The sequence below is a fragment of the Pedobacter sp. KBW06 genome (genome assembly GCF_003852525.1).
GTDB lineage: Bacteria > Bacteroidota > Bacteroidia > Sphingobacteriales > Sphingobacteriaceae > Pedobacter.
Genome location: NZ_QAJL01000002.1, coordinates 747,643 through 805,313 on the forward strand (window position 1 = coordinate 747,643; position 57,671 = coordinate 805,313).

General features: G+C 42.4%; 54 protein-coding genes (2 of these 54 only partly in view). 19 read left to right on the forward strand and 35 right to left on the reverse strand.

The window, feature by feature from the left end; translation table 11 throughout:
* From ileS to DBR43_RS13300, 5 genes are all read left to right on the forward strand, one after another.
* On the forward strand, positions 1–598 hold the 3' portion of the coding sequence (gene ileS / locus DBR43_RS13280) for an isoleucine--tRNA ligase (protein WP_124581543.1). Its footprint begins 2,798 nt before the window's first position; 598 of the gene's 3,396 nt are visible here — the last part of the coding sequence; its start codon lies off the left edge, out of view; its stop codon occupies positions 596–598.
* 5 nt (positions 599–603) lie between these two features.
* Positions 604–987 carry a TraR/DksA family transcriptional regulator gene (locus tag DBR43_RS13285; RefSeq protein WP_074612970.1) on the forward strand — a complete coding sequence of 128 codons (384 nt, stop codon included), beginning with the start codon at positions 604–606 and terminating at the stop codon, positions 985–987.
* On the forward strand, positions 987–1,589 hold the full coding sequence (locus DBR43_RS13290) for a lipoprotein signal peptidase (RefSeq protein WP_124581545.1): 603 nt from the start codon (positions 987–989) through the stop codon (positions 1,587–1,589). Before DBR43_RS13285 ends, DBR43_RS13290 begins: the two co-directional genes overlap by 1 nt.
* 206 nt (positions 1,590–1,795) lie before the next feature.
* The gene (locus DBR43_RS13295) at positions 1,796–2,500 is read left to right on the forward strand and encodes an SIMPL domain-containing protein (protein WP_124581547.1); all 705 of its coding nucleotides are present in this window, start codon (positions 1,796–1,798) and stop codon (positions 2,498–2,500) included.
* 199 nt (positions 2,501–2,699) lie between these two features.
* Positions 2,700–3,014, forward strand: coding sequence for a hypothetical protein (locus DBR43_RS13300; protein WP_074612973.1), 315 nt, complete (start codon positions 2,700–2,702; stop codon positions 3,012–3,014).
* Positions 3,015–3,093: 79 nt separating this feature from the next.
* Here the strand turns inward: DBR43_RS13300 and serS are convergent, their stop codons facing one another.
* Positions 3,094–4,365 (reverse strand): serine--tRNA ligase, encoded by a 1,272-nt coding sequence (serS, locus tag DBR43_RS13305; protein ID WP_124581549.1) that lies wholly within the window; start codon positions 4,363–4,365, stop codon positions 3,094–3,096.
* Between the two features lie 80 nt (positions 4,366–4,445).
* Between serS and rsmI the strand changes: the two genes are divergently transcribed.
* The 5 genes from rsmI (at position 4,446) to DBR43_RS13330 (ending at position 8,794) form a co-directional block, all read left to right on the forward strand.
* Positions 4,446–5,153, forward strand: a complete 708-nt coding sequence (gene rsmI / locus DBR43_RS13310) for a 16S rRNA (cytidine(1402)-2'-O)-methyltransferase (RefSeq protein WP_199757041.1) — start codon at positions 4,446–4,448, stop codon at positions 5,151–5,153.
* Between the two features lie 37 nt (positions 5,154–5,190).
* On the forward strand, positions 5,191–5,841 hold the full coding sequence (locus DBR43_RS13315) for a PH domain-containing protein (RefSeq protein WP_124581553.1): 651 nt from the start codon (positions 5,191–5,193) through the stop codon (positions 5,839–5,841).
* A 28-nt stretch (positions 5,842–5,869) separates the two neighbouring features.
* Positions 5,870–7,492 carry an apolipoprotein N-acyltransferase gene (gene lnt, locus DBR43_RS13320; RefSeq protein WP_124581556.1) on the forward strand — a complete coding sequence of 541 codons (1,623 nt, stop codon included), beginning with the start codon at positions 5,870–5,872 and terminating at the stop codon, positions 7,490–7,492.
* 33 nt (positions 7,493–7,525) lie between these two features.
* Positions 7,526–8,338 carry a helix-turn-helix domain-containing protein gene (locus DBR43_RS13325; RefSeq protein ID WP_124581558.1) on the forward strand — a complete coding sequence of 271 codons (813 nt, stop codon included), beginning with the start codon at positions 7,526–7,528 and terminating at the stop codon, positions 8,336–8,338.
* A 75-nt stretch (positions 8,339–8,413) separates the two neighbouring features.
* Positions 8,414–8,794, forward strand: a complete 381-nt coding sequence (locus DBR43_RS13330) for a VOC family protein (protein ID WP_124581560.1) — start codon at positions 8,414–8,416, stop codon at positions 8,792–8,794.
* Here DBR43_RS13330 and DBR43_RS13335 read toward each other — a convergent pair.
* Together DBR43_RS13335 and DBR43_RS13340 are read right to left on the reverse strand one after the other, a co-directional pair.
* Positions 8,791–10,431, reverse strand: a complete 1,641-nt coding sequence (locus tag DBR43_RS13335; protein ID WP_124581562.1) for an NAD+ synthase — start codon at positions 10,429–10,431, stop codon at positions 8,791–8,793. The genes DBR43_RS13330 and DBR43_RS13335 overlap by 4 nt on opposite strands.
* A gap of 19 nt (positions 10,432–10,450) precedes the next feature.
* Positions 10,451–11,116 carry a porin family protein gene (locus tag DBR43_RS13340; RefSeq protein ID WP_124581564.1) on the reverse strand — a complete coding sequence of 222 codons (666 nt, stop codon included), beginning with the start codon at positions 11,114–11,116 and terminating at the stop codon, positions 10,451–10,453.
* Positions 11,117–11,290: 174 nt separating this feature from the next.
* Between DBR43_RS13340 and gldB the strand changes: the two genes are divergently transcribed.
* Both gldB and DBR43_RS13350 read left to right on the forward strand, forming a co-directional pair.
* Entirely contained in the window at positions 11,291–12,289 is a 999-nt protein-coding gene (gene gldB / locus DBR43_RS13345) for a gliding motility lipoprotein GldB (RefSeq protein ID WP_233602966.1), read from the forward strand.
* A gap of 17 nt (positions 12,290–12,306) precedes the next feature.
* On the forward strand, positions 12,307–13,098 hold the full coding sequence (locus DBR43_RS13350; RefSeq protein ID WP_124581568.1) for a patatin-like phospholipase family protein: 792 nt from the start codon (positions 12,307–12,309) through the stop codon (positions 13,096–13,098).
* Here the strand turns inward: DBR43_RS13350 and DBR43_RS13355 are convergent.
* The 7 genes from DBR43_RS13355 to DBR43_RS13385 all read right to left on the reverse strand — a co-directional run bounded on the left by DBR43_RS13355 (position 13,088) and on the right by DBR43_RS13385 (position 20,079).
* A complete protein-coding gene (locus DBR43_RS13355) occupies positions 13,088–13,804 on the reverse strand; it encodes a 2-phosphosulfolactate phosphatase (RefSeq protein ID WP_124581570.1) in 717 nt (238 codons plus the stop codon). The genes DBR43_RS13350 and DBR43_RS13355 overlap by 11 nt on opposite strands.
* A gap of 34 nt (positions 13,805–13,838) precedes the next feature.
* Positions 13,839–14,918 carry a glycine cleavage system aminomethyltransferase GcvT gene (gene gcvT, locus DBR43_RS13360; RefSeq protein ID WP_124581572.1) on the reverse strand — a complete coding sequence of 360 codons (1,080 nt, stop codon included), beginning with the start codon at positions 14,916–14,918 and terminating at the stop codon, positions 13,839–13,841.
* A 122-nt stretch (positions 14,919–15,040) separates the two neighbouring features.
* Positions 15,041–16,243 (reverse strand): glycosyltransferase, encoded by a 1,203-nt coding sequence (locus tag DBR43_RS13365; protein ID WP_124581574.1) that lies wholly within the window; start codon positions 16,241–16,243, stop codon positions 15,041–15,043.
* A gap of 18 nt (positions 16,244–16,261) precedes the next feature.
* On the reverse strand, positions 16,262–16,873 hold the full coding sequence (locus tag DBR43_RS13370) for a ribonuclease HII (protein ID WP_124581576.1): 612 nt from the start codon (positions 16,871–16,873) through the stop codon (positions 16,262–16,264).
* A 23-nt stretch (positions 16,874–16,896) separates the two neighbouring features.
* A complete protein-coding gene (locus DBR43_RS13375) occupies positions 16,897–17,988 on the reverse strand; it encodes an ABC transporter permease (RefSeq protein WP_124581578.1) in 1,092 nt (363 codons plus the stop codon).
* The gene (locus DBR43_RS13380; RefSeq protein ID WP_124581580.1) at positions 17,988–19,124 is read right to left on the reverse strand and encodes a glycosyltransferase family 2 protein; all 1,137 of its coding nucleotides are present in this window, start codon (positions 19,122–19,124) and stop codon (positions 17,988–17,990) included. The genes DBR43_RS13375 and DBR43_RS13380 overlap by 1 nt, the downstream gene beginning before the upstream one ends.
* Positions 19,102–20,079 (reverse strand): hypothetical protein, encoded by a 978-nt coding sequence (locus tag DBR43_RS13385; protein WP_199757042.1) that lies wholly within the window; start codon positions 20,077–20,079, stop codon positions 19,102–19,104. Before DBR43_RS13385 ends, DBR43_RS13380 begins: the two co-directional genes overlap by 23 nt.
* Before the next feature lie 43 nt (positions 20,080–20,122).
* On the opposite strand from DBR43_RS13385, the gene ruvC reads away from it, so the two are divergent.
* Positions 20,123–20,686 carry a crossover junction endodeoxyribonuclease RuvC gene (gene ruvC, locus DBR43_RS13390; RefSeq protein ID WP_073232117.1) on the forward strand — a complete coding sequence of 188 codons (564 nt, stop codon included), beginning with the start codon at positions 20,123–20,125 and terminating at the stop codon, positions 20,684–20,686.
* 54 nt (positions 20,687–20,740) lie between these two features.
* Here the strand turns inward: ruvC and DBR43_RS13395 are convergent, their stop codons facing one another.
* Both DBR43_RS13395 and DBR43_RS13400 read right to left on the reverse strand, forming a co-directional pair.
* Positions 20,741–21,595: a DUF4349 domain-containing protein gene (locus DBR43_RS13395; RefSeq protein WP_124581584.1), complete on the reverse strand. Its 855-nt coding sequence runs from the start codon at positions 21,593–21,595 to the stop codon at positions 20,741–20,743.
* Between the two features lie 145 nt (positions 21,596–21,740).
* Complete coding sequence (locus tag DBR43_RS13400; RefSeq protein ID WP_124581586.1) at positions 21,741–21,956, reverse strand: hypothetical protein; 216 nt, start codon at positions 21,954–21,956, stop codon at positions 21,741–21,743.
* A 133-nt stretch (positions 21,957–22,089) separates the two neighbouring features.
* On the opposite strand from DBR43_RS13400, the gene DBR43_RS13405 reads away from it, so the two are divergent.
* On the forward strand, positions 22,090–23,727 hold the full coding sequence (locus DBR43_RS13405; RefSeq protein ID WP_124581588.1) for a DUF4139 domain-containing protein: 1,638 nt from the start codon (positions 22,090–22,092) through the stop codon (positions 23,725–23,727).
* A 53-nt stretch (positions 23,728–23,780) separates the two neighbouring features.
* Here DBR43_RS13405 and atpG read toward each other — a convergent pair whose 3' ends face one another.
* The 8 genes from atpG to DBR43_RS13445 form a co-directional block, all read right to left on the reverse strand.
* Positions 23,781–24,665, reverse strand: coding sequence for an ATP synthase F1 subunit gamma (gene atpG, locus DBR43_RS13410; protein WP_124581590.1), 885 nt, complete (start codon positions 24,663–24,665; stop codon positions 23,781–23,783).
* Positions 24,666–24,692: 27 nt separating this feature from the next.
* Positions 24,693–26,267: a F0F1 ATP synthase subunit alpha gene (gene atpA, locus DBR43_RS13415; protein ID WP_073232111.1), complete on the reverse strand. Its 1,575-nt coding sequence runs from the start codon at positions 26,265–26,267 to the stop codon at positions 24,693–24,695.
* Positions 26,268–26,328: 61 nt separating this feature from the next.
* The gene (gene atpH, locus DBR43_RS13420) at positions 26,329–26,877 is read right to left on the reverse strand and encodes an ATP synthase F1 subunit delta (RefSeq protein WP_124581592.1); all 549 of its coding nucleotides are present in this window, start codon (positions 26,875–26,877) and stop codon (positions 26,329–26,331) included.
* A 31-nt stretch (positions 26,878–26,908) separates the two neighbouring features.
* A complete protein-coding gene (locus DBR43_RS13425) occupies positions 26,909–27,403 on the reverse strand; it encodes a F0F1 ATP synthase subunit B (RefSeq protein WP_124581594.1) in 495 nt (164 codons plus the stop codon).
* A 76-nt stretch (positions 27,404–27,479) separates the two neighbouring features.
* The gene (gene atpE, locus DBR43_RS13430) at positions 27,480–27,689 is read right to left on the reverse strand and encodes an ATP synthase F0 subunit C (protein WP_062551197.1); all 210 of its coding nucleotides are present in this window, start codon (positions 27,687–27,689) and stop codon (positions 27,480–27,482) included.
* Positions 27,690–27,730: 41 nt separating this feature from the next.
* On the reverse strand, positions 27,731–28,861 hold the full coding sequence (gene atpB, locus DBR43_RS13435) for a F0F1 ATP synthase subunit A (RefSeq protein ID WP_124581596.1): 1,131 nt from the start codon (positions 28,859–28,861) through the stop codon (positions 27,731–27,733).
* Between the two features lie 14 nt (positions 28,862–28,875).
* Complete coding sequence (locus DBR43_RS13440; protein WP_124581598.1) at positions 28,876–29,265, reverse strand: hypothetical protein; 390 nt, start codon at positions 29,263–29,265, stop codon at positions 28,876–28,878.
* A gap of 47 nt (positions 29,266–29,312) precedes the next feature.
* Positions 29,313–29,534 (reverse strand): AtpZ/AtpI family protein, encoded by a 222-nt coding sequence (locus DBR43_RS13445; RefSeq protein WP_124581600.1) that lies wholly within the window; start codon positions 29,532–29,534, stop codon positions 29,313–29,315.
* A gap of 111 nt (positions 29,535–29,645) precedes the next feature.
* Between DBR43_RS13445 and DBR43_RS13450 the strand changes: the two genes are divergently transcribed.
* Genes DBR43_RS13450 through uvrC form a run of 3 tightly spaced genes read left to right on the forward strand, consistent with a single transcriptional unit; the run spans position 29,646 to position 36,505 of the window.
* Entirely contained in the window at positions 29,646–32,456 is a 2,811-nt protein-coding gene (locus DBR43_RS13450) for a tetratricopeptide repeat protein (RefSeq protein WP_124581602.1), read from the forward strand.
* Between the two features lie 2 nt (positions 32,457–32,458).
* The gene (locus DBR43_RS13455; RefSeq protein WP_124581604.1) at positions 32,459–34,681 is read left to right on the forward strand and encodes a transglycosylase domain-containing protein; all 2,223 of its coding nucleotides are present in this window, start codon (positions 32,459–32,461) and stop codon (positions 34,679–34,681) included.
* An 18-nt stretch (positions 34,682–34,699) separates the two neighbouring features.
* Complete coding sequence (gene uvrC / locus DBR43_RS13460) at positions 34,700–36,505, forward strand: excinuclease ABC subunit UvrC (protein WP_124581606.1); 1,806 nt, start codon at positions 34,700–34,702, stop codon at positions 36,503–36,505.
* 54 nt (positions 36,506–36,559) lie between these two features.
* On the opposite strand, the gene gldN is transcribed toward uvrC, so the two are convergent.
* The 15 genes from gldN to DBR43_RS13535 all read right to left on the reverse strand — a co-directional run bounded on the left by gldN (position 36,560) and on the right by DBR43_RS13535 (position 56,670).
* Positions 36,560–37,438 carry a gliding motility protein GldN gene (gldN, locus tag DBR43_RS13465; protein WP_124581608.1) on the reverse strand — a complete coding sequence of 293 codons (879 nt, stop codon included), beginning with the start codon at positions 37,436–37,438 and terminating at the stop codon, positions 36,560–36,562.
* A gap of 8 nt (positions 37,439–37,446) precedes the next feature.
* Positions 37,447–38,985, reverse strand: coding sequence for a gliding motility protein GldM (gene gldM, locus DBR43_RS13470; protein WP_124581610.1), 1,539 nt, complete (start codon positions 38,983–38,985; stop codon positions 37,447–37,449).
* A gap of 43 nt (positions 38,986–39,028) precedes the next feature.
* A complete protein-coding gene (gldL, locus tag DBR43_RS13475) occupies positions 39,029–39,844 on the reverse strand; it encodes a gliding motility protein GldL (RefSeq protein WP_124581612.1) in 816 nt (271 codons plus the stop codon).
* A 36-nt stretch (positions 39,845–39,880) separates the two neighbouring features.
* Positions 39,881–41,236, reverse strand: a complete 1,356-nt coding sequence (locus DBR43_RS13480; RefSeq protein WP_124582088.1) for an SUMF1/EgtB/PvdO family nonheme iron enzyme — start codon at positions 41,234–41,236, stop codon at positions 39,881–39,883.
* 225 nt (positions 41,237–41,461) lie between these two features.
* Positions 41,462–42,232 carry a uroporphyrinogen-III synthase gene (locus tag DBR43_RS13485; protein ID WP_124581614.1) on the reverse strand — a complete coding sequence of 257 codons (771 nt, stop codon included), beginning with the start codon at positions 42,230–42,232 and terminating at the stop codon, positions 41,462–41,464.
* Between the two features lie 17 nt (positions 42,233–42,249).
* Positions 42,250–43,233, reverse strand: coding sequence for a DUF4271 domain-containing protein (locus DBR43_RS13490; protein WP_124581616.1), 984 nt, complete (start codon positions 43,231–43,233; stop codon positions 42,250–42,252).
* 298 nt (positions 43,234–43,531) lie between these two features.
* Entirely contained in the window at positions 43,532–44,674 is a 1,143-nt protein-coding gene (locus tag DBR43_RS13495) for a thioredoxin family protein (RefSeq protein WP_124581618.1), read from the reverse strand.
* Positions 44,675–44,848: 174 nt separating this feature from the next.
* Complete coding sequence (locus DBR43_RS13500; RefSeq protein WP_124581620.1) at positions 44,849–46,069, reverse strand: retropepsin-like aspartic protease; 1,221 nt, start codon at positions 46,067–46,069, stop codon at positions 44,849–44,851.
* 97 nt (positions 46,070–46,166) lie between these two features.
* A complete protein-coding gene (locus DBR43_RS13505) occupies positions 46,167–47,549 on the reverse strand; it encodes a TlpA family protein disulfide reductase (RefSeq protein ID WP_124581623.1) in 1,383 nt (460 codons plus the stop codon).
* Positions 47,550–47,598: 49 nt separating this feature from the next.
* Positions 47,599–49,128: a PKD-like family lipoprotein gene (locus DBR43_RS13510; RefSeq protein ID WP_124581625.1), complete on the reverse strand. Its 1,530-nt coding sequence runs from the start codon at positions 49,126–49,128 to the stop codon at positions 47,599–47,601.
* 28 nt (positions 49,129–49,156) lie between these two features.
* Positions 49,157–49,930: a DUF4843 domain-containing protein gene (locus DBR43_RS13515; protein WP_158622493.1), complete on the reverse strand. Its 774-nt coding sequence runs from the start codon at positions 49,928–49,930 to the stop codon at positions 49,157–49,159.
* A gap of 16 nt (positions 49,931–49,946) precedes the next feature.
* Positions 49,947–51,368, reverse strand: a complete 1,422-nt coding sequence (locus DBR43_RS13520) for a RagB/SusD family nutrient uptake outer membrane protein (RefSeq protein WP_158622494.1) — start codon at positions 51,366–51,368, stop codon at positions 49,947–49,949.
* A gap of 8 nt (positions 51,369–51,376) precedes the next feature.
* Positions 51,377–54,724: a SusC/RagA family TonB-linked outer membrane protein gene (locus DBR43_RS13525; protein ID WP_124581630.1), complete on the reverse strand. Its 3,348-nt coding sequence runs from the start codon at positions 54,722–54,724 to the stop codon at positions 51,377–51,379.
* Positions 54,725–54,883: 159 nt separating this feature from the next.
* Positions 54,884–56,014, reverse strand: a complete 1,131-nt coding sequence (locus tag DBR43_RS13530) for a FecR family protein (RefSeq protein ID WP_124581632.1) — start codon at positions 56,012–56,014, stop codon at positions 54,884–54,886.
* 89 nt (positions 56,015–56,103) lie between these two features.
* A complete protein-coding gene (locus DBR43_RS13535) occupies positions 56,104–56,670 on the reverse strand; it encodes an RNA polymerase sigma factor (RefSeq protein WP_124581634.1) in 567 nt (188 codons plus the stop codon).
* A gap of 327 nt (positions 56,671–56,997) precedes the next feature.
* On the opposite strand from DBR43_RS13535, the gene DBR43_RS13540 reads away from it, so the two are divergent.
* A complete protein-coding gene (locus DBR43_RS13540) occupies positions 56,998–57,621 on the forward strand; it encodes a class I SAM-dependent methyltransferase (protein WP_124581636.1) in 624 nt (207 codons plus the stop codon).
* 20 nt (positions 57,622–57,641) lie between these two features.
* Positions 57,642–57,671, forward strand: partial view of a radical SAM family heme chaperone HemW gene (gene hemW, locus DBR43_RS13545; protein ID WP_124581638.1) — the beginning only. 1,113 nt of this gene lie beyond the right edge of the window; 30 of the gene's 1,143 nt are visible here — the first part of the coding sequence; the start codon lies at positions 57,642–57,644; the stop codon falls past the right edge of the window.

The window sequence follows — 57,671 nt, forward strand, 5'->3', positions numbered from 1 at the left end:
GGTAGAACTGGTAAAAGAGCTGATTCTTTCGGAAACGAATATCAAGGACATCGAGTACATCACTGATGCTGCGGGATTCATTAAGAAAAAGATCAAACCAAACTTTAAGGCTTTAGGCCCGAAAGTAGGTAAGGATATGAAATTGGTAGCCGAGGTGATCAACAACCTGAGCCAGGAAGAACTGGCGGGATTTGAAGCTGCAGGAGCATACCAGATTCCCGGAACGGCATACGTTGTTGAGCTGGCTGATGTGGAGATCATTGCGGAAGACATTCCGGGATGGCAGGTCACCAATTTAGGGAACCTGACTGTAGCACTGGATGTTACGATTACAGATGAACTGAAACAGGAAGGTTTATCGCGTGAGCTGATCAATAGGATCCAAAATCTGAGAAAGGAATTGAATTTTGAGGTTACCGATAGGATTACCGTCTCTTTACAAAACGATAATTTGATCGCAAATGCGGTAGCACAAAATAAAACATACATTTGTTCGGAAATCTTAGCGGATAAAATTAATTTAATAGATAATTTAGAGAATGGAAACAAAATCGTAATCGACGATGTTGAACTACATATTTCGATAGCAAAACAATAATTATTATGGAAAAAGCTGCAAAAACAAGGTATTCTGATAGTGAACTTCAAGAGTTTAAAGAATTAATTCAGGAAAAATTACGTATGGCCAGAGAAGAATTTCTTTCTCTCACCAGCTCATTAAGTAGCCCCAACTCTAACGGAACTGAAGATACCTCAGGAACATATAAGACTTTGGAAGATGGTTCTGCTACTTTAGAAAAAGAACAATTGAACCAACTGGCTGCCCGTCAGAAAAAGTTCATTGAGAATCTGGAAGCTGCGTTGGTACGTATCGAAAATAAAACTTACGGTATTTGCCGTGAAACAGGTAAACTGATCCAAAAAGAACGTCTTCGTGCAGTTCCGCATGCAACGTTAAGTATGGAGGCTAAAATGAAGCAAAGCTAATGAAGGGATATACAAAACCTTTACTGATTATCTTTTTTGTTTTACTTGCAGACCAGGTATTAAAAACCTGGATTAAAACCAATATGTTCCTTGGTCAGGAGTTTAAGATCATAGGCGATTGGTTTATTATTCACTTCACGGAAAACAATGGAATGGCTTTCGGCCTTGAGTTTGGCGGGGAGTTCGGTAAACTGTCTCTTTCTTTATTCAGAATAGCGGCAGTAGCAGGAATTGGATATGCATTACATTATCTGATTCAGAGAAAATACCACAGGGGGTTGATCCTGAATGTGGCATTGATCTTTTCCGGTGCAGTGGGCAATATCATTGACTCTGTCCTTTATGGAAAGATCTACGGATACGAGAGCTGGTTTCATGGGCGGGTAGTAGACATGTTTTATTTTCCGATCCTGCAGGGTAATTTCCCGGCATGGGTACCCATTTGGGGAGGCGAAGATTTTATCTTCTTCAGACCTGTTTTTAACATCGCTGATGCAGCGATCTCTGTCGGGGTGGTCATCATCCTGATCTACCAGAAAACTTACTTTAAGGAAGAGGTAAAAGAAGAGATCGGTCCAAATAACGAGATCGTCGAAGACTAAAGATCACTGAAAAAAATAACAGTCCGTAAAGCCTTTGCTTTGCGGACTTTTTTATTTACAGTCAAAATTCCATAAATATTTTTCGCAAAAAATCACCCTAATAATGAAGCAGTTAAGAAATAATCTGTAAATTATTAATGCCGTAATATGGAATTGATCTGATATTTACATCTTGTTATCAAATACACAAAAGAAAAATCAACATTATGAAAAAGTTATTTGCCCTTGCCTTTGTTGCCTTATTTAGTTTAAGTGCCATGGCCCAACAAGTAGATCTGAGAAAAAAGATAAGTGTTAGCGGATCTGCAGAAACTGAAGTTACTCCGGATATCATTTATATCAGCATCTCTTTAAAAGAATATTTAAAAGACAACAACAGCAAGAAAAAAGTAGAGATCACTACCCTGGAAACTCAGCTGTTTAAAGCGGTTCAGGATGCAGGTATTGCAAAAGAAAACTTAACGATCAACAATTTGTCAGGTTACAGCGTTGCAGAGAAAAAGAAAAACCCAGACTTCTTGGTGAGCAAACAATACCGCTTAAAAGTAACTGACCTGAACAAATGGAATGAGCTGATCGGTTCAGTAGATCCTAAAGGTATAGCATATACCAATATCGATAGCTATGACTATTCTAAGATCGAAGCCTTAAAAAAAGAGCTTAAAATCAAAGCACTTCAGGCAGCGAAAGCGAAAGCAGCTTATTTAGTGGAAGCCCTGGGTAATCAATTGGGAAGCATCATCGACATTCAGGAATTGAACAACGAATCTTACCCTCAGCCAATGTACCGTGCAAACGTAATGATGATGAAAGCAGAAAGTGCAGATGCCATGGGTGGAGCAGCTCCGGAGATTGATTTCAAGAAAATCAAATTGAATTACACCATGAATACTGTATTTGAGATCAAGTAATACTGGCTGTAAGAGTAGACAGTTTAAAGGTTGAACAGCCCTTAAAAGCGAATCAACAGCAAATATATATTCTTGAGCTATACTGCTTAAACATAGCGAAAAAGCGATTATTTCCGCTTTAAGATTGCCTGGAAAAAACCTACCAATAATTTTTGGTAGGTTTTTTGTTATTTATCAGGAAATCACAAAACCTAATCACATGAAAAAATTCATTTACTCACTGGCCTTAATTTTTATGTTGGGCGTTAGCGCGAACACCGTTCTTGCTGCAGACAAATCTGAAAAGAATAAAACAGAGATGACTGTTGAACAACAGGCGCAATTAAAAAGAATCACAGAACGGGTAGAGGAAATCAGGTCGATGGATAAATCAGATTTATCCAGAGCAGAGAAAAAAGAACTTCGTAAAGAACTTAGAGAGTTAAAAAAACAATCTAAAGCATTAGGAGGAGGAGTTTATCTTTCTGTTGGAGCCATCATCATCATCATCCTATTGCTGATCTTAATCTTATAATATTCTCATCTACCGATGAATAAAAAAACCTTCCCCGTAATGGAGAAGGTTTTTTTATGGATGAATATCTGTTAAGACCTTAGTCTATATATTCAAATCCGGTATATTTTACCAGTACTTCCGGAATTTTAATTCCTTTATCGGTCTGGTTATTTTCCAGGATAGAAGCCACAATACGTGGTAAAGCCAAAGCACTTCCGTTCAAGGTATGTGCCAGCTGCGTTTTTCCGGTTGCCCCTTTGAACCTTAATTTCAAACGGTTGCTCTGGTAAGTCTCGAAGTTGGAAACTGAAGACACCTCTAACCAGCGTTGCTGTGCAGCACTCCATACTTCCATATCGTAAGTTTTAGCGGCAACAAATCCCATATCACCACCACATAGGTTCAAGACTCTGTAATGAAGGCCAAGGTCCCTTAATAAGGATTGCACATAGCTGCTCATTTGCTCCAGTACCTCGTAAGATGTTTCCGGATGAACTACCTGTACCAATTCCACCTTATCAAACTGGTGTAAGCGGTTCAAGCCCCGTACATGCGCACCATAAGAACCTGCCTCGCGACGGAAACATGGTGTATATGCCGTATTCTTTACCGGAAGTTCTTCTTCTTTCAGGATCACATCGCGGTATAAGTTCGTTACCGGAACTTCGGCTGTAGGGATCAGGTAAAGGTTATCTACACCTGCATGGTACATCTGACCTTCTTTATCCGGTAACTGACCGGTTCCAAATCCTGAAGCTTCATTTACCAGCAAAGGAACCTGCATTTCTTTGTATCCTGCATCTACTGCACGGTCCAGGAAGAAATTGATCAATGCCCTTTGTAAACGTGCACCTTTTCCTTTGTAAACAGGAAAACCTGCGCCGGCAATTTTTGTACCCAGTTCAAAATCTATGATGTCATACTTAGCAGTCAATTCCCAGTGCGGCAGGGCATTTTCGCCTAATACTGCAGGCTCACCATCTACCAATACCACTTCGTTTTCTTCTGGCGTAGCGCCGGTAGGTACGGATTCATGAGGCAGGTTAGGCAATTGCACAATCAGGCTGTGTAATTTAGCTTCCGCTTCAGTCAGTACATCAGAAAGGTTTTTGATCTGCTCTTTGTTTGCTGTAGTTTCCGATTTCAATACATCCGCTTCCTCTTTTTTACCATTACGCATCAGCTCACCAATTTGTTTAGCACTGGAATTTGCGATAGCGGAAAGGGAGTCCAAGGAGGTTTGAGCTTGTCTACGCTCTTCATCAATTTTAATAATTTCATCCACCAATTCAGGCTGTTTGAAATTACGGACAGACAGTCGTTCTAAAACTTTCTCTCTATTTTCGCGGATATAGTTAACTTGCAACATTATTTTATTTTTTAAACAAAGATAATAACTTAACTCGTCATTGCGAGCCCCTTTGGCATCGCATCGCGAAAAAAATAACTATGGAAGGCAAACTATTTCTTGTTCCCACGCCAATAGGCAACCTTGAGGATATGACCTTCAGGGCGATAAGAATCTTAAAAGAGGCCGATGTGATTCTGGCTGAAGATACCCGTACCAGTGCCCCGATGCTGAAACATTTCGGCATTGATAAAAAGGCCTATTCACATCACCAGCACAATGAGCATCAGGCAACTTCAGAAATCATTAAGTTTCTGAAAGAAGGAAAAAATGTAGCCCTGATCTCCGATGCAGGCACTCCCGCCATTTCTGATCCTGGATTTTTCCTCGTGAGGGAAGCGATCAAACAGGACCTGGCTGTAGAATGTTTACCGGGGGCAACCGCTTTTGTTCCCGCACTGGTGAACTCCGGACTTCCATCGGATTCCTTTATATTTGAAGGCTTTCTGCCCGTAAAAAAAGGCAGACAAACACGTTTCAAAAAACTGGCAGAGGAAGACCGTACCATCATCTTGTATGAAAGTCCGCACCGCTTATTGAAAACCCTGGAAGAGTTTGCGGAATATTGCGGAGAAGACCGCCAGGCTTCCGTGAGCAGGGAGCTGACAAAAATGTATGAAGAAACAGTGAGGGGAACATTGATGGAGATCAAAACACATTTTGAAAATAACATCTTAAAAGGAGAATTCGTGATTTGTATTGCGGGGAAAACGGAAGTAAAGAAGTCCAGATACGAAAAAGATAAATAGGTTCAATTTTTGATAGTATTATAAAAAAAGCATTAACATGATATTAATAGATAGATTTTTAAGCGACGAACAAGATCCTAAGGCTGTTGAAAAAGTATTGAGCAAACTAAATGACATGCTCAGCGCAAATGAAGAACTGATTTATATGGCAGTACAAAAAAGACCTGCAGTAAATTTGCTTCCAACCTGCATCGCCGTAAGTAACAAACGCATTTTCTATTGTGAGCCGGGAAATTTCGGAATCACGATGAACTTTAAAGACATCTCCTGGAAAACGATCAAAGAGATCTCTTTTAAAGAAGAGATTTTTGGCTCTAAATTCATCTGTGTACCTACACATGGAGAAAACATCATCACCGAATACATTCCTAAAGTGCAGGCCCGTAAACTGTATCAGGCAGCACATGAACAACTGGCAGAATTTAAAGAACAACAACATCAGATCGAACTGGAAGAAAGGCGTTCTTCGACTTCTCCGGTAACCGTGAATGCTGTACCTGAGACTAAGATCGCAGAAGAACCGGTAGCCTTCACTCCTCCTGCACCTGTTGTAGTTCATGCTCCGGTAGAAGAACCTGAAGATGAAACCACCATTAAATTGAGAAAACTGAAAACATTGTACGATAAGCAGCTGATTACCCTTGAAGAATACGAGGCGAAAAAAGCAGACGTACTTGACAATTTCTAATTCAAAAGCAGCACGATAATATCCCCCGATGAATTTAAAAAACACGACGCTCCTGGCCCTGTCAAGCGCTTTCTTAATGTGGCTGGCATGGCCGCCTATTCCTTATACTGCCCCTCTTTTGCTGATTGGTATGGTTCCTTTACTCATCGCCATCAAACAAATCAGCGGCAGCGAAAAAGAGAAAAAAGGAAAACGTGTTTTTCTGACTGCAGGATTAACATTCTTACTTTGGAATACCGCCTGTATTTATTGGGTTTATAATGCCATCAGTGCTTATAACAATGCTTTCGTCGCCTTTCTGATCTCTTTGATTCCTTATGGACTGGGTGCATTGCTCATGACCTTCGCATTTTGGCTATATTATCGTTTGAGCAGGTATACTTCCAAATGGCTGGCTTATGCCGGGCTCATCAGTTTCTGGATCAGCATGGAATACCTGCACCAGACCTGGGACCTTGCCTTTCCATGGATGACCTTAGGAAATGGTTTCGCAGCGAGCCATCAGCTGATCCAATGGTATGAATATACCGGGATTTACGGTGGCTCTTTATGGATTTTAATCAGTAATATACTGGCCTTTGAAGCTTATCAGGCTTTCAAAACTCAAAAAGGATACCTGAAATTCAGGCCGCTGATTGTATTGGGGCTGGTGATTTTAATACCAGTTACAGCCTCTTTGGTCAGATATGCCGGCTATAAAGAGCAGGTAGTTCCGGTAAATGTGGTCACCGTACAACCCAATATCGATCCTTATCAGAAACTGGGCGGGATTTCTTCACAGGAACAAATCCGCACCTTAACCAGACTTTCAGATTCCATCGCGCAGCCCAACACCGAATATTTCATCTGGCCGGAAACGGCGATTCCGAATTACAGTGATGAAGAACGCGTGAGGAGTAACCCCGACTTTATACAGCTTCAGGATTTCCTTTCCAAATATAAAAATGGAACACTGATTACCGGAATTGAGAGCATCAAACGCTATAACGACCCGCAGACCATCAGTGCGAAATTTGATGAGAACAGCGGAGTCTACTATGACAATTTCAACACCGCCATGCAGGTGGAAAATTCTGCAAACGTACAGTTTTACCATAAGTCAAAACTGGTTCCCGGTGTAGAAAAAATGCCTTTCCCGAATGCCCTGGCTTTTTTAAAGCCTGTGTTTGCGCAATTGGGCGGCACCGTTAGCGGATGGGGATGGCAGGAAAACCCGGCGGTCATGTATGCGCAAAGCGGCATTGGCGTTGCTCCGGTAATCTGTTATGAATCCTTATGGGGCGACTGGATCGGTAAATCGGTAAAAGAAGGCGCTCAGTTCATCGCTATCATCACGAATGATGGCTGGTGGGGAAACACATCAGGAAAAGACCAACACCTCTTATACGCCAAATTACGGGCCATAGAAACCAGAAGATGGGTAGTCCGTTCGGCCAATACCGGAATCTCGGGTTTTATCGACCAAAAAGGAGATGTGGTGAAACAAAGCAAATGGTGGGTACCTACTGCTTTAAAAGCAGACATCAACCTGAACAGTGACCTTACTTTTTACGTAGAAAACGGAGATCTTATTGCGAAGTTATTTTCGCTTACGGCCCTATTACTCGCTTTGATCATTCCCTATAAAAAATGGGTTAAAAAGACGCCCTAAAAATTCCTAACTTTATGCTGAGGCTTATCTGTTATGAAATACTTCAGCATCCCACCTTCCCAGAAACTCGCCGGACTGGTCCGTTGTTTTTGGGTATTGGAAATGGACAGCGTTTCCGGGACACCCTATATTCACCGGACAATGGCCGATGGATGCGTGGAAATGGTTTTTCATTATCAGGGTATCTTCGATGAACTGACAGGCAATGAACAGCAAACAACTTCCTTCTCTTCAGGAATATCGGGACCCTCACAGCAATTCAGGCGATTTTCAATTGATCAAAGCTTTGGCATCTTTGGAGTATACCTCTATCCTTTCGCCATGTCCGAATTGTTTGACATCCCCTGTCTTGCACTAACCAATGAAATGATAGACATGGCAACAATTCTCGGTACAGCAGGAAAAGAACTGGAAGAAAAAATGATGCTCGCTCCCGACAATCAGGCCAGGGTTGCCATCATCAGTCAGTTTCTGGAATCAAGACTCGCCTTGCGTAAAACAAAGCAAAATGGAATTTCGGAAACCATCCGGCAAATCATCGATACCGATGGATGCAGCAATGTGCAGCGCCTGGCAGATGACAGCTTTTTATCCATGCGTCAGTTTCAGCGGAATTTCAAAGAATACGCCGGGTTTAGCCCTAAGTTATTTACCAGGATCATCCGGTTTCAAACGGCCTTGCGGAAATATCCGGAGAAGGAATCTCTTTCCCTAACAGACATTGCGTACGATTGTGGTTATTATGATCAGTCGCACTTTATCCACGATTTTAAAGAATTCTCCGGGCATCATCCCGGAACTTATTTTTCAGGAAAAGCGGAAGGAACAAAATGGATCACCGTATAAAGAATGTCGTGTTTTTCCAATTTACCGCAATGATCTGCACCTAAATTTGTGTTATAAACAATAAAAAACAGCATCATGAACATTCCAAAAACACATCAGGCAGTTATGCCATACCTCATGCTGGATGGCGCTCAGAAGTTTACCGACTTTATTAAAGCGGTGTTTAACGCAGAGATTACCCATCAGCACCCACGGGAAGATCAGACAGGTTTGCTCAGGCATGGGGAAGCACAGATTTCGGGCAGTACCATTATGTATTGCGATGCGCCTGAACCCTGGGGAACAGCAGTATCGAACCTGTTTGTCTATGTAGACAATGCAGACGAAAGTTTCCGGAAAGCCATTGAAGCAGGGGCTGCCGTCGTTATGGACTTATCCAATCAGGATTATGGACGTACCTGTGGCGTTAAAGATACCACAGGTAACGTTTGGTGGATCACCTCGGTAAGCGCCTAAGAAAGGTACTTTCCAACAATCGGCATCCTTCTGCCCATTCCAAATGCTTTGGGCGAAACCCTTAAAATCGGCGGAGTTTGATAACGTTTAAATTCCGCCGTATTGACCATCTTAATGATCCTTCTCACCAATGCTTCTTCATAGCCCTGTGCAATAATTGCAGAAGAACTTTGTTTCAGCTCGATGTACTGGAAAAGGATTTTATCCAGAATGTCGTAATCCGGCAGTGAATCTGAGTCCTTTTGTCCAGGTCTCAGCTCTGCTGAAGGAGGTTTTACAATGGAGTTCTCCGGAATCACAATTCCGTCTTTATTGATATAGGCCGCCAGCTGATAGACCTGTGTTTTATACACATCTCCGATCACACCTATTGCGCCACACATATCTCCGTATAAGGTTCCATACCCTACAGCACACTCACTTTTATTGGAAGTGTTGAGTAAGATATAGCCAAATTTATTCGACATCGCCATCACAATGATTCCCCTGCACCTGGCCTGGATATTTTCTTCGGTCAGGTTAAAAGGCAAGCCATTAAAAGCCGGAGCCATCATTTGATCAAAAGCATCTGCAGCTTCTTTGATCGGAATGATCTCATGTTTACAGCCAATGTTTGCCACCAGATCCAATGCGTCCTGAATGGAATGATCTGAAGAATATTTAGAAGGCATCAATACTGCCATCACATTTTCAGGTTCTAAAGCCCGACAAGCCAAGGCACATACAATAGCGGAATCTATTCCACCGGAAAGACCCAATACCGCTTTGCTGAAACCAGATTTGGAAAAATAATCTTTAATCCCCAGAATCAAGGCTTCATGAATCACCTCAATATCCGGAGCGGGCGTATGTTCGATAGGTGCGTAACCGATGAACTGGTCGTCCTCCATTTGATAAACCCGAAGCTCTTCCTTGAAATAAGGCATTTCATCCAATAGCTTTCCCTGCTTATCAAAGACCATTGAGCCCCCATCAAAGATGATTTCTGTCTGCGCACCAACCTGGTTCACATACAGCAATGGCAATTTGTATTTCTTTGCATTATCCGACAATACGACTACCCTTTCGTCATCATGACAATAAGAAAAAGGAGATGCCGCGATGTTGATCATGATGTCCGGCTTCTGACGAATCAGTTCATCCATTGGAGAAGAGGCATAGAGCGGATTGTTATTGATGTTCCAAAGGTCTTCACAAATGGTCAAAGCAATCTTCTTTCCTTTAAAGCTGATGCATTCAAAATGATTGGCAGGTTCGAAATAACGGTATTCATCAAACACATCATAAGTAGGCAGCAATGCTTTCTTTACGATGTCCCTGATTTGCCCATCTTCAATAAAATAGGCCGCATTGTATAAGTCTTTTCCGGCAAGTACATCATTTTTCACCGGAAGTCCGATGATGCAGGCGATCCCCTGACAGCTGAGTGCAATCTCCTGTGCTGCAGTTTCACACAATTCTATGAATTCGTCGAACTCCAGAAAGTCGCGTGCCGGATACCCGCAAACGGCAAGCTCTGCAAAGACCACCAGGTCTGCCCCTTTAGCTTTCGCCAGGTGGATGTTATCAATTATTTTTTTGGTATTGTATTCAAAATTCCCAATGTGGTAATTGAGTTGTGCAAGTGCAATATTCATATCCTATGCTTAAAATTGCCTAAAAGAAAACACCGATATTCAGGCCGATATAGCTATTCTTAACCTTTTTTCCATCGCCATTCTTTGCGATATTGGTAAAGCCATTGTTAAAAGTCAAACCTATGGCCAGGCTGGTGCGATTGTCCAAATCGTATTCAGCACCTCCACCAACAATTAATCCGGCGCGGTAAAAGCGGGTATAATCAGAATTGTTTGCGCCATCTTTAACTTTTGTACCATCACGTTTCACGTCCAGCTTCGATCCGATATTGAAATCATTAGAGAGACCAAATTGCCCGTACCACCTCAGATCGCCAATTTTATTGGTTTTCAATTTTAAGGTCAGCGGTACTTCTATATATTGCATCCGGTACCTCAATTCCTGAGCCACTGGTCTGGAATTTGCCGTCAGGTCATTATAACCAAGTTCTGTACTCTTTCCATTGATCGTGGTGATCGTTAATCCCGTGGCAAAAGAATAGTTGTCCGCGAAATTAAAGTCGGCCATTAAACCGTAAGCAAAGCCAAGGGCGATGCCATCAGTTTTTCCAACCTCGGGTTTCACCCATCCCAAAGTAGGATGTGCCGTTAAGCCTAGTCTAAAGCCATAATATGGGGAGCCTGCTTCCTGTGCAAAAAGCTGGCCTGTTAAAAGTAATAAGAATAAAGTAAGGTATCTTTTCATTTTTTGAGCAATAAGTTTATGCAATTTTCCCTATGGATCTGTTTATATTTGCTATAAATGATAAATAACGTAAAATCCAGCCAAATCTATCTATTTTTTCTTTCTATACCGGCTTTTTTTTCATCAATAGCCAGTAAGTCAGCACGCACAATAAGGCCATCAGGAACCTTTCAGTTGTTACTGTCAGGAAGTTTACTCGTACTTTTTTCCTGTAAACAAGGCAGTAAACCAGATGTAACTGACATCAAACTGGACATCAAAGTCGCCCGCTTTGATCAGGATCTTTACAATGGAAAAACAAAAGACCTGACGCAAACAGACCAGCAACTCCAGCAGAAATACGGGGCATTTTATAATGATTTTGTACACCGCATGGTGGGTGATCCCAGCTATAGCAATACCGAAATCCTTTCCACCTTATACAAAGACCAGGTCTATACCGATTTAAACAGGGAGGCCGACAGTGTCTTTAAAGACATGGGAGGAATTGAAAAAGACCTCACACAGACGTTCAAATATGTGAAACATTATTATCCAAATGCCAGGATCCCTAAAATGATTTCTTTTATCTCCGGATTTGCCGTTCAGACCCCTATCGGGGATGACTATATGGGCATCGGACTGGATATGTTTCTGGGGAAGAACAGCAAGTTTTACGGTGCCATTGTACAGAGTGTTCCCACCTATCTTTCCCGTCGTTTCAGTCCGGAATATGTGGTTCCCAGAATTGCGGAAACCTATGCAAGGGAAGACCTCTTCCCTGAGCGGGATGAAGACCGGACCTTATTGTCAAAAATGGTTCAGAATGGAAAGATCCTCTACTTTATGGATCAGGTACTGGCGGATGAAGTACCGGATTCTGTTAAAATCGGATATACCAAATCACAGATTGACTGGTGTAAAACCTATGAAAAAGACATCTGGGCCTATTTGTTACAGAACAACCTGTTGTTTGAAACCGACTATCAAAAGATCCAGGTATTTCTGGGTGAAGGACCTTTTACCCCGGGCCTTGGAGAGAAGAATGAATCTGCACCGAAGTTAGGGGTATGGATAGGCTGGCAAATGGTAAAAAGATACATGCAGGAGAACAAAGGGATCAGCCTGCAGCAGCTGATGGCAGAAAAAGATCCGCAGAAAATTTTGAACATGTCAAAATATAAGCCTAAATAGCAAAAGAATATAACCTTATGACTAAAGTAGGAATCGTATTATCAGGTGGTGGAATTCGGGGAATTGCACACTTAGGCGTTTTAAAGGCCTTTAAAAACGCGGGTATCATCTTTAGCCACATCAGTGGAACCAGTGCAGGCTCTATTGCGGGTGCCTTTTATGCTTCAGGAATTGATCCTGAAAAAGGCCTGGATATTTTTATCAAGGCAAAATTACTGCGCTTCATCAGACCGGCATTGGGATCTTTAGGCCTGATCAATATAGAGCATGTAGAGGAATTGTTAAAAGAACATCTTCCGGAAGACCGGATAGAAAACCTGAAAATACCACTGACCATTGCCGCCACCAATTTCAGTGAAGGCCGGCTGGTCTATTTTACCGAAGGACCATTGATCAGGGCCGTACTTGCTTCCAGCTGTATCCCGGGAATTTTCAAACCGATCATGATCAACAACCAGATGTATGTGGATGGTGGGATTCTAAACAATTTCCCGATAGAACCTTTGCTGAGCAATTGCGATTATATCATCGGTTCTTCCTGTAATCATTTACAGGAGGTGGATAAGATCACCAACATTTCTTCCCTGATGAAAAGGGCCGGTGTCATGTCTATCAATAAAGATATGGAGCAAAAGGTATCCTTCTGCAATGCGTTGGTGGAGCCCAAAGGGATGGGTGACATCAGTACTTTTGATATGAAAAAAGCAGAAACCATTTACTGGCTTGCTTATGAGCAAACGTTAAAGACCATCAAGTCTAACGAAAGCCTGCAGGAGCTGATCAATAATTTTAAGGGACCTAAGCTTTAACTGCCACCAGGGCATCTCCCGACAATACAGGAATGGCTGTGCAAATGTTCAGCTGGAGACAGAATTTCACATCTTCTTCGATATTGAGTTCTGCCAGTCGGTGGCTGTGAGAAGATTTATGAAGGTAATTTCTCAGGTCATCCTTGGCCAGCAGGTACAAGTCTTCTGCTGCAACACAGGAATCATCAAAATGGGCAAAATCTTTGCGCAATTCATTGACTACTGCCCCGGCAAATAAGGTATCTTCCAGATTGAATTTATCCTTCCAGCCCGCACACAACAACAGGACATTTTTATGTTGATCGCGAAGCCAGTTACACAGGGATTCCAGGTTTAAAAAAGAACCGATCACCACCTGATGTGCCCTTGTTCTTGCCAGATGAAGTGCTTTTGTTCCATTGGTAGTGGTAAGGACCACCGTTTTTCCGGCTACTTTTTCCGGAGTATAAGAAAATGGAGAATTGCCGAAGTCATAGCCTTCAACCACTTCTCCATTTCGTTCTGCAGCTAATAAAAACCCTTTACCCGCATAGCTCAGGCAATCTTCTATCTGTGCGACAGGAATGATTGCACTGGCCCCATTATCAATACCGTAAACAATAGATGATGTTGCTCTTAATACATCGATCACCACGACAATACTTTCTTCTATAGCATACAGATCAAGTAGTGCGGGCGTTAAACAAACTTCTATACTTTTTGGCATTGTTAATTTATGGGCTGATAAGGTGTTTTTTAACTTATTTGGTAAAAGGGAATTTAACCACTTTCGCTTTAATTTTACTGTTACGGATGTTGATGTAAATCTCAGTACCTTCCTTAGCCAATGCTTTGTCAATGTACCCCATTCCGATTGCTTTCTGTAAAGATGGTGCCTGAGTTCCTGAAGTTACCCTTCCGGTTACGTTGCCATCGATATCTACGATTTCATAATCATGACGTGGAATCCCTCTGTCGATCATTTCAAATCCAATCAGTTTGCGTACCACACCAGCTTCTTTTTGTGCAAGTAAGGCCTCTGAATTCGTGAACTTTTTGCTGAACTTAGTAATCCATCCCAATCCTGCTTCAATCGGAGAAGTGGTATCATCGATGTCGTTTCCATATAAACAGAAACCCATTTCCAAACGCAGGGTATCACGTGCACCTAAGCCTATCGGCTGAATATTAAAAGGTTTTCCAGCTTCAAAAATCGCATCCCAGATCACATCTGCATGTTCATTGTCGAAATAGATCTCGAAACCACCTGCACCGGTATAACCTGTAGCAGAAATCACTACATTTTCCACACCTGCAAAAGTTCCTTTAACGAAGTTGTAATACTCCATAGAAGCCAGATCAACTTCGGTCAGGCTTTGAAGTGCTTCAGCTGCCTTAGGACCTTGAATTGCCAAAAGAGAAGTTTTGTCAGAGATGTTGTGCATCTCTACATCTTTATCATTATATTTTTGAATCCAGTTCCAATCCTTCTCAATATTGGAAGCATTCACTACCAGCATATAAGTTTTTTCGTCGATTCTGTAAACCAAAAGATCGTCTACGATACCGCCATCTTCATTTGGCAGACAAGAATACTGCACTTTACCATCATAAAGTTTAGACGCATCGTTACTGGTTACCCTTTGAATTAAATCTAGAGCATTTTCGCCTTTCAGGATGAATTCACCCATATGGCTTACATCAAAAACGCCAACACCACCTCTTACCACCGCATGCTCTGCATTGATTCCTTCATACTGAACCGGCATGTTATATCCTGCGAAAGGCACCATCTTGGCACCCAATGAAATGTGTTTATCTGTTAATGCGGTATTTTTCATGAGTATATATTTGTTTTTTTATGGTTCAATTTGCTTTTTCAGTTTTAGTTCATTTTAAAAGGCATAAAGCAGGAATCATCCCTGATGCAGGCCTGTAAAACGTGGGCAAAAGTACATAAAAATTATACAGTAAGTAATTTTTGGTAGATATTCAACATTCTTTCTGCGATGATCCGGACATCGTGGTCACGTTCTACCGTTTTCCTGGCATTTTCGCCAATCTCGCGCCATTTTTTAGGATTGGTGATGCATTGCAGGATGGCCCTGTAGAACTCATCTGCGGTATCTGCAATGAGGATATCTTTTCCATTTTCGCACCTGATTCCTTCGGCAGCCATGCTTGTCGCAATGATGCATTTCCGCATCGCCATCCCCTCGATGATCTTTACCCTCATCCCACTTCCGGACAATAGCGGAACAATCATAATCGCCTTGGAATTGATAAACTCGACCGCATCAAAGACCTCTCCTTCTACCACCAGGTTTTCAGAATCATATTCAAAAAACTGCTTCTGCATATTTTTTCCGGCAATATAAAAACGAAGCTCACTGTTCAGCTTTTCAATGTCCGGCCAGATCTCATCCAGAAACCATTCCAGGCCTTCTTTATTCGGTCGCCAGTCCATGGCACCCAAATGAAACAGGGTTGGAAAACTTGTTTTGGAAGGATCGGTTACATATTTCTCAAAGTCCAGCGCTACCGGAAAAACTTCCAGTGCCGTTTCACAACCAAACCTTAAAATGCTTTGCCTGTCCTGCTCGCTGATGGCAAAAACCTGGTGAAAGCGGTTGATCTGTTCGGTTTCATAAACCTTTAAACGACGTGCTAAAAACTGGAGGTAGCTCCTTCTGGGCGTGAATTTTTCCGTCAGTGCAATCCGCTCCCAGACATCAAACTCTATGTTATGGGCCCTGTAGATCACTTTCGCCTTACTGTTTTCCTTCACCACATCCAGATAGGGTACGACAAACAGTCCCTCAAACTGAATGATGTCAAACTCATTTTCTTTTAAAACGTCGCCGAGTAATTTGGCCGCATCTTCATCGAAATAGCGGGACACATTATAAGACTGATTGGAGAAAATATTCAGCAAAGCGCCGTAAACGTTAACCTCCGTATCCAGGTTGAACGAGTGAAATTTGATTTGCTCAAACAAAGGATCATAGATATCCTCTACATCTACCCGGTATTTATTGGGATTAATACTGAACATAGTAATCTCTACTCCCAGTTTTAACAATCCTTTTATTGTGTTGTATACAACAATCGGATAGCCGCTATTGGGCGGAAAAGGTATTCTGTTTGTGAGTATTAATGTTTTCAAATCACGTGAAAATACTAATTATCCTTTAATTTCGGAAAACAGGGCCAGCTGAGGCTGGCTGATTGTAAAAGTTTTACGGTGATATGGCGATAATCCATGCTTTAAAGCCGCATTTCTATGGTCTATAGTCGGATAGCCTTTATTTTTCTTCCATTGGTAGATGGGATATTCTTCAGCGATCTTTGCCATGTACTCATCGCGATGGGTTTTAGCCAGGATAGAGGCAGCAGCAATGTTCAGGTATTTCCCGTCTCCTTTAACAATGCAGGAATGAGGGATTTCAGGATAGGCTTTAAAACGGTTCCCGTCTATACTCAGGTATTGCGGCTTCAGGCTTAATTTTTCTATCGCCCTGTGCATTGCTAAAAAAGAAGCATTTAAGATATTGATCTTATCAATTTCCAGGTGATCCACCTCGGCTACTGCCCAGGCAATCGCTTCCTTCTCAATGATCAGTCTTAAAACATCCCGCTGTTTATGACTTAACTTTTTTGAATCCGTCAGCATTCCGGGAGTAAAGTCTGGAGGAAGGATCACTGCGGCGGCAAATACAGGGCCTGCAAGACATCCCCTGCCAGCTTCATCACAACCTGCCTCGATTAATTCATTCTGATAACTATTTAACAGCATATTACAATTTAATAAATTTTCAACTAAACAGATATATTTTGCGACTTCACATCAAAAGCATCCCTTAATCCAATCGCGAGTAAGTTGAAGGCATATACCGTGACCATGATCGCCAAACCAGGCAAAGTGGCCAGATAAGCCGCATCCATGATGATATAACCATAATGTTCCTTGATCATGCTACCCCAGCTGGGCATCGGTGGCTGTGCGCCAAAACCTAAAAAGCTCAGCCCGGTTTCCAGCAGGATTGCCGAGGCAAAATTTGCGGAAGCCACCACCAGGATCGGTCCGGCAATATTGGGTAATATATGTTTAATAATTGTTCTGGAAGTGGAGAAACCCAGGGCTTTCGAAGCCTCCACAAATTCTACTTGTTTCAAGGCCATTACCTGCCCTCTTACCAGCCTGGATACATCCACCCAGGTAGACAATCCCACCGCAATAAAGATCTGCCAGAATCCTTTCCCAAGGGCAAAAGAAATGGCAATCACCAATAACAGGGAAGGTAAAGACCAGATTACGTTCATGAACCAGCTGATGGCTGCATCGGTCTTCCCGCCAAAATAACCGGAAAGTGCACCCAGACTAATGCCTATAAAAAGAGAAATGAGTACCGCCATCAGCCCTACTGAAAGGGAAACGCGGATGCCAATAATGAGCCTGCTCAGCAAATCTCTTCCGTAAATGTCTGTTCCCAGCCAAAAGGTCTGCCGGTACCTGTTTTCGTTTTCCAGGAGTGGATATACCGATTCTTCCGCCTGCTCATCGTCTCCGATATACTCCCTTGCATAGACCTTATTTCCTTCCTCGCGGTAGGCTGTAACCGGAATGCTTTTAAAGTCGGCTTCCTGACCGAATAACATGCGTTCCAGAAAATTCACTTTTTTGATGTCTTTATTTCTGCTGATGATGAGAAAATCAAAGCTTCTTCCCGGCTTTTTATTGCTGAGCTGTAAATGCATGGTATTTGCATAAGGCGTCTGATCTGGTGTGATCAGGTAACCAAGAATGCCCATAAGAACCATTAAAAGGATGAACAATAGCCCGGCGAAAGCCATCTTATTTTTTCTGAATCGCTTCCATACTTTTCCTGAAGGGCTGTTATTGATCTCCATTATTTCACCATTCTGTCTTTCCAGTTGTATTTTCCTGAGTTTCCGGCAATGCCGATGTAAACAATATAAACGATGTGCATCAGGTTAAGTAAAGGCAATAAAACGAGTAATTTCCTTCTTCTTGCAAAACCTGTGACGTCGTATAAAAATAACAATTCCACGATAATTTTAACCAGGAGTTGTCCCAGTGCCAGCTGTAGAAAAAATCCAAAAAATAAACCGACGGCAATGTTTAACAAGATACTCACATTGAACAACCAGATGCCAACACCCAATACGATAATTGACTTATTTTTATAACGGGTGCTTTTGGAAGCCCATCTTTTCCGCTGCTGGATAAATTCTCCCAAAGTAGGCTTTGCATGTGTATAGACCACGGCATCATGATGCTTTAAAAAGCCGATGTTGTTCTCAAAACGGGCCGCCATTTTATGCAGCAGCAATTCATCATCCCCGGAAGCCAAATCATCAATCCCCTGAAAACCGCCGACCTCATAAAAAGCCGCTTTTTCGTAGGCAAGATTAGCACCGTTACAGGTAGAGGGCTTTTTATTGCCTATGGTGGAAGCCCCTAAACCGATCAGGTATAAAAACTCCAATGCCTGTGCACGCTCAAAGAAAGTCTTTTCTTCAAAGTAAGCCACGGGCGATGAGATCATTTTATATTGCTTCTCTTCATAAAAACTGACGATCGTTTTAAGCCAGTTTGTTCCCATCCGGCAATCGGCATCAGTAGTGATGATCAATTCCCCTGTAGCCTGTCCTATTGCCGTCTGTATCGCCTTTTTCTTATAGGAATTGAGCGCACGGTCTTCATTTAGCCGGATCAGTTTTACGCCTTTTGAGGCATAAGAAGCAATGATCTTCGCGGTATCATCGGTAGAATGGTCGTCAATAAAGATGATCTCTGTTAATGCAGTATCGTAGGATTGTGCACACAGGTCGTCCAGTGTTTTTGAAATGTTGGCGGCTTCATTGCGCGCCGCAACCAATATAGAAACCTTAGTTTTAAAAACAGGTTGTTTGGGTTGATAATAGGTCAGCTTATGCCAACCTCTGATAAAAGCCAGCACCACCAGGACATACAAGACCGTTAAAAAAGAGGTGATATAGCTAGCTACGCTGAAGATTTCCAAAAAAGTTAAGTTTAAATACGAAATAAGTGCCTAATATAGCAGGAATAATAATATTAATCAGCCAGATGCTGGCAGTACACGCAATCACAGCGACTTCCTGATCGGTGATCGAGCTGAAAAAATAGGAAGCAGTGGCAGTTCTAACGCCAATATCAAAGAGGTCTAAAGAAGGTAAGGTCGACTGTACAAAGAAGAGGATACTCACCATCATCAGAATTTCCAGGTAATGCAGGTTAGGGATCAGCCAGAAAAACAAAATGAAATATTGCGTACTGAAGACGAGATACCTGGAGAAACACAGCAATAAAATTTTAAACAATTCCCGCTTCTGGTACCTGGCCAGGATGCTATAAAACTTCTTATACTTTCTGGTAAAGCGCATAGAAAGCAGAATCCCATTCAGCCATTTGATATTAAAGTAGAATATAATAAAGAACAGACAGAAAATCAATGCAAGAAATACCAGTCCATAAAACAACAAGGGATCGATATTCACAAAGCGGTAGATAAAAACGCAGAATGCGATAGCACCGAAGACATTGGTCAGTACCATTTGACCGATATTACCAACCGCCATGGCCACCACTCCTATGATCCTTCTTTTTGGAGACAGGAAGAATACCCGTCCACCATACTCCCCGATCCGGTTTGGTGTAAATACCGCCCAGGTCAAACCACAGAAAACCGAAGCCACAGACTTCCACAGACTAATGCGTTCTACACTGGAAATTAACCTTTTCCATTTTACCGCTTCCAGGCCCCAGTTCACCAACATCAGGAACAGGACGAAACCCAATACACAAAAAATTTCCCATTGAGGAATTTGTGTCAGGAGGTTTTTGAAATCCTTTAAGTTCTTGTTTGCAGTCAGTTTACTATAGACAAACCAAAATGCGAAAAAAACAATTCCGGCTTTAAGAAAATATGAAACTATCTTTTTGTACTGTGATGTCAACTTTTTTGCTTTTACTCTGTGCAAATATGCTTAATATTGTTTTATGTTGGTTGAAAAAAAGGAAAGGGTGATCATGGGAATCGATCCGGGCACTTCGATTATGGGCTATGGGGTGATTTTGGAAAAGGGCAGTAAAATCGAGATGATTACCATGGGGATTGTCCGTATGGATCATTTAGACGACCATTTTTTAAAACTTCAGCGGATTTTTGAGAAGACCGTGGTCCTGATTGACCAGTATAAACCGGATACGATGGCACTTGAGGCCCCCTTTTATGGGAAAAATATCCAGGTGATGCTCAAATTAGGCCGCGCACAAGGCGTTGCTATGGCGGCAGCCTTATCCAGAAATATCCCGATCACAGAATATGCCCCCCGTAAAATCAAACAATCGATTACCGGAAACGGAAGCTCGGGAAAAGAGCAGGTGGCGGCCATGTTGCAAAGGCTCCTCAATTTTAAGGAGACTCCGGAGTTTCTGGATGCGACAGATGGTTTAGCTGTTGCCGTTTGTCATTCCTTTCAGCGGGTCAGTACCTCAGGTTCCGGAAAATCTTATTCCGGATGGGAAGCCTTTGCCAAAGACAATAAAAAACGATTGAAATAAAAAAGCCTGATTTGGTGTTTACCCAAATCAGACTGTACTAAACCCTCAGGATTTTTAGGCTGCAATTGCAGATTTTCTTTTCTTACGGTAATAGCGGAAAACAAAATATCCGGCCAGTATCAGGATCATCAACATCCACAAGTTGGATATGATCAGGATAAATTCTTTGAAGATGACCCATCCATTCTGAATGTTCAATCCCAATCTTCTAAAAAATCCGGGACCGTAATCTGCCAGGTTATCATTCCCAACCACCAGCTTTTTGACGGTATTGTCCTGATAGAAATTAAGCCTGATGTCACTGTACTTCACACGGGAATCTATGCTCATGTTTTCGATCTTCTTATCGATATAATCATCTTTTAAACTGAGTGCCGTCTCTACATTATTGCTTTTCTTATCCGCATGTTTGTTCAGCTGTGCAACCGCTTCCACACGGTTTTGATTTTTCAGTTTGTTGGCGAGGTAAGAGATGCTTTGATCGTCCATTTTCATGGATTGATGGTCCACAAAGACGGCCATTCCGGCTACTTTATTGGTAAAGGCATCCAGTTTCTCCGACGGGACTTTTGCTACGACCAGGCCTTCCACACGATAAGAGGTCAGTTCCAGTAAGGAGTCGGCAGAATACCCGACTTTTTCAAAACGCTCTACGTTACTCTGAATAGAAAACTCCGCGAGGGTCCCTCCTTCAGCTTTGACCAGGTCTGCCAGTTTCTCTTTCGTTTTTTGTACCTCTTTGACCCTAAAACGCATATCGGCGGTCTTAATAATTTTCTCTGTTAAGGTCGTGTCACTAACTTCCAGATTTGCAGCAGTGGCGTCAGAAGTTGCTTCATAAGATTTATTTTCTTTACTGCAGGCGGAAATCGCTATTGCTACAACACAATAGATTAAATATTTTTTCATAATATTAATCGGTTAAGGTTTTCCCTTAATACACGATCTTCAATAAGGTAACCTATGAAAATAAAAATGATGGAAATATGGGCCAAAAAAAATTCCTCATCAGCAAAGGCCAATGAGGAATTTTAAGAAGGTACTGCTTTGAATATTAAGCAGCTAATATTTTGAATACACCTTTACAAGCGATAAAAGAACCGATAAATAAAATTGCCCAGGATACGATCGATAAAGTCATAGAGTCGCCGGCAAAACGCAGGTAAACGCCTAAAACACTAATTAAAATTCCTACAGCCATCAGTTTATAGATGGAAACTTCATTAGCTCTCTTCATGCTTTCGGTATTGTGGATTGGTTTCTGTGCCATAGTCTTTTTCTATTTATGGCACAAAAATAATATTAATTAAACAAAAAGAGGAATAACATGGGTATAATTTTCAGTACATCTTCCAACTTATGGATTATCTTTAATAATTGCATCTATATTAAAACACAATCCAATGAAAAGAATTTTTTTAACCTTAATTACAGTGCTTGGCATTAGCTATAGCTACGCGCAATCCCCCCTTTCCTTTAACAGCCGGCTGGAATCTGTTACGGTATACAGTACAGGTGCAGAACTCAATCATAAAGCAAAAGTCAGCATTCCGGCAGGAACGAGTGAAATCGTCCTGAACAACATGGCCAATGCCATTGACGAAAGCAGCATTCAGGTTGGTGTGCCATCAAGCGTAACCATACTATCCACCAGTTTTTCCAGGGATTTCCTAAAAAATGAGAACAAAAGTCCTGCGTATATAAAAGTCGAAGATAGCTTGCGTATTGTAAAAAGAGAGCTCAACAAAATTCAGAATAAACGGGTGGTAGAGGAAAACCTGTTGGTTTTGCTGGATAAAAACCAGGCCATCGGTGGTGTAAATACCGGCGTAAATGTAACGGAGCTGATCAAGGTTGCCGATTACTATAAAAACAAACAACTGGAATTGAGAAACAATATTTTCAGTTTGAAAGAAGCGGAGGAGGCCCAGCAAAAACGGATCGACAGGATGCAGGCGCAACTGCAGGAACTGAGTCTGGACAAAACCGGAACTACCGGTCAGATTGTATTACAGGTAATGGCTACGGCGGCCAGTACCGGGGATTTTAACATCAGTTACCTGAGTCCAAATGCGGCATGGATTGCCTTTTACGACCTGCGTGCAGAAAACACTTCTTCTCCCTTGAAAATCGTTTACAAAGCCAATGTCACACAATCTACGGGACTGGACTGGAAAAAAGTAAAGCTGAGCTTATCAACAGGAAACCCCTCTCAGAATGGTACTGCACCGCTATTATCGGCCTGGTTTCTACAATTTGGAGAACCGCAGTATGCTTATGACCGCAAGAAACAGGCCTATCAGAACAGAATCCAGACGATGGAGGCCCGCGTGCCTTTGAACAAAGAAGTTATGGCAGATGCTGCCGAGCCGGTTATGTCACAGCTTCAGGGAAAGGCTGCCGGTATTTCAATTGTCCATAATGAGAACATGTTAAATGCCTCGTTCGACATTGAAATCCCTTACGATATCGCTTCCAACAGTAAACCGCATAGCGTAACGCTGAAAGAATTCAGTCAGCCTGCGAATTTCAAATACTATAGCGTTCCTAAAGTCGACGGTGACGCGTTTTTAATGGCGGAGATCACGAATTACGACAAATTGAACCTCTTGCCCGGCGAAGCGAATATCATCTTTGAGAACAGCTATGTAGGCAAATCCTTCATCGACCCCAATGCGACCACAGATACCCTGAACCTGAGTATGGGAAGAGATAAAAAAATCACCATTAAAAGGGAAAAAGTAGCAGAACAAACCGGCGTTAAATTTATCGGAAGCAGTAAAAAACAAACCTTCACTTATGAGATCCGCTTGCGGAACGGAAAGAAAGAAGCTGTCAATTTATTGCTTAAAGACCAGTATCCGGTCTCTACAGATAAAGACATGGAAGTGGAACTGTTGGCCGCAGAGGGTGCTGCAGTGAACAAAGAAACCGGAGTCCTGACCTGGAAACTGAACCTGAAAGCAGGGGCTACAGAAACGATCCGGATCAGCTATTCGGTAAAGTATCCCAAGGATAAGAACATCTTAAATCTGCAATAACAAAAAAGCCCTTCTCCGAATGGAGAAGGGCTTTAAATCAGATATCAGGTAAATTAACCGTTCAATGCTGCTGCACCACTTACAATCTCTGTAAGCTCTGTGGTAATCGCAGCCTGACGTGCCTGGTTGTAAGAAAGTTTTAAGGCTTTCAACAAATCACCTGCATTTTCAGTTGCTTTATCCATTGAAGTCATACGGGCACCATGCTCAGAAGCATGAGAATCCAACACCGCTTTATACAATTGCGTCTTAATTGACTTAGGAATCAACTGTGATACGATCTCTTCCTGAGAAGGCTCAAGAATATAATCTACCAGGTGCTCAGATTTTACTGCTTCAGTCGCTTCTGCTTTAGGCAGCGGCAACAATTGCTCAGTAGTAATGATCTGTACAGCGGCATTTTTGAACCTGTTGTACACCAACTCCACTTTATCAAACGTTCCTTTTTCAAAGCCGGCCATGATCGAATCAGTGATCTTGGTTACATTCTCAAAAGTAAGCGCTGCATATACTTCGTTGTTGTTTCCGATGACGTTATAGTTACGTTTCTCGTAGAAATCCTGAGATTTCTTACCGATGGCAACGATACTTACATTACCTTTTTTGTATTGTTCGCTATATTTTTCCGCGATTAAGTTATTGGTTGCTTTAATCACGTTCATGTTAAAGGCACCAGCTAAACCACGGTTAGAAGAAACCACTACAATCAATACCTTATTTGGTTCACGTTCCTGAATAAACGGAGACGATGATCCTTCTAAGCTTGCTGAAAGATTTCCTAAGATCTCTTTTAGCTTTGTAGCATACGGACGTAGCTGAACAATCGCATTGGTCGCACGCTTCAACTTCGCAGCCGAAACCATTTTCATGGCTTTGGTGATCTGCTGTGTAGATTGCACCGATGATATACGAATTCTTACTTCTTTTAAATTAGCCATTCTTTTTTATTCTTCAGTCGAGAGTAATTAGTATTTACTGGAAAGCTCTTTTGCAACAGTTTCCAACACTCCTGTAATTTGATCATCAAATTTTCCAGCTTTTAAAGCTTTCAAAGTATCAGGATGACGTAATTCCAATTGTTGTAAATATTCAGCTTCAAACTCTTTTACTTTATTTACAGGAACTGAACGCATTAAGTTTTTAGTACCGATATAAATGATTGCTACCTGTTTCTCAACAGTCATTGGAGAGAACTGTCCTTGTTTAAGGATTTCCACGTTACGTGAACCTTTATCAAGTACTGATTTCGTAGCAGCATCAAGGTCAGAACCGAATTTAGAGAAAGCCTCCAGCTCACGGTATTGAGCCTGATCCAGTTTCAATGTACCGGCAACTTTTTTCATCGATTTGATCTGCGCGTTACCACCTACACGTGATACCGAGATACCTACGTTAATAGCCGGACGGATACCTGCGTTGAACAAGTTGGTTTCCAGGAAGATCTGTCCGTCAGTAATTGAAATTACGTTCGTAGGGATATAAGCAGAAACGTCACCAGCCTGAGTTTCGATAATTGGAAGTGCAGTTAATGAACCACCACCTTTAACGATACCTTTTAATGATTCAGGAAGATCATTCATTGCCTGTGCGATCTCATCGTTAGAGTTGATCTTTGCAGCACGCTCTAACAAACGGCTGTGAAGATAGAACACGTCACCAGGATAAGCCTCACGGCCCGGTGGACGACGTAACAATAGAGACACCTCACGGTAAGCTACAGCTTGTTTAGACAAATCATCATAAACAATTAGTGCCGGTCTACCCGTATCACGGAAGAACTCACCGATCGCTGCACCAGAGAAAGGAGCATAGAACTGTAATGGAGCAGGTTCAGCAGCAGAAGCAGCAACAACAACCGTATATGGCATTGCACCGTTTTCTTCTAACGTACGAACGATGTTCGCTACAGTACTTGCTTTTTGTCCGCAAGCAACATATATACAGAATACAGGGTTACCTGCTTCGTAAAATTCTTTTTGGTTGATGATCGTATCGATACATACCGCAGTTTTACCAATCTGACGGTCACCAATAACCAACTCACGCTGACCACGACCGATTGGAATCATACCATCGATAGCTTTGATACCTGTTTGTAGAGGCTCAGTAACCGGCTGACGATAGATTACCCCAGGAGCTTTACGCTCGATCGGCATTTCATAAGTCTGGCCAATGATTGGTCCTTTACCGTCGATTGGCTCACCCATAGTGTTCACCACGCGGCCTAACATACCTTCACCAACTTTGATAGAGGCGATTTTCTTAGTACGTTTAATCGTATCACCTTCTTTGATCGTGTCGGATGGGCCTAATAAAACCACACCAACATTATCTTCTTCAAGGTTCAAAACAATACCTTGTAAGCCGTTTTCAAATTCAACTAACTCACCGGATTGAACTTTAGTTAAACCATAAACACGGGCAATACCATCACCCACCTGCAATACGGTACCAACTTCTTCAAGTTCTGCTTCTGATTTAAAGCCCGCCAATTGTTGCCTGATAATTGCCGATACTTCGTCTGGTCTTACCTCTACCATAATTTTATATTATTTCTTTTGTAAATCAGTATATGTTATCTTCTATTATTAAATACTCAAGTTAAACAATTCCCTGAGCAAATTCTTTTTTAAGTTTATTCAAACCATTGGCGATACTTGCATCAAACTGCTTATCACCAACCTTTAAAATAAAACCGCCAATCAGTTTGTCATTAACTTTTTCTTTAATCACCACTTCATTAGCGCCTACTTCTTTTTTCACTATCGCTATGATCTCTGCCCTGTTTGCATCAGTCAGTTCCGTAGCTGAAGTTACCTCAGCAGTTACAATTCCTTTAATCGCATTGTATTGCTGAATGAAGGCTTTTGCTGTTCCGAATAAGATTTCAGAACGTCCTTTGTTTACCACCAGTTTTAAGAAGGCTTTGGTTACCGCATTTACTTTGGTTCCAAAGACATTGTCTAAAATCCCTGCCTTTTTATCCAAAGGAACGATAGGGTTTTTAAGAATGGCTTCTAATTCCGGATTCTGATCAATTACCTGATCTAAAAGAACCATATCGTTTTTGATTTCTTCCAAAGCATTCTGCTCGGTAGAAAGATCTATTAACGATTTGGCGTATCTCGATGCTGCTTTATTTTCTAACATTTTTATCTAATTTGGCTAAACAAACTATCAACTAGTTTAATTCAACATCTTTTAAAAGATTAGCAACTAAATCCTGTTGGGTAGCTTTATCCTGTAATTGATTACGTAACACACGTTCTGCGATATCCAATGATAAAGTAGAAACCTGGCTTTTCAATTCTGCCAAAGCAGCTTTCTTTTGGTTTTCAATTTCAATCTTAGCCTTTTCGATTAATTTAGCACCTTCAGTTTGCGCTGAATGTTTAGCTTCATTAACGATACTATCTTTAAGCGTTTTTGCTTCTTTCAAGATCAAATCACGTTCAGCACGGGCAGACTTCATCAACTCCTCGTTCTGAGCAGTTAAACGGGTCATTTCTTGTTTCGCCAGTTCAGCTTTATTTAAAGCCTCATCAATCGACTGCTCACGTTCTTTAATTGCTGCTAAAACAGGTTTCCAGGCAAATTTTGCCAATAGGAACATTAGCAATAAGAAAGCAATGGATTGAAAGATAACTAGGCCAAATTCAGGTAATAATAATTCCATCTGATGTATATATTAATATTTTGTTCTTTTTTAACAATAAATGGTACCAGGCATTATACCTGGCACCTTTTAATTTCTAGCCATTACCCATTAGGGCAACTACTACTGCGAAAAGCGCAACAGCCTCAACGAAGGCAGCAGCGATTAACATTGCAGTTTGAATTTTAGAGGCAGCTTCTGGTTGACGAGCGATACCGTCCATAGCTGAACCACCAATGCGTCCGATACCCAGACCAGCGCCAATCGCAGCTAATCCTGCACCAATTGCAGCAATACTTCCTGTAATCATGATTTTATATATTAATTGTTGTTAAAAAATAATTCTTATTAATGGTGTTCTTCAATTGCCATTCCGATAAACAGGGCAGACAAGATGGTAAAGATAAAGGCCTGGATAAAAGCAACCAATAATTCTATGGCGCCAATAAACACAGCAAACGCGATCGATACCGGGGCAATGTATAAGCTGTTGAATACAAACACAAGGCAGATCAATGACAACACAAGGATGTGTCCTGCAGTGATGTTCGCAAACAAACGAATCATTAAGGCAATAGGTTTGGTAAAGATACCGAACAACTCTACCGGAACCATTACAATGTACATCCACCATGGTACATCAGGCATAAAGATGTGTTTCCAGTAGTATTTGTTACCATTGAATACAGTAAGGCAGAAAGTAGCAATCGCTAAGATCATCGTTACCGCAATGTTACCTGTTAAGTTGGCACCACCTGGTAAGAATGGGATCAGACCCAGCATGTTGTTAAACCAGATGAAAAAGAATACGGTCAATAAATAAGGCATGAAGCGCTCATATTTATGTCCAAGATTCGGCTTTGCAATATCATCACGCACAAACAGGATGATCGGCTCCATCCAGGATTGCAATCCTTTTGGCGATTTTCCTACGCGTTTTTTGTAACCGTTGGCTACATTGATGAATACCACAAGGAGAATGATGATCGATAAGATCAGGGTACAAACGTTCTTAGTAATGGATAAATCCAAAGGACGTTCGTTAGATGCATGATGCTTCTCATCAAGAGCCAGGAATTGTCCGTGCTCATTTGCAGCATCAGATGCATAATAGATCTTCTCGTGCATCTTCACAAAGCGTTGTCCGTTTCTTTCTACCACTACTTTACCATCATCATCATGGTTAAAGTCAGCAGAACTGAAATTTACAAATCCAGCTTTGGTGTACAATATCACCGGAAGATCGATATAGGTATGTCCGATTACATGCCAGCTATGCGAATCCGCAATGTGGTGTAGTGCAAACTTACCAATGTCAAACTTTTCCTTTGCCTCTGGTTGGGCATGGGAATCTTCTGTTACTTGTGCTGTGTCAACCTGAGCAAAAGCTGCGGGTGTAACAGAAAAAAACGCTAAAAACAGCGTAAAAACAACAATTAACCTTTTCACTTTAAACTCAAAAACGTGGCTACAATCCATTTACTCGCAGATTTTTACTTTTTATTTTGGTGGCGCAAGTTACGTAACAAACAGTATATTTCAAAGAAGCTGAACAATAAATATAAAGAAAAAAAATTCAGGACAAAAACAAAGCCGTTTTCCTTGCTCTTTAAGCTGTAAATCAGCACAAAAGCCATAGAAAAAATCATCTTCAATGCAATTGAGCCCATAATTGCCATAATTCCTGTCTCCGGGTTCTTTTTTATCCCTAAATCAGCAAGGATATAAGCAATAAATGTGATGCTCGCTAAAAAGCCAAACACCAGCCAGAACTTCTTCACCAGAATCAGCTGTTCAGGAAAAATAGCAGGAAGAAAATAGGCAATCACAGCCAGAACAAAGCTGTATAACAGATAATATAAGGTAAACCGCGTTAAACTCAAATCAGTAATTTTTTACAAAAGTAGGGAATTACCGCGATTTTAAATCATCAGTCGTTATTTTTATTCAGTTGTTTTACAACCTGATACAAAGATATGATGACCCCAACAAGGCTCAGAATTGCCGTAAAGATTGGCGTCTTGCTGTGCCTGTATTCGTCAATTTTATAACCTGCAAAGGCAAATAAGCCTATTGTGGCCAGCATTTGAAAACTGACAGACGAATATTTAGCGAAATTATTTATGTTCTTTTTCTTTTCGTTTGGTTCCATCTTAATTAAATCTCGTACAAATAAAACCCATTTTGTTAAGAAGTTATTGCTGAATAAAATACTTTTGCATATATTTTGTTGTTATAAGCTTTTAACTCAATCAGCATTTTTTTGGAAAATTACGCAATCAACTCTCTAAAGATAACGCTATTTATCTTTTGTTCCGGTATCCTATACTCCTGCAGCTCACACAAAGATACTGCCGGAAGCAGGGCTATGCAGAACCTCACCTCCCGTTACAATTACATCTACAATGCAAATGTCATCCTCAGTCAGCATCAGCAGGAACTGACGGAAGGCTATGCAGACAATTATGATGAGATCCTTCCCGTCTATGTAAACCCGGAGAAGTACGACATCTTTAACAGTCAGCCCTCAGAAAGCCTGCCTGCCATGGATGAGATCATCAAGAAAGCAAGGGTGATCCTGCTGGAAAAAAGCTTCGGCAACTATATAGACGAATCCTACCTCCTGCTGGGAAAAGCAAACTTCTATAAACAGAACTATTTCAATTCCACGGAATATTTTGACTATACCGCCAAAAATTTCCCGACCAATAAGAAGAGCTATGTTCAGGCTTTGGACTGGAAAGCACGAAGCCTGATGCAGCTAGGTAAATACAGTGAAGCCGCACTGGTGCTCGATACCTTATCCATTACCATTTCCGAACAAAAAAAGAATAAGGCAGACCCTCTGGCAACAATTGCCCAGATCTATATTCACCAACGAATGCCGGCTGAAGCCATTGGTGCTTTAAAGGAAGCCATAAAATCGAATGCCACCGGTGCCGAACGCATCCGCTGGACCTATATCCTCGCGCAGCTCTCCGAGCAGCTGGAAAACTATCCGGAAGCCCTGCAGTATTACCGGAAAGTAGAAAAAAGCAATGCACCTTTCGAGATGTACTTTAATGCCAACTTAAACCGCATTAAGCTCAATGCTTTTATGAGTGGTGTAAAATTAAACAAACAAGACCAGTTACTTGCCCTGCTTAAAGACGATAAAAATGAGGATTACCATGACCAGATCTATTATCAGGTGGCGGAAACCTATATCAGAGACGGCAATTTTGATCAGGCAAAGAAATACTATCAGCTTTCGGTACGTAACAGTATAAAAAACAATTACCAGAAAGGCCTTTCTTATTTAAAAATCGCAGACCTTAATTTCAAACACTTCAGGGATTACAGAGCTGCAAAAGCCTATTACGACAGTACCACGAATACCTTACCTAAATCTTATCCCGGTTATGAGCTTATTCTTAAGAAAAATCAGAACCTGCAATACCTGACCGACCGCTATGGGATAATTTCATCGGAAGACACCCTTCAATCCATTGCAAAGCTTCCTGAAGGAGAACGCATGGCGAAGGTCAACCTGATCGCAAACCCGGTAGCAGCAACCGTTAAACCAACGGAAAGCTATACTGCCAATCCCCTGGACCCTTTCCAGAACAGCAACGACAAACGAAATAAAAACAGAAATACCAGCAGCAGCTTCTATTTTGCAAATTCCAATGCCATCAGTACCGGGTACAACGATTTCAAAAAGAAATGGGGCAACAGGAAACTGGAAAACAACTGGCGCCAGAGCATCCGTTCTTCTGCTCAGGAAACCATTCAGGACATCAATAAAAATTACAGTACAAACAATGGCAAAGCAGGCAGAAATCAGGATAGCCTCCTTGCTGCAGCGCCGGATTCTGCCGGAAGAATCAAAGCCATCATGGCAACATTGCCACTTACGCCGGAACTCCAGGCCAGGTCAGATCAAAAGATCATCGATGCTTATCATGAAATTGCCAATTTCTATCTTCAGGAACTAAATGATCCTAAAGAAGCAGCTGAGGTCTATCAGATCCTGCTGGACCGTTTTCCAAACAACAACCGCCTGGCTTCTATCTATTACGGCCTCTTCCTTGTCAACAAAACACTTGATCCGGCCAAAGCCGAAGTATTTAAGAACAAAGTACTGAAGGATTATGCCTCTTCTACTTATGCAAAGACCATTCTTGATCCTTCCTTCTCTCTGAGACAGTCGGAAATGGAAACCGTTATCAATAAAAAGTACAATGACCTCTTTGAACTGTATGAGAAAAAGGATTTCGGTGCCGTGATCCAGCAGGTGAATGAAATTTTAACCACAAGCCCTGATAACTATCTGGCTCCGCAATTCGCCTATCTGAAAGCCATTGCCATAGGAAGAACAAACCATGTAGACTACCTGATTAATGAATTTGAAAAGATCAACACGAGTTTTACAGAAGATAAACTGATCGTTCCATTGGTAAAAGAACACCTTAGCTATATCAATCAGCACCTGGAAGAGTTCAAAAAGAGACAAATTGCACTGATCGACTTTGACCCGAACGAACCTAAATTCTTTGGACAACAGTTCCCGGCAACAGCTATAGCGGCAGTGAGCCCTCCGGTTACGAATGCAAAACCAGTACAGCAACCGGTCAAAAACACCACCAGTCCCGTAGTAACACCAGTAGTGGCACCACCGGCAGAAAAGGTGGCCGCTGTAGAAAAACCAGTGGCCCCGGTAAAAGTTGCCGGCATTTTTAGCACGGCAGTTTCAACGGTCTATTATTACGTAGTTCATGTGTCTGACGGTTCTTTAACCCTCAGTTCTTCCCGTTTTGGGATCGGACAATTCAACCGCGGAAACTATGCGGAGAACAATCTGCGACATCAATTGAAGGAATTTGACAATGATCAGCTTATATTTGTAGGAAACTTTGGTACTTTCGACGACGCAAAAACATATGCGGATGGAATCAATCCACAGTTAAAACAAATCATGAAGGTCCCTGCTAACCTTTATAAGAGCTTTATCATTAGCAAAGAAAACTTCGAGAAGCTGAGCAGCAAGGACATTCTGGATAAATACCAGGAATTTTATAAAAACAATTATTAAAAATGAACAAACCACTTTCGCAAGAAGACATCAGAAAGTACAATTTTAGACTTTGGAAAGTATTAATTGCCGGAATCGTTTTATTCGCTCTCTTCATTATTGCCGTAGGTTTTGGCTTGTTCGGTGACTTGCCTTCCTTCAGAGATATTGAACATCCAAAAAGCAATCAAGCCTCCGAAGTGGTTACCGAAGAAGGGAAAGTTCTGGGCACTTACTTCGTTCAAAACCGTTCTAATGTCACTTACCCTGCGATCTCCCCGAATGTCATCAATGCACTGATTGCTACTGAGGACATCCGTTTTAAAGAACATTCAGGAATTGATTTCAAGCGGACTTTTACCATATTTCTATATGCGATCATAGGAAAAAAACAAGGTGGAAGTACCATCACACAACAGCTGGCATTGAACCTTTTCTCCGAAGAAGGACGTCAAAAGAACTTTGCCAAACGTCTTTTACAGAAATTCCAGGAATGGGTAATCGCGGTTAAATTAGAACGCAACTATACCAAGGAAGAAATCATTGTGATGTATTTAAATACCGTAGACTTTGGCAACCAGGCCTATGGGATCAAATCTGCCGCTAGGGTTTATTTCAACACCACTCCGGATAAACTGACTGTTGGACAGGCAGCAACGCTGGTTGGGATCCTGAAAGGGATTTCCAGGTATTCCCCTACCCGGAATCCGGACCGTTCCCTGGCCCGCAGAAATACCATTATGGGATTGATGGTCAAAGCAGATTTCCTGACGGATCCTGATTTTGAAAAAGAAAAAGAAAAACCACTGGGCTTACGTTTCAGCGCGGCCACGGTGAATGATGGAATTGCGCCCTATTTTAGAGCAGTTCTAAAAAACGATATCAAAAAAATCTTCCAGGACAGATCCATTCTTAAATCGGATGGAACGCCTTATGACCTGGACAGAGATGGCTTGAAAATCACCACTACCATCAATTACGACATGCAGGTCTTTGCGGAAGAGGCGCAAAAAGAATACATGAAAACCTTACAGGTTTCTTTCAATAACAGCTGGAAAGGACGCAATCCTTTTAAAGGTAAAGAAATGCAGATTGAGCAGGGTGTGAGAAGATCTGACCGCTACAAAGCATTACAGCTGGAAGGAAAATCAGAACAGGAAATTAAGACCGATTTCAATACGCCTACCCGGTTGAGCATCTTCACCTGGAAAGGAAATGTGGATACCCTGATGAAACCGATTGACTCTGTAAGATATTACAAGCTGCTCCTGAGAAATGCGATGATGGCAATGGATCCGCGGTCCGGATATGTGAAAGCATGGGTTGGTGGGATTAATTATGAACATTTCAAGTATGACCAGGTAAAAATGGGGACAAGACAGGTGGGTTCCACTGCCAAACCTTTTACTTATACGGTAGCGATTGAAAACGGATATTCTCCTTGTTTCAGCGTGCTCAATGAGCCAGTAACGATAGAAGTACCCGGAAGTGCACCATGGACCCCGAGGTCTTCCGGAACGGTTCCGGGATACCTGACCTTGCAAAAAGCCCTGGCCCTTTCACAAAATTATATAGCGGCATTCCTGATGAAACAGGTGGGCCCGATCCCTGTAGCTACTTTAGCTAAAAAAATGGGGATCACCTCAGAAGTTCCGGCTTATCCATCCATCGCACTGGGCTCTTTTGATGCCTCAGTTTATGATATGGTGGGTGCATATAGTGTATTTGCCAATAAAGGGGTCTGGAATAAACCGACTTATATCCTGAAGATAGAAGATAAAAACGGTGTGGTATTGTACAGTGAGAAACCCATCCCCGTTCCGGCAATATCTGAAGAAGTGGCGTATGTGATGACCAGAATGCTTCGTGGTGTAATTACCAATGGAACAGGATGGCGACTGGCGGGCAGATTCGGTGTAAGCGGACCTATCGGCGGTAAAACAGGTACCACCAATGCCAACTCTGATGGCTGGTTTATGGCGATTACCCCTCAGCTGGTAGCTGGTGTATGGACCGGTTGCGAAGACCGTGCCTTCCACTTTACCAGTACCGCACAGGGTGATGGGGCAACAACCGCCCTTCCGATCTATGCAGGTTTTATGAAACGCGTATATGCCAGCTCTAAGCTGAACATGAGCAAAGCCGACTTTGAACCGCCTAAAAACGGAGTGTCCATTACTTTCGACTGTAACCAGTACCAACAACAGGAACAGAAAACTGAACTGGACGAGAAATTAGGCTTCTAATCATTTTAACAAATTCCCATGAGTGCTTTTGATTATAAAAAGGTATTGGCCGATATTCCGCATAAGCCTGGTGTTTACCAGTATTGGGATATAGAAGATACCCTGATATATATCGGCAAAGCCAAAGACCTGAGAAATAGGGTTGGTTCTTATTTCAATCAGGATAAACAGCTGAACGGGAAGACCAAAGTCCTGGTTTCCAAGATCAGAAAAATCACCTTCACTATTGTGGATACGGAGATTGATGCCTGGCTGCTGGAAAACAGCCTGATCAAAAAGCATCAGCCGCGATACAACATCATGCTGAAAGATGATAAGACCTATCCATGGATTATCATCAAGAAAGAACCCTTTCCAAGGGTATTCTGGACGAGAAACAGGGTGAAGGATGGTTCTACTTATTTTGGCCCCTATGCTTCGGTAGGCATGATGCACACCATTCTGGACCTGATTAAAGAAACGTATACGCTCCGGACCTGTAACCTGCCCCTCACGGAGAAAAATATCAGCGCCGGCAAATTTAAAGTCTGCCTGGAGTACCAGATCGGGAACTGTAAAGGGCCTTGTCAGGCTTACCAGGCCGAGGAAGAATACGACAGGAATATTGAAGAAATAAAAGACATCCTGAACGGAAAGATCGGGACTGTCATCAAAGATGTAAAACAGATCATTAAGGATGCAGCGGCAGAACTCAACTTTGAATATGCCCATCAATACCAGAGAAAACTGGTGGTCCTCGAAAAATATCAGAGTAAATCTACCGTTGTCAGCAGTGCCATCACCAATATTGATGTGGTAAGTATTGCTTCCGATGAGCGTTATGCTTTTGTGAATTACCTGAAGATCATGAATGGCAGCATCATTCAGACCCAAACCATCGAGATCAAAAAGCGACTGGACGAAACTGATGAGGAGCTGTTAACCATTGCCATCACCGAATTCAGGACCAAATTTAACAGCACCTCCAAAGAGATCGTTGTTCCTTTTGAAATCATACTGGAAGATAAAAACATCCGCTTTACTGTTCCCAAACTCGGGGAAAAGAAAAACCTGCTGGAGCTCTCTCAGAAAAACGTTTTGTTTTTCAGAAAGGAAAAACTGAACCAGTATGAAAAGCTGAACCCAGACCTGAGAACGGACCGCATTCTGACACAAATGCAAAAGGACCTGAGTTTAACCCAGCTGCCTAAGCATATCGAATGTTTTGACAACTCCAACTTCCAGGGTAAGTATCCCGTTTCGGCAATTGTGGTGTTCAAAGATGCCAAACCTTCCAAAAAGGACTACCGGCATTTTAACGTGAAAACAGTAGAAGGTCCCAACGATTTCGCGACGATGGAAGAGGCCGTTTTAAGGCGATATAAGCGCATGCTGGAAGAAGAGGAGACTTTGCCTCAACTCATCATCATTGATGGTGGTAAGGGGCAGTTATCCTCTGCAATGACGAGCTTAAAAAAGCTGGGCATAGACAAGAAGGTCGCCGTGATCGGAATTGCGAAACGCCTGGAAGAACTGTTCTTCCCGGGAGATCCCTATCCGCTCTACCTTGACAAAAAGTCGGAGACCCTGAAAATCATCCAGCAACTCCGGGATGAAGCCCACCGCTTCGGCATCACCTTCCACCGCAAGAAAAGAGACCAGGGCACGTTAAAAACGGAACTGGAGCAAATAGAAGGCATTGGAAAGACCACCGCCGACAAGCTCCTGCGTCATTTCAAATCCGTGAAAAAGATTGCGGAGGCCGAAGAATCAGAACTACAGAAAGTCCTCAATAAAGCGCAACTTCTCGCTTTAACGAATTACTTCAATAAAGATGAAGCATAAAAAAAGCCGGTCCTCTAAAGAAGACCGGCTTTTTTGTGTGATGACATTTGGAAATTAATATTCCCAAAGGCTTTGCTCAAAATCCGCGATAGATTTCTTAATCTTTTCTGATTCGTATAATTTCCTCGGATCTTTAGGATCTGTTAAGCCCAGCATATCTGTAATGTTCTTATTGCCCGGATTTGTTTCCTTCACAATGTAGCTCGAGAACAAACGTCTTACAAAGAAATCATCAAAGGTCAGGACCGAGGCATCGTTGCCCGGGTTCATCAGCTTTTTCTTGGTCAGCAGTTCTCTGGCATCATCATAATAGATCCAAAATACCGGCTGCCAGTTTCCTTCCACCATTTTCATTGGTGCAAGACCAACGATTCTGGGTTCAAAAATAGAGCGTTTGGTGTCCAGGATCCAATCTTCTTTGATCCTGTATTTCTGGAATTCATCCGATCTCAGTTTTTTCAGGGTAGGCTCTGCGATTTTTCCCGTTGTAGCATCAGGAGTTCCTTCTGTTACCCCACGCATGCTCTGAAGCGCTTGCTGCGCCGTTAACGCAATTTTAAAGGAATCATTGTCTTCCAGAATTTTTCCGGCTACGGTATCCTTCGGGGAGTAGGCAGTGAGTTCTTCATTGGTGATTGCTTCCATCAGCACATCGATCAGTTTCGCATTTTCAGCTTTCAGAACCGAGTTAATGGTGTCTCTAAGATCTATTTCACGCCAGATGCGTTTCGAATAGTACACATCTTCTTCCCGCACATCTGCGTAGGGAACCATTACGGCACTATCCACATCTTTTCTGGCTGAAAAACCATCTTTAGGTGGTGTTTTTATCTTCGTCTTTTTCAAGGGTTTTACTTCTGCAGGCGGGCCGTCCTGTGCAGCAGCTCCGAATCCTAACAACAGTAATAACGCAATACTTAAAATATTTTTCATGTTCCCTCCTATTTTGCACTAAATGTGATGCCGTCTAAAACCTTCTGACGACCATCAGGCCCTTCACACACGATGTCTTTAAAGATCACCGTTGCTCCCGGCTTGATCGAGTTCAGGGCCCCTTTTACCTGGCCGCTAAATCCACCACCACTATTTTGTATCGTAACCGCGTCGGATCTCGGATTGATAAATGTTGCCGAGAATCTGATCACTCTGTATTTAACATCAAAAACGAAATCATCCAGTTGTGTATCCATAAGACCCGCACTTTCCAGCCATTCCAGATCCACACTTCCGCCCGATTTACCTTTTACCAATGCTTTAGGCGTTGGTAAAGCTTTCACCCTGAACCTTTGTGATCCCAGGTTTAAAGTCTTTCCTCCGCTTGATGCCGAGACATTGATGTTTAGTTCTTTTCCAACCTGGCTACCGGCAACGTTGACTGTATATTTACCGTTTCCACCTGCAATCGTTCCACCATCCATACTCGCATGTACACTCTCCAGAGGAAAGCCTGCGGCCGATACAGAAAACGGATTAGGGATCCCTGCATAAATCACGTTCATTTTATCCGGTGATACCGTTGCAGAAGGTTTAGCCACCTGATAAGTTTGTTCAGGAGTTTTATACTCCATCACTTTACCATCGGTTTGTTTTACGCGGATCGTTCCAACCCATTTGAAAACCCCTACACTTCCGGTACTTCCCGTATACACCCCTTTACCATCTTTTACTGACAGCGGGTTTGAATTTACAGAAATATCGGGATTAGAACGGGAATCGCTTGCCGTTAAAAACACCTGAGCCGTGTAAGGCTGTCCCTGAATCACATAAGAACTTGGCGCCACAGCAACTGCATCAAACTGATCCAGGTTGACCAAGGCTTTGTCCATGTTTCCGAATAATTTCTTGACTACTTCTGCCTCTGCATTTTTTACGTCAGACTGAAGTTTGGTCAGAATTGTATTTGCAGCAGTTAGCGGCGTTCCTTCACCGAAGTTGATGTCTGCCCAGTTTTTCTTGCCATTTACCGCTTTCTCGGCATTCTTCGCTTCCAATGAAAAAGTAATTCCTTTACGGTCTTCCGGCTTAAGTAAAGCAATTAGTTTCTCGCGGGTTTCATTGATTTTTACCTGCAATTTATCGCCTTCTTTCTGATTGATCATGATTCCCTGCGCGATGTCCATATTGGAGCGCTCGGTTAAATCGCCTGTTTCCGGATCAATTCCTTTTCCGGCAACTGTAAACTGATCTTTCAGCTTCTGGATATAATTGTTCAGCTCATCGGCATAAGCTTTTGCCTTATTGGCGCTTTCCCAAATGGGCTGTGCCCTTGCAGGCTCGTCTTTAAGTTTAGTATTCTGAAATGCAGCAAACAACTGTTCAATGCTGAGATTGACATTTGTTTTTGAAGTCACCAAACTGTCGTTGATGTTCTTAAAAGCATTAAGGATAGTATCTGATACGTTTAAAGCAAGCATAGCTAACAATACCAAATACATGATATTGATCATCTTCTGCCTTGTCGTTTGTTTTCCTCCGGCCATTATTAATTAGGTCTATGATTAAATGATAACTAATTAAATATGCTTATACACGTGGCTGATTCATGGCAGATAACATATTGCCATAGATCGCATTTAATGAAGATAGATTTTTAGCAAGTTTACCTACTTCATCTTTAAACTGTTTAGAATCTTCCATAGACTCATTGAAGTTATTCATCGTTAGTGAAAGGTTCTGATAGAACTTATTCATTGATTTAAGATGTGCACTTGAATCCTGTAATTCCAGTTCGTAAACAGCGTTTAAGGCAGAAAGGTTTTTCGCCAGGGCATTCACCTGCGAATGATAGGCTTGAGAAGCGCCGGTACTTTCTCCGATTTCGACCAGTTGAGCCGTTGCTTTTGAGAAAGCTCCATTTAAAGAATCGAAACTTGCGGAAGCAGTTTTCAGTTTAGTTGTAAATTCGTTTGTTGCTGTTGAAGCATCTGCTACATTAGAAATTGCAGCTACTTTATCTCCAAAGGTACGTAATCCTGTACCCAGGCTTTCGATCAGTTCCGGTCCTACTTTAGCATCTGCCAGCATTTTATCAAGGGCAGCAGTAGAAGAGAATGATGCAGCTGGCTGAACAGCAGCTCTTGCTGATGATGTTGGTAATTCCCCATCGTAATCAGCTCTTAATTCCGGATATACCCTTTCCCATTCCGGTTCAGGTTCCGGCTGGATAAAACCGGTTAAAGCAAATAAAATTGCTTCGACGCCTAATCCAATCCCGATCATGTAATTGCCCCAAACCCCACCTAAGTGAAGGATTTTAAAAAGCGCTCCAAGAATTACTACGCTGGCACCAAGCGATATCGCCAGGTGCATCTTATCGAATTTACGTTTTGCTGCTGCCATTTTCTTTTAAGGATGAAGAGGTGCTATGTGTTGTTTTTAGTTTCTATTCTTGATGTCGGAACCCGGATAAGCAGAAATGCACCTGAAGCCGATATATGACCTCGCCTGATCCTGATATTCATAAGTACCTACAGAGTTTTGAAGGAAGAATCCGATGTCTTTCCATGACCCTCCTCTAACCACTTTACGTTTCAGGTATTTGCTGTCTGAAGCTTTTGCCACGTAAGTAAAGTTTGGGTTAAAATCCAGCAATAAAGGCGCTGCTGATTGATTGTAAGCGGTAACTGTCCATTCTGCAACGTTACCAGCCATATTGTATAATCCGTAATCATTCGGGAAATAAGACTTCACGTTTACGGTGTATAAACCACCATCGTCAGAATAATTTCCACGTCCGACTTTAAAATTAGCCTGCATACATCCTTTGGTATTGCGCACATAAGGGCCGCCCCATGGATATTTTGTTTTCACATTACCACCTCTTGCGGCATATTCAAATTGCGCATCACTCGGCAGCTGATATTCAGGTCTTGAGTTTAAAGGTTGTTTTCTCGATACGGCAACGGATTCGTAGAAACGGGTACGCCATACACAAAAAGCAGTAGCTTGTTCCCAGGTTACACCCACTACAGGATAATCGTCGTAAGAAGGGTGATTGAAATAAGTTTTGACCATCGGATCATTCTGTGAGTAAGAATAATCAACTTTCCAAACCAGGGTATCCGGGTAAACATTTACCGAAGGAAACTGATTTGATTTGGCAGGGTCAGGAAGGTCTGTATAAGTGAGGATAAAATCCTGTCTTTTTTTGGTTGGGTCATTTCTGCCTTCGGCAGCCAGGTCAGAGCTTTTATAACTGTAAGCATATTTCAGCTTTCTCACATCGATTTCATTTCTACCTGGCAATGCATCTGCTCCGCTATAGTACATATCGGTCAGTTTAGCGCCAAGGCCACCGGATTTGGTGCTCCATAGGTTAGAACCATTTCCAACCTTCTTCCAGTCGATATAACGTTCGGAAACGGAGGTTGGCTGTCCGGTAGGCGCCGGCTTATAATAGGCGGCAGCACCACTTGGCCCCAGCGAGGTAATGGCCACAGAATCCCTTACCCAGTTTACAAATTGCCTGTATTCTGCGTTGGAAATCTCTGTCTGGTCCATGAAGAAAGCGCTAAATGAGGTCATTCGGCTTGGAGAGCTTTGAGAGTTGTTAATGTCTTCGTCAGACATTCCGATCAGTGTCCGTCCGGGAGGTACGTATACCATTCCTAATGGAACCCGGTTGTTTTTGAACTTTTTATTGTATACTCCAACCAATTCTCCCTGTCCGCCTTTTCCGCAGCTGGCCAATAGTATTGTAGCAATAAATCCAAAAAAGTAGATATTTCTCATCATATAGTCAGACAATTTTATAGCAATTTTATAGATTAAGATTCATATAAACAACTATTAGACTATAAAAATGCGACTAAAAGCAATAATGAACAAAGTTCTCCGTTCATTCGTCTATATCAATCCACTGTCAGAAAGTACTTTCTACTAAAAATTAAAAAGTACTAACTTCCGAAAAAAAAGTGCAAAATAAAAACTGTAAGCTACAAAAAATATCAGCGAATACTACTTGTTTGATTTTTTGATGTAATTCTCAATAGCCATGATCATAGACGGGGCTTCCGGTGAAGGTGCCGCGATATCTACCATTAGTCCTGCATCCGTTACCGCTTTGTGGGTATTTACGCCAAAAGCAGCAATACGGGTGTTATTTTGTTTAAATTCAGGAAAGTTGGTAAACAATGACTGGATGCTGGAAGGACTAAAAAATCCGATCACGTCATAGAATACTTCGGCCAGATCTGAAAGGTCAGAAACTACTGTTCTGAACAACACAGCTGGAGTAAAGTCGTATCCATTTTTTTGAAGGAAATTCATGGTATCTTCCGTTGCCATATCAGAGCATGGGTATAGGAATTTCTCATTGGCATGCTTTTTCAACACTTCAGCCAGGTCGGCTGCAGTCTGCTTACCAAAGAAGATTTTACGTTTTCTGTACTGGATGTATTTTTGTAAATACAGGGCGGTAGACTCCGAAATACAGAAATATTTCAGGTCAACAGGAACCTCATATCTCATTTCTTCGCAAATTCTGAAGAAATGATCTACCGCATTTCTGCTGGTGAACACTACTGCAGTAAAATCACCCAGTGTGATTTTGTCCTTTCTGAAGTCTCTGGCTGGAACTCCTTCAACATGAATGAATGATCTAAAATCAATTTTCAGGTTGTACTTCTTTGCCAAATCAAAATAAGGAGACTTCTCTGTTTCTGGTTTTGGTAAGGTGATTAATATACTTTTAACCTTACGCAACCTATCTTCTGTCTTTTCTTGCATTTTACCTAATTACCGCTTTAAAATCCTATTGCCTTGATTAATATTAATATAGGGCAAATTTCGAGGGCACAAAAGTACAGAAATAAATAGACTTTAGAAAATCTATAATGAGATAAAATATTAATTCCTGCGCGGATAAACTGGAAAGTAAAAATAATTGCAAGAAGTACAAAAGAAGCTGCCACATAGTAAGGTCCATACCTTAAAGGAGATAAGGCAAAAGCAATTACCAGCGGAATGAACACCAGGGAAAGATTAAAGTAACTTAAATATAATATGGAAACATATTCATTTACGGCTTTCTGCACGTCAAAAAGGTAGCCTAACATCCGTAAAATGATAATTTTAAAGACATATAAAACCACAATAAGTATCGAAATACTTACATAGAACTGGAATCCGCTACTCGAAAAAGTGACATGATAATACTGAGAGACCAGGTAAAAAAACATGCCCAATGTAAAACCAAACTGCACAAACAAAAGGAGAAAGGGCCAGGAGGTAAACAGGTTATCTTCCTTATTCAGGTTATTCAGAATCCGGTTACTAAAAAACGACTGAATGATGCTTTGCAATTGCTTGGCAAAAGAGATCCTGAGGGCCGAAAATATGGCCAGCAATACCGCCAAAACCCCAAGAATCCAGATGTCTCCTTTTGGCACGGGCTTCCCTGTCCGGAAAGGGCTGATCTTTTTTATCGTTCCGATTTCCTGATACCGGTTAAAAAGGTTGGTGCGTCTGGAAACATTCGCTTTCAGGATACTGTCTATGATGATATTTTTATTGATCAGAGAATCCGGCAGAATCCAGGTATGCGTCATGATAGAATCTGTCACATACTGCTTTCTGGCATAATACGCTGCATCCTTTACAATTTTCCTGGGATAAACCGGCTGTGCCGGCAATGTATCCACCGGAACAGGCGGAACCTGCGCATACCCTTCATGAAGGCCTGCAACAAAAATAACCAGGAGCAGCAGGATGATGCGGTTTAAATTCATTGCTGCAAATTTAGCTTTTTATTGTATTAATTCTGAAAAGGTTTTTACTTCCCAAAATTCCTTTTTAATCACAGAACAACCATCCCTTTTTATCACAAAAAAAACTTGGCACCAAAGGCTGAAGCCGGAAAGTACAAACCAGAAACAGCTTCGGAAAAAGAAGGAATACAGTTAGAATTAAGCAGGGGTCAGGCAGGGATGAAACGCGGATTTTGTCCCTGTTCTATCCCTGATTTATCCGAAGCAGTTTCCAACCTGTATCCATCATGATATGGAGCAGCCTGACACCGCAGTAATCTTAAAGCGCATTCCGGAAATAAGTCCCATCCTTTTTTAGCAATCTGGCTTTTACCGATCCCCATTCCGCATACTTTTTTGCCGCTTCTTTATCGTTTTGTTCGACCATCAATCTCGTAGCAGCAGCGAGAACGGAATAAGAAGCATCCATGTTGACCACCTTTTTCATCCATTTCACAAACAGCTCTTTTTCCTCAGCATCAACTGTGGGACCATTCAGATACATGGACAGGTAACGAACTTTATTGTCGTCATCATTGTAATGCTCCGCAGCATATCTGAAAAATGTTTTATGGTCCTTATGGATGTTGTAATAATAGGCTTCGGCCAGATCTATTTTTGCATATTTCCAGTCTTTTTCAGAAAAAAGCGGCCTGACCTCCGTCAGAAAAGCATTAAAACGGTCCTCATCCCGGGCATCACCCAATGCTTTCAACCTCACATTCATAATGGCATTCCGCTTTCCCCAGATCAGCTCCTTACCATACTTTTCTTCAAACGAAGCATAGTTTTCAAGGAAATAATCATCCCATTTTTTATTGACACTCCTGCCCGATAAAAACGGGATTGCAGCCGGCTCCGCCAATGCGTCCTTAGTTTGGTCCAGATAAGCAGCAAGTGCTGCTGTTTTCATCGGTTGACGTGCTTTGAACATAGCCGTATAAAAATCAGGATGAGCCACCTGAATTGAGGGGCTGAACCCGGTTAATATTGTTCCTTTTTTAGCTTTCAGGATGGATTCTCTCAACAATTTCTGAAATACATCTGCTTCCTGATAGCCGGAAAACCTGGAAATCAGCTGCCCTTGTTCATTTAAGATCAGAAAAGTCGGAAAGCCCGTAACTGCATATTTCAATTGCAATGCTTTTCCCAACTCTTCCACTATAAAATCAATTTTCACACTCACAAAGTTCTCCTTCATGAATTTGATGACCTCCGGAAGTGGGAATACTTCATCATCCATTTCTTTACAAGGGTGACAGCCGACAAAATAACTATCAATGAACACCAGTTTATTTTCTTTTTTTGCTTTTGCAAATAAGGCTTCCCAGGAATCTGCTTTCACAAATTGATTTTCCTGGGCGCTCAGCCGGATGCTTGCTATAACCAGCAATAACAGTCCGCATATTTTATATATTTTCATCAGTATATATTTGTTTTTTATCGATCATGAGGCGATCATGATCTTATATTATTTATTGTTGTTAATGGCATTCATTAGCTCACAAGCCCGGTTCATTTCCTGACGTGATCTGTAAGATCATGATGGTTTCATAATTGAATCCGTTTAAGATGAAGTCGTCTTGTAAAAAAATGATCATTGTTTCGTAATCGTATCTTTAAATACCTGTCCGTTATAAACAGATTCGATCACATAATTTGTCCCTGCCGGCATTGCCAGAAGTTTGTCCAGTTGCTTTCTGTCTTTTAACAATTGCGGAGCGGAAAACCCATTCAGAGCGCTTAAGCGGGCACCCTGTTTCAGCTTCAGGCCAGGATTCTCCATAGCGGTTAATCCTTGAACCACTAATGCCCCATCGCCGTCAAAGCCAAAAAGATATCCGCCAATTGCAAAATCATGCGGGTAATCATAGCTCTTATTTGCGACAAGCTGAATTTCTTTCTTCTTCAGGTTGATTGTAAAATTATACCTGCTGATTAACCTTGCGCCTATGGAGCCGTCAAATCCGGGATTCCAGTCTTCGCTCTGTCCGCCTCCTGCCATTAACGTAACCGGCATTTCTTTAATCAGCGGCATATTTGAGAAAGAAAAAGAAGCTGCTTTACCACTAAAGGTCGGCGTAGTAACGCCCATACTACTGGTACTGCCGTGGTATTCCGGTTTAAATCCGCTCACCAGCAACCTGTTCTTTTTAACAAATGGGCGGAAGCAAATCAGCTGATATGCCGCACCGGTATCAAAGATAAATTCTGCCGGATGCGCCTGCCCCGTAACAATGGCCAGGCTGCCGGGAATAATGAACAATCCGGAAGGAATACTGATCGGGACAACCGTTCCTTTCTGTTCGTATTCATAACCATCAAAATCGTACAAAGAAAGTTCCTTTTTATCGAAGTCGACCTTTGTGACATAACTTCTGGCAATGGTATTACCGATGATTCCATCCGTCCCTTTATGCAACTCTTTGAAGATCGCAATGCTTTGGTCCGGCAGGTCAAATGCCCCCAGGTGTACCACGTTTCCCTCCGAAACAGCGATGTCCATGCTCCCTCCCACCACCGATGCCTTTTGCTTTCTTGAGACTTTTAAACCAATCGAATCTGCCAAATCCTGGCTCAGGGCCATCCCATCTGCACCGGTATCAAATAATAACCTCAGTGGCCGCTGGCTTCCATTAATTTTAACCCTCAGAATAATCGCACCATTGTCAGTTTCAAAAGGGATTTTGACTTTCAGTGCCGCTGCCGAAGTTTTCCGTGCGGAGGCCGGTGTCATTTGTTGCTGCGCCTGGATATACTGATCCGGCAACAATGCCAACAGCATAAAGACGAGGCATAGTTTATATTTGTTGTTCATAAAAATTTAAGCTGATAAAAGGGGCCGGCCCGGATCAGGCCAGCCCTTAAAAGCAATGGATTACAATACAGAGCGTGGTTTTAATACCTTGCAAAAACTATTTTGCCAATGTTTTTTCCAATAAAGCTTTGAGCTCCGGACTGGAGGGCCTTGGCGAATCAACCGTCACGATTTTACCTTGTCTGTCGAAGACCATAAAGCGTGGAATTCCGGTGATCTTATAATACTGGGCAAGGTCTCCCCAGCCTGAGGCAAATAACTGAGTGCCACCCAAATGATCATCGGCGATCATCTTAAGCCATTTATCCTTGTCTTTAGCTTCATCTACAGAGATGCTGACGATAGCAACATCAGTGCCTTTCATCTCTTCTTCCAGCTTTTTCAAATGAGGGATTTCTGCTTTACATGGCCCACACCAGGTTGCCCAGACATCTACCAAAACAACTTTGCCTTTTAAATCATCCATCGTCACCGTTTTACCGGTTTTATCAGGATAGGAGAATTTAAAAGCAGCATCGCCAGGCTTCAATAAAGCCAAAGGCGCAAGGATATCCATGTTTCTTTTCTTCTGACTTTTGGTGATCACATACTTACCATAAGTATCAATCAGCTCTTTATAGTCGTTATAACTTCTACAACGTTCTGCCTGATCCAGGATCGCATCTCCTTTTAAAGTATCATTCGGCAAATAGGCCAGTGCATTTCTGAGGCCTGCCAGACCTCCCTCAAATTTCACATTGTGCTGTCTTAAATTGATCATTACCAATGAGGAAAGCATCCGTTTTCCCCATGGATTCCGATACAATGCACTTGCATTCGTAGAAAAATCCTGCGCCTTAAGTGTGCTGTAGTAAGGGCTCCATTCTTCCAGTGAAGGATGTGCTGAGCGTGGCGTATTTATAAAATTAGCCGCATAGAAAGCCATATCAAAGGCCATATATGCTTTCATCTGCTGATCAAACTTTGGGTTTCCACTGGACTTTCCATTTAAAAAAGTTTTAGATTTTGCAGCGATATCTTCCAGCTGAGGGAAGAAATCGACAAAGGTACTCTGCACTTTCATAAAATTAACCGCCTTCTGTTCCAATGGAAAAACAAGGTCATGCCATTGGGTTAAGAGGGTATTTTCTCTGGAATTTAGTTTGCCGGTCAGTTCATAACCTGATTCCAGGATGGAAAGGGACAATTGCTCCCCACCCTTAAAATAAAATTTATAGTTGTCATTTGCGGCGACTGCAGATCCCGTTCCGATCAGATATAATCCTTCATATTCCGGGTAGAAGAGAAATCCGAATTTCCCTTTCTCTTCGGGTACCGCAGTTGCGATTTCTACCGTTTTACCCTCTGTTACTTTAAACAGCTTAACAGCTGTCATTTTCTCCTTTTTTAGCAGCCCGGTAACTTTAACCGGCATTTGTGCCGATACCGAACTGATGAATAGCGAAAGGATTGCTGCGCTACATATTCTTTTTAGGTTCATTGTTTATAATTTTAGATTTGTGTGTGTAAATACAATTACCGGATAGAGGTTAACGTTCTCTATAGCTTACGCTAACGATTTTACCAAAGCCGGAATAACTTTCGCCCAGGGTCAGGTCGCCGTTTAGTGAAGGAACAGTGTAGAGTTCCATTTTCCCATTACGCTCTGCGGGTAATGCCGGATCATATGAACAAACCATCAGCTGATTTTTTCTGCTTTCATAATACGGGCGCGAACTCCCTCCTTTTGTGAATTTTTGAAACTTAAGCAGGCTTACTTTCTCTGCTCCTTTATCCAGCATCAGCTTACTCGTTTTTAAAGACATGTCATATTCGTAGACCTTCCCCCCCGCACTGTAAAACAGATAACCGTAGGTTGGACTAACAGCAAACTTGTCTGCATTACCGATCTCTGCACCTGTGATTTCCGCATAATAAGTTTGGATTGCGGTAACCAGGTTAAACCGGGCGAGAAAGACTTTGCCATCTTTGCCTTTAAGAATCGCAAATACATCTCCTCCGTTAAAAGGAGAATATTCCATGTAAATCAGGTCCTTTCCAACATTATTATAATCAAACAAAGCATTGTCCATTGTAGGCATCGTACTGCAGGTAGACTCATTGTTGATGTGCCTCACAAACCTTCTTTTATCCACATCAAACAGCGCAGCATTGGGCATCAGGTTCGCACTGGAGAGTGACCTGGCAATAAAGGGGGCCGCTTTAAATGGAACTGCTTCTTCTTTAACCAGGTTAATGGGTACCCCATAATTGATCTGGTATACGGCGTAATAATAATATACATTCCCCGCAGCAAACATGTAGGAAGTACCGGCTCCCTGAGGATGCTCTGTTGAAGCCATAAAGTCAGCGTGAAAATCATCAGGAACGTTAGAGACCATCTCGTATTTAATATTGAGGGTATTTTTCCATTTAAAGGTCTCAGCATCGATCCTGTTGGTCGCTTTGTCTGTAGAAAGATAAATCCCATAATTGCTGAAATTAAACTGATAGCAATGGACATCCAGGGGCTTCCCTTTCAGCGTCAGTTCGGAGCCCGTTGAAGCCAGTACATCGGTTACCGGCGTATAAACCTCATTCACCTTTGAGATCATGTCCAACCTCGCGGCACCATTCACGTCGTTTAGCACCATCCAACCTTCATAGATGCTTGTTTGCACCGTCAGTTTGAATGAGGTCCGGTAGGCAACACCTGTTTTTTTATCGGTTACGATATAGTAAACGTCGTAAATTCCGGAAGGAATTTTGACCACAACATCCAGGTTCCGTGTTGTTGCCAGCTCTTTTCTTATTTCTGAATTCAAGGCCTCCCCTTTTTTCATGGCGAACCATTGATAGGAATAGGCCTGTTCATCATTGGTGTCGTCTTTTGTAAATTTCAGCACCGGGCTGACCTTAAACTTTTCACCCAGCAGGGCATTGTAAGCCTTTTCCATCCCTCCAAAATCAACTGAGTTGATTTCTTCATAGTTGTAATTGCCAAGGTCTTTTCTACAGGAAAAGCTGACAAACAGCATTACAAAGAGTAATGCCTGTTTAAAATATCTATAGTTTAACATCTTTTGATCTAAATTTTAGTTTAAGAAATTACTGAACTGAATCACCCATTCTCATTTCTTTTCCATCCTCTTCATATATGGTTTTCCCCGAGGCTTTCATCTCATTCAGGTAGCGTTGCATGAAGGTGCCATAAAACACCAGTTTGGAGATAGAGGTCAGGTTGGTATTGTCCAGGTCACCTATGTCTTTAATTTCCGCCGTCTCTGCCATAAGGAATAATTTTTTCCTGCTGAATGGGCCCAGGTAATATTCAAGCCATGCGGCCGGCTTTTTCAAGATGTCATTAAGATGGATTTTGTACCTGATGTAACTGATTTTTCTACCCGTTGCGGCATCCAGAACGCGATCGGCCATGGTCGTTTTAAAATTCTCGTTACTTTCCAGGTTCAGGATTATTGAATAGTCCTTGGTTAACATATCCGGAGTACGGTGCAGCTTTATACCGACAATCGCCACCTGCCCGTTTGCAGGGATCGCGAAATTTTTATTCAGGATCTCGTAATGCGTATTGGGAACTGCGGTAGATGCCGGATCTATGGTCAGTTTAAACTCCTTGTCTATCGTGGAAGTCGGCCCGGAGATCATTACCGGAATCAGCACAACCGAATCTGTCATCGTATTTTTAGCGTAGGAGAAGGAAATCACCGTACTGTCTCCAACCGGCTTTTTTTCCCAGGCAAAGACAGAGGGTAAAAAGTAGATCCCTGTTGCTCCTTCAAAGGTTTTCAGGTCTTTCTTACATGCACTGAACAGGCTTCCTATGGCGACCAGTGCAATGACGAGGTATATATATTTTTTCATAATGGTCTGGATTAAATTATCGGGGAGTGAGTTCGGACAAGGGTAAAGGGAAGACATACTTAGCCGCGTTCATCGTGATATTTCCACTTGCCACCAAAGGATTTGGAATCGGGCTCAGGTTTCTTCTCTTATAATAATACCAAAGCTGGCCTTCGCCAAAGAATTCTTTCTGGTACTCTTTCTGCAGCTCAGTGGTTAGTGTTGCTGTTCCCGGCAGGTTCAATAAACCTCTGTTGTTGCGTACCGTGTTCAGGTAAGCGACATTTTGTTCACTTTCCGCAGCGATATAATAGATTTCACTGAGCCTGATCAGGGGAACTGTAAGGCGATAGATCAGCTTTTTATCATTGATATCCGCATACTTAAAGAAGGTTTTGTACCCCTTTCCTCCAATCCCCGTCAACATCCAGTTTGGGTTATAACGATAATCATTTTCATTGCTTTCGAAGGTCGCTTTCAGGCGGCTGTCCAGGGGTGCAAGTACTTCTTTATCCTGCAGATCAGGTGCAAAAAATGCCCTGTAGTTGTCGTACAGGTCTAAGCTTTGCAGGCCGAAAAGAATTTCAGTAGAGAATACCCGGTCAGGGTTTGATTTATCAGACAGGATATTTCCAGAGGTAATCCAAGGGAATTTTGCCGTATTACTGATCACTTCTTTGGCCGCAGCAGCTGCAGAAATCTTATCGCCGCGGTACAGATAGGCACGCGCCTGGAGGCCTTTAACTGCGAAATAATTCATGCGATAGTTGCGGTAGGTCAGGTAATCTTTATCAGAGGACTTTACGACTCCTCTTGTCCGGATGGGATCCACGAGCAACAAACTTTCTGCTTTTTTAAGGTCCGTGATGACCTTCTGCATCACCTCGTTTGCCGGCAGGATCGGGTTTACTTCTGTTCCCGCCTCAGTATAATAAGGGATTGCGGTCTTCAGTGAGTCTGCTGTGCTGTACACCGGGCCGTACATTCTTAAAAGATCAAATTGCAGAAAAGCCCTTAAAGCATAGGCTTCTCCCCTGAACAAAGAATCGGCCTGTGCATCAAGCACACCGGGATAAACATCCAGGTTTTTAATGAATTTATTTGCATTCACGACATTGATATAGGCATTGGTCCAGATGTTGTCCAGCTTCGCCCTTACATCTTTATCATCATAGGTATAGCTTTGGTATTTTGTGAGGTTATGAAGTGTACCCACGTTATAGCGCTGGGCCAGTATATCAAGGATGGTACCCGTTAAGGTTGCACCATAAAGCTTGGATTTACCCATGTCCAGGTAGATACCGTTCAGGGCATCTGAAATCCCCTGGGGAGTTGCAAAAATTTGCCTTTCGGTAAACTTATCTTCAGGTTGTACGTCAAGCCACTTTTTGCAGGAGCCCAATAGCATCAGCGAACTTAAGCCGACGACGATACATATATTTTTAGCTAATGTTTTCATAATCATAATTAAAAAGTGGCATTTAAACTAAAGGAAACAGACCTTGCAAAAGGATATTCTATTCCCCGTTCTCTTTTTACGCTCGAGATTCGAAAAATATCGTTCATATAAGCGTTGAGGCGAAGGGAGGAAAGTCCAACCTGCTTTAACCATTTATTCTGAAGGAAATTGTATCCAAAATTCACAGATTCAGCACTCAGCATATTTTCCTTCTGCACAAAGCGCGAAGACATTTCCTGTTTGCTCGTCAAAGCAATTGATTTGAACTGTGTCACATCACCAGGTTGTTTCCAACGGTCGTATAATGCGCGTCGGTCCTGGTTATTTGCCAATCCCTGAGCAGAGATATTCTCCACCTTCTCATACAATGCGGTATTAAAAATATCGCGGCCGAGGATGTAGCGGATGCTCATTCCGAAAGTAAAACCTTTATAGCTCAGGTTACTGCTGAATACGCCTTCGATGGTTGGTTGTGCATTTCCCACGCGGACGATGTCGCTGGCATCATACCTGAAGGTAGACTGCCCATCTTTTCTAAGGAAAACTTCCATACCTGTAGTGGGGTCAATACCCAGGGAAGGAACCGCCCAGATGTCATCAGGACTATATCCATCTTTAAATCGCTGCAAAGTTTTATTGGTCAGCTGTTTGGTATTCAAAGAGGCCAGCTTGTTATTGAATCCATCGTATTTACTTTTATAGACAGAGCCGGTATATCCCAGGGTCCAGACCACACGCTGATCGGGTTTGTAAATGGGAGAAAACTTTACCGTTGCCTCCAGCCCTCTGGTGTTCAGCAAACCTGCGTTAATCGGGAAAGAGCTGATTCCTGTGGAAGAGGGCAAATCAATGGCCACCACCAGCGGATCTGTTCTTTTCTGATAAGCATTGACATTCAAGCTGAGCTTATTACCGAACATGACCAGATCCGTTCCAAGATTGGTCTGCACGGAGTTCTGCCATTTCAGGTTCGGGTTCCCCAAAGAGTTTAAGGTTACCCCCTGACCGTATATATTGATATACGAATCATAGCCATAAGTAGAAATCGAAGAAGTACTCGCAAAGTTCTGATTCCCGGTGATTCCGATATTGGCAATCAACCGAAAAGTATTAATCCAGGTAACCGGTTTCATAAAGGCTTCATTGTGGATGTTCCAGCCCAGACCTCCGCTATAATAAGGCGAATATTTTTTGTTGGAACCAAAGGCTGTTGAACCGTCATACCTGAAAGATGCATCGGCCAGGTAGCGCGCTTTATAGGCATAATTAGCTGAGGCGAGAATGGAATTCGTGCGGGTTTTACCTACTACCGAAGCGGGCCTGGAATCAGGTTTATAGCTATAGGCAAAGCTGGGATTCCCATTACTTGAAGAGGGGAAACCTACTGCCTGGAAGGTTAAATTCTGATTGTCATTTTCCCGGATGTCTGCCCGTAAGTTTGCGGTCAGTGCATGAGCACCTGCGAACACCTTTCCATAAGTCAGCATCAGGTTGGCATTATAGCTAAAGTTATCTGTCCTGCTGTTTTTGTAGGAACCTCGCTCAAAAATGCTGCTGTCGTCAAAATCAGTATGTAAAGGAGAAAGAAAATTCAAGTTGGTAGTGATGGCTTTCTGCACCTGTACTGCCCCGCGTAACATCAGTTCCCGGGTCAGGTCCAGATTCAGCTGCAGGTTGTTCTGAATTGCAAAATTCTTAGTGCTGTTTACACTGTTCAGTCCGGCATTATACAATGGGTTCTCCACATAATAAAGTCTTCCGACATTGTCTTTACTTTGCTCCAGATACTTCGCGTTGCTCTTTCTGTAATACGGATTCGCATTGACGAAATCAGCAAATGAACCGTAAGGAGATTCCTGTCCTGTATAACCATTGATATAAATCTGATTTGAGAGGTTGAATTTTCCTTTGCGGTAGGTCAGGTCCACATTTCCTGCCCAATCTTCTCTGCCGGAACCTTTCATTGCACCTGTTGTTTTTTTATAGGTCAGCCCTACTCCATAACGCAATGCCTGGTCTCCCCCATCCGCATAAAAAGAATGCCGCTGAGAGAATCCTGTACGTACCGGTTCGTTAAGCCAATAGGTATTTACACCCCGTTTCACTTCTGCCAGCCGCACTGCATACATAGAATCTAAATCCAGCTGAAAGTTTGGAGAGCCATCTGCCCCAAGGTAGTATATATACCTTCCCGACAAACGTTCGAACTCGAGCTTCTCTTCTGCATTCATCATGTTATAGCCCGTTAAATCCGGAACCTCTACATTCAGGTCTGAGCTGTAATTTATACGCATTTGTCCCGGTCTCGGCTTAACCGTTTCAATGACCACAACTCCGTTTGAGGCTTTGGAGCCATACATCGCCGTGGAAGCGGCATCTTTCAGAATAATAACAGAAGCAACCCTGTTCATGTTCAGGTCCACGATAGTTCTCAAAGAGGTTTCAAATCCGTCCAGGATAAACAGGGGCTGATTCGGATCTGAGGCAAACTGGTCCTGCAGTGTGGAGGAGATACTTGTTTTACCGCGGATTTCCAGGTTGGGCAGGACATTGGGATTTGAGCCGAACTTGTTATTCTCCAACTGGATGAAAGAAGGGTCTAAGGCCCTTAAACCCTGAATAATGTTTTGATTTCCCACTGCTTTCAGCTGTTCGCCGGAAAAAGTGGCTGTAGCGCCAGTGAACGTATTCTTGTTCCTGGTGATCCCTGTACCGGTAATCACCACATCTTTCATGTTGTTCTCTGCCACTTCCATCCGGATCAGCAATGCCGGCTGCTCTGGCTTAAGCTTAATTTCCTGAGTCTTATAGCCTACATAGGAAAAGATCAGGATGCTTTTATCCGAGGGAACGATGATCTTGAATTCACCGTTTCCATTACTGACGGTATTTCCGGTCCGGGCGTTCTTAATTGTGATGGATGCACCGGGAATAGGCCGGTCCGTTTCATCAAGCACCCTGCCTGAGACGACCATTGCCCGGGTTTGCAGCACATGGGGTTCTACATACTGGATCACAATTGTTTTTTGTTCAATCCTATAAGTGAAAGACTGGTCTTTAAAACAAAGGTCAAGAACCTCTGGTACCGTGGCATTGGTCACGTTGAGGGTAACAGGTTTTGCTTTGAGGAGCAATCCTGCATTATAAAAGAAGTCATAGCCAGTCTGCCTTCTGATCTTCTGTATGATTTGCCCCAGCGGGGCATCCTTTTCTTTAAGTGTAATCTGAGCATAGCCGGTTGCGCTAACCTGCAGGATCACAGTGGTCAAGATTATAAAAGTCAGCTTCAATTTCAATAATATCCTGGCATAAACAGGGCGGGATTCGCCATATTTAAATGTCCTGTAAAAATTCATACATTTGTTTAGTTTGGGTTTAGGTTCCAATGTTTATAAGTCGATTTATTTAACATCCTGACCCGAACAATTACTCCAAAAAGAGTACACAGACCAGGGGCGTTGCAACCGCTCCTGGCTCTAATTATTGTTCCGGAAAAGGGTGTGGAAAGTAGAAGTTTATGGCATCACAGTAACCCTCCTTCCTTCTACTTTAAAATGAACTGCACCAATTTCTTCCAGCCTGTCAAGCATCCATCCAAGGCTTTTATCCCTTGACCCTGAGCCTACAAGAACTGATTCTGCCAGTTCCGGCGGACAGATGACTTCCACATCATACCACCTTGCTATTTTCCGCATAATGCTGCCCAGCTTTTCGTTGTTAAAAGCAAAAGAATTGTTCTTCCAGGCAACCACATCTTCGGTCATCACTTCCGCTACTTTTAAGGTGTTATTTTCCAGTATGGACTGCTCACCTGGTTTTAGTATCGCAGAAGCGTTGTTGCGTTGAGTTTTCACCTGTACTTTACCGGAAAGCAATGTTGTTTTCACATCCCCGTCATTTTCATAAGCGCTGATGTTAAAATGGGTCCCCAGTACTTCCACGACCTGATCATCCGACTGAACCCTGAATGGCCTGGACTGATCATGTGTTACTTCAAAATATCCTTCTCCCCTGAGGAATACTTTTCGCTCCTGAGCGGCAAAAGCAGTCGGGTATTTCAAAGAAGATCCTGCATTTAGCCAGACTTTGGTTCCGTCGGGCAGGATCACCTGGTACTGACCTCCGGCGGGTGTACTGACGGTATTGAACCGCAGCTCCCCTGCCACTGCTCCTGCAGCGGGATCTATCCGGTATTCCAGCTGACCATCTTTATTTTTGGTAATTACCATTCCCTCCTGACTGGCCAGTTTTCCATTTGCCACATCAGTCAGGGAAATTTCAGATCCATCAGCTAAGGTCAGAACGGCCTTATTTCCTCCAGGTAAGATCTTTGCGGCCATCTCCCTGCTGGTCAGCGGTTTTACATTCTGACTCGTTTGGAAGAACCACCAGCCAGCAGCAACACAAAGGACAATAGCTGCTGCAGCAGCGATCAGGGACCACAAGCGGCTGGTTTTCCGCCCCTGCTGATGTACAGGTAAGCCCGCCCAGACCTCTGCCTTTGCGCTGATCAATTCTCCAGGGCTTAGGTCAGGCATTTCATCTGTATAATCAAGATACCAGCTCTCCAGCAAGGCAATCTCCTCTTCCGAGCAGTTCCGTTGCTTGTATTTGGCCAGTAATGCTTTCGCTTCTTTATTTTGCATAAGTTGAAAGGGAATACCCCCTTTAAATGATAGACGGGAAAAGATGGGGGTATGGGGTAGAAGAAATTAATATTTTTTTAACCCTGACATTACATGCTCACAAAAAGCATCAATCCAAGTTTTAAGCGCAAAATTCTCAATGCGTTTTTAACCTGTGTCCTTACCGTTTGTTCCGATAAGTTTAACTGTTCAGCGATCTCCTTATGGCTCATCGCCTGTTTTCTGCTCAGCTCAAAAACCTCCCTCATTTTGGGAGGCAATTCTGAAATCCCTTTTTCAATCAGTGCAGCAAGTTGCCGCTCGCGGACCTGGTGATCAGTGACACAATATCCTTCGTCCAGAAAACGCTGTAAGGAGCTGACATACCTGGATTCTACCTGCTGATGTGCGATCACATCGAGAATTCTGTTGCGTACCGCTGTGTAGAGATAAGCCGGCAAGCTGGACTTTAAGACCAGATCGGCCCGTTTATTCCAAATCGAAGCGAATAGTTCGTGGATCACGTCCTGTGCTTCTTCCTTATCCCTCAATCTGCTATAGGCATGGATATACAATTCGTTAAAATAACGGTTATAAACCACGGTATAGGCGGCAGCATCCCCCTCTTTCAGGAGTGCCGTTAATTCTAAATCTGAGAGTAAACTGTAATTCAACATTGTCGCCCCCGCTATAAATTGAACTTTAAAAAACAGATTTAATTAATTGCACAAAAATCCAGTCAATTATCTGTGTCATAATTGATTTATCTGCCTAACCAAATAAAATTTTGTGAATTTCAAAAGTAGCATTAAATAGATAAAAACCAAAGTCTTCCTCTTCAAAAGCCTGTCCTTAGGGATATAAAATTTATGAGGAATGACCGGGCCAGGCAGCGTAAGTGACAGATATCCGATTTCGGACCCGGATATTGAGGTCCTCAGCGAGGTTATGACAGGATAACTGAAATTGCTTATCTTGGTTTCAATTTTAGATATCGCCCCTCTATGGAAAAAGATTTCCGGAAAAACACCTTCGAGGTTTATGATAAAGTAGCGGATTGGTTTGCCGAAAACCGGGATAAAGGTTTAATGGAAAAAAACTATCTCGATGAGGTCATTACCCATTTAAACGATGATTCCCGTATTTTAGATCTGGGTTGCGGCACAGGAATTCCCATCTTCGGTTATTTCTTAAGTCGGAAATTAAACATTACCGGCGTAGATGCCAGTCCTAAAATATTGTCCATAGCAAAGAAAAATTTCCCTTCCGGCACATTTATCCAGGCAGATATGCGGGGGCTCTCGCTGAATAAAAGATTCGACGCAGTTATTGCCTGGCATAGCTTTTTCCACCTCCCTGCGGAAGATCAACCGGCAATGTTTGCCACTTTTACAGCACACCTCAATCCTGGTGGAATTTTGCTTTTCACCTCCGGCACCACACATGGCGAAGCCTGGGGACAAATTGGCGGAGAAAATCTATTTCATGGATCATTAGATACGGAAGAATATCAGCAACTTTTAACGGACCATCATTTTACCCTGTTAAAACATCAAACAGATGATCCGGACTGTGGAAATGCGACGGTTTGGATGGCAAAATATAAGCCGGTATTCAAAACTGTATAATTGCACTTATCTTTGCCCCCATGTCCGGTATCTACATCCACATTCCATTC

Coding starts and splice junctions, on each gene's coding strand:
- DBR43_RS13515 (WP_158622493.1), bottom strand. CDS start 49,930: ATGAAAAAATATATATACCTCGTCATTGCACTGGTCGCCATAGGAAGC.
- atpH (WP_124581592.1), bottom strand. CDS start 26,877: ATGTTAGAAAATAAAGCAGCATCGAGATACGCCAAATCGTTAATAGAT.
- DBR43_RS13480 (WP_124582088.1), bottom strand. CDS start 41,236: ATGAGAAATATCTACTTTTTTGGATTTATTGCTACAATACTATTGGCC.
- DBR43_RS13505 (WP_124581623.1), bottom strand. CDS start 47,549: ATGAACCTAAAAAGAATATGTAGCGCAGCAATCCTTTCGCTATTCATC.
- lnt (WP_124581556.1), top strand. CDS start 5,870: ATGAATTTAAAAAACACGACGCTCCTGGCCCTGTCAAGCGCTTTCTTA.
- DBR43_RS13395 (WP_124581584.1), bottom strand. CDS start 21,595: ATGAAAAAATATTTAATCTATTGTGTTGTAGCAATAGCGATTTCCGCC.
- serS (WP_124581549.1), bottom strand. CDS start 4,365: ATGTTGCAAGTTAACTATATCCGCGAAAATAGAGAGAAAGTTTTAGAA.
- atpG (WP_124581590.1), bottom strand. CDS start 24,665: ATGGCTAATTTAAAAGAAGTAAGAATTCGTATATCATCGGTGCAATCT.
- DBR43_RS13370 (WP_124581576.1), bottom strand. CDS start 16,873: ATGCTGTTAAATAGTTATCAGAATGAATTAATCGAGGCAGGTTGTGAT.
- DBR43_RS13295 (WP_124581547.1), top strand. CDS start 1,796: ATGAAAAAGTTATTTGCCCTTGCCTTTGTTGCCTTATTTAGTTTAAGT.
- DBR43_RS13525 (WP_124581630.1), bottom strand. CDS start 54,724: ATGAATTTTTACAGGACATTTAAATATGGCGAATCCCGCCCTGTTTAT.
- DBR43_RS13340 (WP_124581564.1), bottom strand. CDS start 11,116: ATGAAAAGATACCTTACTTTATTCTTATTACTTTTAACAGGCCAGCTT.
- DBR43_RS13495 (WP_124581618.1), bottom strand. CDS start 44,674: ATGAAAATATATAAAATATGCGGACTGTTATTGCTGGTTATAGCAAGC.
- DBR43_RS13300 (WP_074612973.1), top strand. CDS start 2,700: ATGAAAAAATTCATTTACTCACTGGCCTTAATTTTTATGTTGGGCGTT.
- rsmI (WP_199757041.1), top strand. CDS start 4,446: ATGGAAGGCAAACTATTTCTTGTTCCCACGCCAATAGGCAACCTTGAG.
- gcvT (WP_124581572.1), bottom strand. CDS start 14,918: ATGAAAAATACCGCATTAACAGATAAACACATTTCATTGGGTGCCAAG.
- DBR43_RS13445 (WP_124581600.1), bottom strand. CDS start 29,534: ATGGAACCAAACGAAAAGAAAAAGAACATAAATAATTTCGCTAAATAT.
- gldM (WP_124581610.1), bottom strand. CDS start 38,985: ATGGCCGGAGGAAAACAAACGACAAGGCAGAAGATGATCAATATCATG.
- DBR43_RS13510 (WP_124581625.1), bottom strand. CDS start 49,128: ATGTTAAACTATAGATATTTTAAACAGGCATTACTCTTTGTAATGCTG.
- DBR43_RS13315 (WP_124581553.1), top strand. CDS start 5,191: ATGATATTAATAGATAGATTTTTAAGCGACGAACAAGATCCTAAGGCT.
- uvrC (WP_124581606.1), top strand. CDS start 34,700: ATGAGTGCTTTTGATTATAAAAAGGTATTGGCCGATATTCCGCATAAG.
- atpB (WP_124581596.1), bottom strand. CDS start 28,861: ATGGATTGTAGCCACGTTTTTGAGTTTAAAGTGAAAAGGTTAATTGTT.
- DBR43_RS13490 (WP_124581616.1), bottom strand. CDS start 43,233: ATGAATTTAAACCGCATCATCCTGCTGCTCCTGGTTATTTTTGTTGCA.
- gldN (WP_124581608.1), bottom strand. CDS start 37,438: ATGAAAAATATTTTAAGTATTGCGTTATTACTGTTGTTAGGATTCGGA.
- DBR43_RS13530 (WP_124581632.1), bottom strand. CDS start 56,014: ATGCAAAATAAAGAAGCGAAAGCATTACTGGCCAAATACAAGCAACGG.
- DBR43_RS13425 (WP_124581594.1), bottom strand. CDS start 27,403: ATGGAATTATTATTACCTGAATTTGGCCTAGTTATCTTTCAATCCATT.
- DBR43_RS13485 (WP_124581614.1), bottom strand. CDS start 42,232: ATGCAAGAAAAGACAGAAGATAGGTTGCGTAAGGTTAAAAGTATATTA.
- DBR43_RS13335 (WP_124581562.1), bottom strand. CDS start 10,431: ATGAATATTGCACTTGCACAACTCAATTACCACATTGGGAATTTTGAA.
- DBR43_RS13290 (WP_124581545.1), top strand. CDS start 987: ATGAAGGGATATACAAAACCTTTACTGATTATCTTTTTTGTTTTACTT.
- DBR43_RS13540 (WP_124581636.1), top strand. CDS start 56,998: ATGGAAAAAGATTTCCGGAAAAACACCTTCGAGGTTTATGATAAAGTA.
- DBR43_RS13350 (WP_124581568.1), top strand. CDS start 12,307: ATGACTAAAGTAGGAATCGTATTATCAGGTGGTGGAATTCGGGGAATT.
- DBR43_RS13285 (WP_074612970.1), top strand. CDS start 604: ATGGAAAAAGCTGCAAAAACAAGGTATTCTGATAGTGAACTTCAAGAG.
- DBR43_RS13375 (WP_124581578.1), bottom strand. CDS start 17,988: ATGGAGATCAATAACAGCCCTTCAGGAAAAGTATGGAAGCGATTCAGA.
- DBR43_RS13535 (WP_124581634.1), bottom strand. CDS start 56,670: ATGTTGAATTACAGTTTACTCTCAGATTTAGAATTAACGGCACTCCTG.
- ruvC (WP_073232117.1), top strand. CDS start 20,123: ATGTTGGTTGAAAAAAAGGAAAGGGTGATCATGGGAATCGATCCGGGC.
- DBR43_RS13325 (WP_124581558.1), top strand. CDS start 7,526: ATGAAATACTTCAGCATCCCACCTTCCCAGAAACTCGCCGGACTGGTC.
- DBR43_RS13355 (WP_124581570.1), bottom strand. CDS start 13,804: ATGCCAAAAAGTATAGAAGTTTGTTTAACGCCCGCACTACTTGATCTG.
- atpA (WP_073232111.1), bottom strand. CDS start 26,267: ATGGTAGAGGTAAGACCAGACGAAGTATCGGCAATTATCAGGCAACAA.
- DBR43_RS13520 (WP_158622494.1), bottom strand. CDS start 51,368: ATGAAAACATTAGCTAAAAATATATGTATCGTCGTCGGCTTAAGTTCG.
- gldL (WP_124581612.1), bottom strand. CDS start 39,844: ATGGCAGCAGCAAAACGTAAATTCGATAAGATGCACCTGGCGATATCG.
- DBR43_RS13455 (WP_124581604.1), top strand. CDS start 32,459: ATGAACAAACCACTTTCGCAAGAAGACATCAGAAAGTACAATTTTAGA.
- DBR43_RS13500 (WP_124581620.1), bottom strand. CDS start 46,069: ATGAACAACAAATATAAACTATGCCTCGTCTTTATGCTGTTGGCATTG.
- DBR43_RS13330 (WP_124581560.1), top strand. CDS start 8,414: ATGAACATTCCAAAAACACATCAGGCAGTTATGCCATACCTCATGCTG.
- DBR43_RS13400 (WP_124581586.1), bottom strand. CDS start 21,956: ATGGCACAGAAACCAATCCACAATACCGAAAGCATGAAGAGAGCTAAT.
- DBR43_RS13405 (WP_124581588.1), top strand. CDS start 22,090: ATGAAAAGAATTTTTTTAACCTTAATTACAGTGCTTGGCATTAGCTAT.